The following is a 55,451-nucleotide window of genomic DNA, read 5'->3' on the forward strand; positions in this document are numbered from 1 at the left end:
GATGCCAACCGCAGTTTCAACCAGATGGTGGCCGACCTGAATCGCGTCGAAAGCGACCGGGCCGTCATCCTTGCAGGTATTTCCCATGACCTGCGCACGCCGCTGGCGCGGATGCAGCTGGAGGTCGAGATGGCGCAGCTGCCGGATGAGGCACGGCTGGGCATGCAGTCCGACCTGGCGCAGATGGATGCCATCATCGGCCAGTTCCTCGAATACGCGCGACCGAGTGAAAACATGCATGGGGCAAGCGTGGACCTGAGTGCACTGCTGACAGAGTGCGCACGCGAAGCCGGCAGGATGCAAGACGTCCACGTGCAAAGCCGGATTGCGCCGAACGTGAATGTCTTCGGACACGCCACCGACCTCAAGCGCATCGTCAGCAACCTGGTCGAGAACGCGCGCCGGTACGGAAAGACGCCAAATTCCAATACTGCGAACATCGAGATTTCCTGCAAGTCCGAGGGCAACCAGGCCGTGATCGAGATCTCGGACAACGGCCCCGGCGTTCCGGAAAAGGAGCTGGACCGCCTGTTACGTCCCTTTACCCGCCTTGATACTGCGCGCGGCCAGGCCAACGGCGCAGGCCTCGGGCTGGCCATTGTTGACCGCATCGTGAAGCGGCATCGCGGCTCGATCAAGCTGTCGAGCAGGAATGGCGGCGGCCTGCATGTGCGTGTCTCAATCCCCGTCACCGGGGCGTTGAGCTGACTCAACGTTTCTGTGCTTGCAACAGCGGGAGCACGTATTCGCGCAATGCCACTGCGTTATTGATCTGGTGCTCCTTGCTGCTGTAGAGGAAGGTCACGGTACCGGAATCCAGGTGCGAAAGCAGATCACGCAGGCCATCCGGATTTTCGTGCAGTTCGCTGTAATAGCGGTCCCGGAACTCCTCCCAGCGCTCTGGGTCATGTCCGTACCACTTCCGCAGGTCATTGGACGGCGATACGCTTTTTGCCCAGTACGCGATATCCAGCCGCTCCTTGGTCATGCCGCGCGGCCACAGCCGGTCCACAAGAATGCGCCTGCCGTCTTCCGGCGACGCCGGCTCGTACACCCACTTCAGCTTGATGCTGGCCGTCATCCCGCCCTTCCCCGTCATAGTGACTCAAAACCGTTTGTCCGTGGCAAGCGCAGTAGCACGTCGGTCAATGCTTGCGGCGGCGCCTTCACCCGGCGGGCAGCAAGGTCAAACCAGGCGCCCCGGGTGATGACTTCGGCGGCAAGCCTGCCGTCTGCCTTGCGAAAACGGTTGACCATAATGAATTTCGCGCCGTCCTCGCTGATGCCGCCGAGCTCCATCGTCACCGAAAAGTTTTCAAGGAAATGAAGTTCCTTGTGGTAGACAATCTGCTCGGAAAACACAATGGGTCCCATGCCAGCCGCCTTGAAGTCCGCAGGAGTAAAACCGTTGTCCTTCATGTAGAGAAATCGGGTCTGGGCCGCGTAGTCGAGGTAGCTGGTATTGCGCAGGTGCACGTTGGCGTCCAGGTCCGACCAGCTTACGGTATATTGGTATTGATACTCGATCTGTTCCATCTGATTGCACTCCTCTTCATCGCAGTGCAGCCAGTCTACTTCAGCCACCGCAATGGGGGGAGAGGACGCCGTGCCAACTACAGCAGGTAATCAGGCCAAGATGCAGCCGGTAGACACCGTCATCCTTGCCATGCCGGGCACGCTTCCAACGACCGTGGCCGGACCGATGGATGTCTTTACGCAAGCGGGCCAACTCTGGGAACGGCTGTGCGCCGCCAATCCCACACCTCGTTTCGGCGTTCGTATTGTCAGCGTGGATGGTGGTGATGTCACCTGCATGACCGGCATGAAGATCGTATCCCAGGGCGCGCTCGCCGACGTCGCCCATGCCGACCTGCTGATCGTAACCTCGGCCAATGTCGCCGAGCGGCTGACGTGGGCGAAAACAGTCGTACCCCATCTCGATCGCCTGCACCGTCAGGGCACCCGTATTGCGAGCATCTGTACGGGCGCGTTCGTGCTCGCGGAAGCAGGTCTGCTCAGCGGCCGTGTGGCGACGACCCACTGGGGCTTCGTCCCGATGTTCCGCGACCTGTATCCGGATGTCGACGTCCGGCCCGAGCGCATGCTGACGCAGGACGGCAGCATATTCTGCTCCGGGGGCATCAATGCCTATGCGGAGCTTTGCCTGTACCTGGTGGAGCACTGGTGCGGCTACAAGACGGCCGAACAACTGGCGCGTGCCCTGGTGCTGGATGGCTGGCGCGAGCAGCAGATGGATTATTCGCTGTTTGAATTCCAGAAGCGGCATGGCGACAACGCCATCCTGAAGGCGCAGAACCACATGGAATCGCATTTCCGCAAAACGCTGAATGTCACGGACCTTGCCGAAATCGCCGCAATGAGCGAACGCAACTTCAAGCGTCGCTTCAAGAAGGCAACCGGCGACACGCCGAACGAATACCTGCAGCGCCTGCGTGTCGAGCATGCGAAGCACCGGCTGGAGCATTCGGCGCTCAGCATCGAAGGCATTGCGGACGAGGTGGGTTATCGCGACGTCGCCTACTTCCGCCAGGTCTTCAAGCAACTGGCGGACATGACGCCGCAGGCGTACAGGACGAAGATGCGTATTGCCCCGCCCGCAGCCAACCAGACGGACAAGGCTGCCGCCTGAAGATTCAGGAAAGGTCCTGCACCAGGGATGCCAGGGTTTCCTCGCCCAGTTCCTCCAGGTGCGCAGGATAGTTCGGATGATCGCATCCGATCATCATCTGCGCGCCGCCCTTGAGCGCCACCTTCATCGGCTCCGTCAACTCGAAGCGCACGAAGTGTACGGCGGAGGTCTTTTCCTCGTTTTCCCGATCCAGGTCTTCGTCGGCAATCGCATAGATGCGCGGCTGCCCTTCGACCTGGATGAACAGGCGATCCTCGATGCCGATCAGCTTTGACAGCGCCGCCCTGCGTTCGGTCTCGTTCGCATATTCGATCAGCATCGTGGCCTTCAGGTTGCTTCCATCCGGGATCAAGGGATTGTAGGCATCGAGTTCGGCCTGTATTCCATCGTCTTCGAAGATCCGCTCGATGCGCAACATTTCCTGCACCTGGTAGCGAACCGTCTGTTCATTCTCGAAGAGCAGCGTTACATGGTTGCCGAGATGGACGCTGCGCAGCTTCTTGTGCTGGATGATGTCCGCGCGGAGTGCAGGACGTGTCTTGGCGTAGGCTTCGAGCGTCAGGAGATGATGGGGTTGGAGCACGGTAATCCTCGTCGTAGTGTTCGGAAAACTTCGCCTAGATTCCATAGGCCTTCCGCAGCAGCGCCAGCGGATGGGCCAGTTGTGCTTTCTTCAGTCCGACCTCTTCCATGCCCTGCTCGATGTGATGACCGGCGAGCTGGCAATCGGAGGAAATGTAGTCGGGTTCGTCGTTGGCCATGGCCTTGAACACCGGCTTGCCGATCTTCATCGCCGTGGCGTGGAATTCCTTCTTGACGCCGAAGGTGCCTGCATGTCCGGAGCAGCGTTCGACGACATTCAGTTTCGTGTCCGGTACAAGCTGCAATGCCTCGACCGTCTTCTTTCCCATGTTCTGCACGCGCAGGTGACAAGGCACGTGATACGACACCGTTCCCAGCGCCTGCTTGAAATCGCGCTTGAGCAAGCCATCACGATTGCGCTGCACGAAATACTCGAAGGGATCCCACATTGCGTCGCGCACTGTCTGCACATCCTGATCGCGGGGGAACATCAGCGGCAGCTCCTGCTTGTACATCAACGTGCAGGAAGGAATCGGGGTCAAGATGGCATAGCCCTCGCGCGCAAGCTTTGCGAGATGGGGAATGTTGATGTTCTTTTTCGCCTCGACACCGGCGAGGTCGCCCTGCTCCAGTTTCGGCATGCCGCAGCAAGCCTCTTTCTCAAGCAGGACATACGGAATTTCGTTGTGGTCGAGGATAGCCAGCAGATCGTGCCCGACGCCAGGTTCGTTGTAGTTGATGTAGCAGGTTGAATAGACGGCGACCTTTCCCGGTGTGAGGGTGCCGTTCTTTACGGCATACGGACGGGAGTCAGCTGCACCCGAACGGAATTTCCGGGTCGCGAAGTCCGGAAGCCAGGCCTTCCTGTCCACACCCATCACGTTTTCCAGCATGCCGCGGGCGGCGCGCGTCTTGTTCACAGCATTGACAGTCTGGGTAACGATCGGGATGCCGGCAAACGTCCCGAGTCCATCCGTGTTGGACAGGAACTTGTCGCGTAGGGCGACTTCGCCCTTGCGAAACTTGACCGCCTTCGCGCGCAGCATCAGGTGCGGAAAATCGAGGTTCCATGGATGCGGCGGCGTGTACGGACACTTGGTCATGTAGCACACATCGCACAGGTAACATTGGTCGACGACCTTGCCGTAATCCTTCTTGTCGACGCCGTCGACTTCCATCGTCGACGAGTTGTCGACGAGATCGAAAAGGGTCGGAAAGGAGCCGCATAAGGATACGCAGCGCCGGCATCCGTGGCAGATGTCGAACACCCGCTCCATTTCCTTGTGCAGGGACGCCTCGTCGTAGAAGTCGTCGCTTTTCCAGTCGAGCGGATGACGGGTCGGCGCTTCCAGGTTGCCTTCGCGGTTGGACATGGCGGTAAGCGCGCGCGACCTCCCGCCTCCCGATTGGAGGGAGGCTTCAGCCGGCAGCGCGCAATTCAGTCAACGAACGAATCGAGTGCTTTCTGGTAGCGGTTCGCGTGTGAGCGTTCCGCCTTGGCCAGCGTCTCGAACCAGTCCGCAATTTCGTCGAAGCCTTCGTCCCGCGCAGTCTTGGCCATGCCGGGATACATGTCGGTGTATTCGTGCGTTTCGCCCGCGATCGCCGCCTGCAGGTTCTGGCGCGAGCTGCCGATCGGCAGGCCAGTCGCCGGGTCGCCGACGGTTTCAAGGTATTCGAGGTGTCCGTGCGCGTGTCCCGTTTCCCCCTCCGCAGTGGAGCGGAACAAGGCGGCAATATCATTCTGGCCCTCCACGTCCGCCTTGTTGGCGAAATAGAGATAGCGGCGGTTTGCTTGCGATTCCCCTGCGAATGCAGCCTTCAGGTTGGCTTCAGTCTTTGAGCCCTTGAGGTTTGCCATGCGAGTCTCCTTCCTTGTTATACGTCGGTGGAAATACATGCGGCATGATGGCTGAGGGCGCGTGAAACGCCCCGCGAAACGGGTAGTGCACACTCATTGTCGGCGGCGCTTTGGCAAAGCTCAAATTGGCAATTTCAATTTGCCGTATTGGGAATATCAATCCAGTGCGGCGGAAGAACAGCTAATTCCTATCGAGAACAGCAGTCGGGGCAGCGGCCGACGCGATTTCCGTGCATGTCATACAATCCGGCGGGAGACAACGACAACCGACAAAAGGAAAACCCATGCTGAATTTCGACTTCTACAACCCCACCCAGATCCTGTTCGGCAAAGGCCGCATTGCCGACCTGTCCAAGGTCGTCCCGGCGGATGCCCGCGTGCTGGTGCTGTACGGCGGCGGCAGCATCAAGAGCAATGGCGTGTTTGACGAAGTGATGGCGGGCCTGGCCGGCCGTACGGTGTTCGAGTTTGCCGGCATCGAACCGAATCCCAGCTACGAGACCCTGATGCACGCCGTCGAACTGGTGCGCAAGGAGAAGCTCGACTTCCTGCTTGCCGTGGGCGGCGGCTCGGTCATCGACGGCACGAAGTTCGTCGCCGCCGCAGTGAACTTCGAAGGCGATCCATGGGCGATCCTGGAAAAGCGTGGACGCAATATCACCCAGGCGCTCCCCTTCGGCAGCATCCTCACCCTGCCTGCGACCGGATCCGAGATGAACGACGGCTCGGTTGTCACCCGCAAGTCGCTGCAGGCGAAGGTGGCGTTCTCCAACAAGCTGGTATTCCCGAAATTCTCCATCCTCGATCCCACCAAGACGTTCAGCCTGCCCGTCAAGCAAATCGGCAATGGCGTCGTCGATGCATACGCCCACGTGATGGAGCAGTACATGACCTATCCGGTCAACGCGCCGGTGCAGGACCGTTTTGCCGAAGGCCTGCTGCTGACCCTGATCGAGGAAGGCCCGAAGGCGCTGGCCAATCCGGAGGATTACGACACGCGTGCCAACATCATGTGGTGTGCCACCCTCGCGCTCAACGGCCTGATCGGCGCCGGCGTGCCGCAGGACTGGTCGACGCACATGGTCGGCCACGAACTCACCGCGCTATACGGACTGGACCATGCACAGACGCTGGCCATCGTTCTGCCGAGCATGCTGCGCGTGCGCAAGGAAGGCAAGCGCGCCAAGCTGCTGCAGTACGCGGAGCGCGTCTGGAACATTACCGAAGGCAGCGAGGACGCTCGCATCGAACAGGCGATCCAGCGCACGCAGGAGTTCTTCGAGAAGATGGGCGTGAAGACACGTCTGGGCGACTACAAACTGGGCACGCAGAATATCGATGCCATCCTGAAACACTTGGAAAGCCATCGCATGGTGACCCTGGGCGAACAGCGCGACGTCACCCTCGACGTGAGCAGGAAAGTGCTGGAGCTCAGCCTCTGACTTGACGCCTGAACTTCCCGCAAGGCGGGTAATCTACCCAAGCGACATGCCGGAAGGCAGAGCGCGTGAAATTAGCGGCATGGAAATGTTTCCATGCCGTTTTTCTTTCAGGAGGTTACATGCCCACATCCCCATCGACTGGAATACCCGACAAGCAGCCAGCCCACCTCAAGCCCGGCGACGACGCCGCGCCGGGAACACCCGGAACCGGTGAAGACCTGTGCGAGGACTGCGGCGGCACCGGCATCCGGAAAGACGGCAATGAGTGCCCGACCTGCGAAGGGACCGGCCGCGTGATACACGGCATCGGCGGAGGTTAGGATTCGGCGCGGCGATAGACGAGCGCTACGGCATCCGCGGCCATGCCTTCCTCGCGCCCGAGATAGCCGAGGCGTTCGTTGGTCTTGGCCTTGATGTTGACCTGCCCCGGGCCGATGTCGAGGTCGGCGGCGATATTGGCAATCATGCCGGCGATATGCGGCGCCATTTTTGGCGCCTGCGCAATGATGGTGGCGTCGATATTGCCGACAAGGTAGCCGGCTGCGGTGACGCGCTTCCCTGCCTCGCGCAACAGGACGCGGGAATCCGCCCCCTTGAACTGCGCATCCGTGTCCGGAAAATGGCGTCCGATGTCGCCCAGCCCGGCAGCACCCAAGATGGCATCGGTAATCGCATGCAGCAGCACATCGGCATCCGAGTGGCCGAGCAGGCCGGCGGAGTGCGGAATCGTGACGCCGCCGACGATGAGTGCCCGACCGGGAACCAGCGCGTGGCAGTCATATCCTTGGCCGATTCTGAACGGTGGGAGGCTCATGGTTTTCCTTTCAGGTGCATTTCAGCGAGTGCCACGTCGTGCGGCAAGGTGATCTTGAAGTTGCGCGGGCTGCCTTCGACCAGCTTCGGCTTCAGGCCCAGCGCTTCGATAGCCGAGGCTTCATCGGTGACCTCGCTGGCCTTTTCCAATGCGGAGCGCAGCAAGGCGTACCGGAACATCTGCGGCGTTTGCGCGGCCCAAAGGCGGTCGCGAGGCACGGTAGCTTCGGCGCGCCCTTCCGCGTCGCTGCGCTTGAGCGTATCCACGACAGGCAGCGCAAGCAGGCCACCCACCGGATCATCCGAGATAGCGGCGATCAGCTTCTCGATCAATTCCCCCGTAAGGCCCGGCCGCGCGGCATCGTGCACCAGTACCCAGTCTTCGTCGCCAGCCGTCCCGCGCATCGCCTGAAGTCCGTTCAGCACGGACTGGTGCCGGGTCGCGCCGCCTTTGTGGATGACAGTCACGCGATCGGCGAGATGCTTGGCACCGGCCAGCGCCTCGTCGATGTAGCCGTCCTCCTTGCTCACAACTACGTAGGTGTGGTCAATAGCAGCGCAGGAAGCAAAGGTATCGAGCACGTGCACCAGCATCAGTTTGCCGGCCAGCGGCATATATTGCTTGGGGCAGTCCGCGCCTATGCGCGCGCCGACGCCGGCGGCAGGGATCAGGGCAAAGTGGCGGGATGGAGTCATTCTGACAAGTTTGAGCCGCACGGCTGCAGGTGCATGCAAACGGGCCGCGACGGGGCTTGGTTTATAATCTCGCCATATTTTCTCATAGTGCAGTCCCCGACATGCAGCTTGCTGGGGCATTTCCCGCAACCTGACATTCCCTATGTCGTTTGATCTGAAAAAGTCCCTCCCCAAGGCAGGCAACCGCTTTGCCCTCCCCGCCGTGCATGGCTCCGCCGATGCCTTTGCCCTCGCGCAGGCCGGGCTCGAACTGAAGCAGCAGAAGCGCATGCTGGCCGTCGTCGTCGCCAATGCGACCGACGCGCAGCGCCTGCTGCAGGAAATCCCCTGGTTCAGCGGCAAGGACGAGCAGGGTCTGCGTTGCCACCTGCTACCCGATTGGGAAACCCTGCCCTACGACGCGTTCTCGCCGCACCAGGATCTGGTATCGGAACGCCTCGCCACCCTGCATGAAGTCAGCACCGGGCAATGCGACGTGCTGCTGGTGCCGGCGACAACCGCACTGCTGCGCATGGCGCCGCCCTCCTTCCTTGCGGCCTACACCTTCTTTTTCAAGCAGGGCGAAACGCTGGATGAAGCGCGGCTGAAATCACAGCTGACGCTGGCGGGCTACACGCATGTCGGACAAGTCATGTCGCCGGGCGAATATTCGGTGCGCGGCGGCCTGATCGACCTGTTCCCGATGGGCTCCGTCCTGCCCTACCGTATCGACCTGTTCGGCGACACGATCGAAACGATCCGCACCTTTGACGCCGATACGCAGCGCTCCCTGTATCCCGTGCGCGAAGTACGCCTGCTGCCGGGGCGCGAGTTCCCGATGGACGAAGCGGCACGTACCGCCTTCCGCGGCCGCTGGCGCGAGGAGTTCGAAGGCGATCCGTCGAAATCCGCGATCTACAAGGATATCGGCAACGGCATCGCTTCTGCCGGCATCGAGTACTACCTGCCGCTGTTTTTCGACGAGACGGCAACCCTGTTCCAGTATCTTCCCGAAGATACGAGCTTCGCCCTGGTCGGCGACATCGAAGCGGCGATCAAGCGCTTCTGGAGCGACACACAGTCCCGCTACAAATTCCTGAAGACGGATCGCGAACGTCCCCTGCTGCCGCCCGAGCGTCTTTTCCTCACCGACGAGGATTTCTTCACGCTCGCCAAACCGTTCGGCCGCTGGGTGATCCAGCAAGGTGACGTCGCTTCCGAAATCTCCGCGCCGATCCCGAATATCGCGGTCAACCGCCGCGTCGACGACCCGCTCGTCAACCTGCGCTCCTACCTGCTCCAGACTGGAAAGCGGGTGATGATCTGCGCAGAATCAAGCGGCCGCCGCGAAACGCTGCAGCAGTATTTCAATGAGTACGACCTGCCGCTCGCGCCTTGCGAGGGTTTTGCCGACTTTTCTGCCGCATCGGCAAAGGTGATGCTAGGCGTCGCACCGCTGCATGCGGGATTCGAGCTGTCGCCAGAACTTGGCGGCCTCGCCTTCATCACCGAGACGGAACTGTATGCAGGCACCGGCCGCCGTGCAGGCCGTCGCAAGCAGGAAGCGGTTACCCAGGTCGAGTACATGGTGCGCGACCTATCCGAATTGAAGATTGGCGATCCGGTCGTGCACGTCAACCACGGCATCGGCCGCTACATGGGCCTGCTCAGCATGGATCTCGGCGAGGGCGAGACGGAGTTCCTGCACCTCGAGTATGCGAAGGAGACGAAGCTTTACGTCCCGGTGTCGCAGCTCCACGTCATCTCGCGCTATTCTGGCGCGTCGCCCGAAGACGCACCGCTGCACACCCTCGGCTCCGGGCAGTGGGAAAAGGCCAAGAAAAAGGCCGCGCAGCAGATCCGCGACACGGCTGCCGAACTGCTCAACCTGTATGCGCGCCGCGCCGCACGCCAAGGCCACTCCTTCCAGTATTCCGCACGCGACTACGAGGCGTTTGCGGAGAGCTTCGGCTTCGAGGAAACGCCGGACCAGAGTGCAGCCATCAACTCTGTCATCAAGGACATGACGAGTGGCAAGCCGATGGATCGACTGATCTGCGGTGACGTGGGTTTCGGCAAGACCGAGGTGGCCTTGCGCGCCGCGTTCGTCGCCGTCATGGGCGGCAAGCAGGTGGCGATCCTCGCGCCGACCACGCTGCTGGCCGAACAGCATGCACAGACCTTCGCCGACCGGTTTGCCGACTGGCCGGTAAAGATTGCCGAACTGTCGCGATTCCGTACCGGCAAGGAAGTCACGCAAGCCGTCAAGGGAATGGCTGAAGGCACCGTCGACATCGTCATCGGCACGCACAAGCTCCTGTCGAATGACGTGAAATTCTCGCGCCTCGGACTGGTCATCATCGACGAGGAGCACCGCTTCGGTGTGCGTCAGAAGGAGGCGCTGAAGGCCCTGCGCGCGGAAGTCGACGTGCTGACGCTAACCGCGACGCCGATCCCGCGTACGCTGGGCATGGCCCTCGAAGGCCTGCGCGATTTCTCGGTCATCGCAACCGCGCCGCAGAAGCGCCTGGCGATCAAGACCTTCGTGCGCACGGAAGAAGCCTCCGTCATCCGCGAGGCCTGCCTGCGCGAACTCAAGCGCGGCGGCCAGGTGTACTTCCTGCACAACGAGGTGGAAACCATCCTCAACCGCAAGGCGATGCTGGAAGAATTGCTGCCCGAAGCGCGCATCGCCGTTGCCCACGGCCAGATGCACGAGCGCGACCTCGAAAAAGTCATGCGCGATTTCGTGTCGCAGCGCTTCAACATCCTGCTCTGCACGACCATCATCGAAACCGGTATCGACGTCCCGACCGCCAACACCATCATCATGCACCGCGCCGACAAGTTCGGCCTGGCACAGCTGCACCAGTTGCGCGGCCGCGTCGGGCGCTCGCATCACCAGGCCTACGCGTACCTGCTCGTGACCGATGTTCACGGACTGACCAAGCAGGCGCAGCGCCGCCTCGAAGCCATCCAGCAGATGGAAGAGCTGGGCAGCGGCTTCTACCTGGCGATGCACGACCTGGAGATCCGCGGCGCCGGCGAAGTCCTGGGCGAGAACCAGTCCGGCGAGATGCAGGAAATCGGGTTCCAGCTCTATTCCGACATGCTGAACGAAGCCGTACGTGCGCTGAAGAACGGCAAGGAGCCGGACCTCGCGGCCCCGCTGTCGACCACCACCGAAATCAACCTGCACGTCCCTGCCCTGCTTCCTCAGGATTACTGCGGCGACGTACACGAGCGCCTGTCACTGTACAAGCGTCTTGCGAACTGCGAATCACAGAGTACGATCGACGATCTGCAGGAAGAGCTTATCGACCGTTTCGGCAAGATGCCGGACCCCGCCCGCGCCTTGATCGAAACGCACCGCCTGAGAATCGCCGCCAAGCCGGTCGGGATTGTTAAAATCGATGCCCATGCGGAATCGGCGGTACTGCAGTTCCAGCCGAACCCGCCGATCGACGCCATGCGCATCATCGAACTGATCCAGAAGAACCGGCATATCAAGCTGCATGGGCAGGACAAGCTGCGCATCACGGCCAGCATGCCTGACCTCGGGGCGCGCGTGTCGCAAGTCAAGGCGACGATTCGCTCCCTCGTACCGTAATCCTTTTTCACATTCCTGCACGTAGCAGCACGACATGAACCTGATCCTGCAAGGCCTGACCACCGACCGCAACGCCATCGACCGTATCGCCGCCTTGGCGCACGCGGAACGCATTGTCCCCATTCACGCGAATGCCTTCCGTTGCGAAGGCGTGCAGCGATCCGACGAGATCAAGGCGCGCGTCGATGCCGAATGCCTCGCGGCTCAACTGGATTACACCTTCATTGACGGTACGCGCAAGCTGGCCGATTTCAAGCTCGTGGCGATGGACATGGACTCCACGCTGATCACGATCGAATGCATCGACGAGATCGCCGACATGCAGGGCCTGAAGCCGCAAGTGGCCGAAATCACGGAAGCCGCCATGCGCGGCGAGATCGAGTTCCGCGAGAGCCTGGCACGCCGCGTCGCCCTGCTGAAGGGCCTCGATGCGTCGGCGCTGCAGCGGGTGTACGACGAGCGCCTGAAGTTGTCCCTCGGCGCGGAAAAGATGCTGACTGCCATCCAGGCGGCCGGACTGAAGACCTTGCTGGTTTCCGGCGGCTTCACCTTCTTCACCGATCGCATGAAAGCGCGCCTCGGACTTGATTTCACGCATTCCAACGTACTGGAAATCGAAAACGGCAAGCTGACTGGTCGCGTGACCGGCGTGGTCGTGGATGCAGATGAAAAGAAGGCTACGGTGGAACGCGTCTGTGAAGAACTGGGCATTTCCACAAAGCAAGCAATCGTCATGGGGGACGGCGCCAACGATCTCAAGATGATGGGGATCTCCGGCCTGTCGGTCGCCTTCCGCGCCAAGCCAGTCGTCCGCGCCCAAGCCGATGTCGCACTGAATTTTGTTGGCCTCGACGGAGTCCTACCTCTGTTGTCGTAACCACAAGGAGGCGGAATGGCACAGGAACTTGTACTTGATCCCAGGCTGCAGTCCACAAAGAGCCTTGCCTGGTGGCTTTACATCGGGCACGGGCTCAGCTTCCTGTTTTCGCTGGGCGCGTTTTCCTTCATTCCGCTGATCATCAATTACATCAAGAAAGACGATGCCACGGGCACGTTCGTCTACAGCCACCACCGTTGGCAGATCCGCTCGTTCTGGTGGTACTTTTTCTGGATGGTCATTGGCGGCGTATTGTTCCTGACCGTGATCGGCATCCCGCTTGCGTGGCTGATCTGGCTGGGGGCGTGGGTGTGGAAGGCTTACCGCCTGCTCAAAGGCCTGCTGGACCTGAACGACAACAAGCCCATGCCGGTCTGATTCAGGCCTGGGACAACGCGCCCAGTGCCTTCTCAATATCTGCAATCAGGTCATCCGGATCTTCCAGGCCGATATTGAATCGGACCAGGTGCCCCTTGCCGGACCAGTTCTTGCGCATCCCCTGCACGTGGTAAGGCACGCACAAGCTGTGCGCCCCGCCCCAGCTGAACCCGATGCTGAACAGCTTGAGGCTGTCGACAAAGCGGTCCGTTTGCCCCTGACTGAACCTGTCGTCGAAAACCACCGAGAACAAGCCGCCCGCCCCCGTGAAGTCGCGCGTCCAGGTGGCGTGGCCGGGACAATCCTCGAAGGCGGGGTGCAGCACCCGCGCGATCTCCGGCCGCGTTTTCAGCCAGGATGCCACCTTGCGGGCGCTGGCGTCATGCGCGTCAAACCGCAGTTTCATCGTCGGCAGGCCGCGCAGCACGAGATAGGCATCGTCCATGCCGACACCAAAGCCGATCCGCATATGGGCCATGCCGAGCCGGTGGTTGAGCTCCTTGTCGCGCGTGATGACTGCGCCCATGAGCACGTCGGAGCCGCCGGAATGGTATTTGGTCAGCGCCTGCATCACAATGTCGACGCCATGTTCGAAACCGCGGAAAGCCAGGCCGGCGGCCCAGGTATTGTCCAGTGCGACGTGGATGTCCTGTCCTGATGCGCGACGCTCCCTGACCGCTTTGCAGATAGCGGGGATATCGGGCACCTCCATCGTGACGGAACCAGGCGCTTCCGTCCACACCAGGCGCGTGTTCGGCTGGATCAGTGCGGCAATACCCTCTCCGATCAGGGGATCGTAGAACCGCGTCGAGATGCCGTAATCCTCCGCCAGCCAGCGCCCCAGCTCGCGGTTCGGGTTATATGCATTATCGGGAATCAGCAGGTCGTCGCCAGCCTTGAGCAATCCGAAATTGACCATGGAGATCGCCGCCAGCCCGCTCGGTGCCAGCAGGCAATGCTCGCCGCCTTCGATGGCTGCCAGCCGCGCTTCCAGCGTGAAGCTGGTCGGCGTCCCGTGCAGCCCGTAGGTGTAGCTGTTCTTTTCGCGCCAGTCGCGCGAGCGCATGGCCTCGACGTTCTTGAACACCACGGTCGACGCGCGGTGCACCGGGACGGGAAACGCGCCGAAACCCTCGGGGGGCGTGTAGTCGAAATGGACGAGCGAGGTTTGAATCGATTTGCTGTCGGACACGCAGGCCTCCGCGCGATTATTGTTTGGACTGTTTGACGATCCTGACCTGGAACGGCTTGCTGACCTTGCCGTCCGCCGACTGCCATTCACCGCGGAGGACGTCGCCAGTCATTTTCCCTTCCCACTGGCCGGAGACATCAGTACCGTTCACCGACTCCTCGAGGAACAGATCCTCACCCTCGATTTCGCCAGCGAGCAGGACCTTTTGCGAACTGCCGAAAACGAAGTAATCGCCTTCGATGCCGTCCTCGAATTCTTCCTTGGTGCGAAGGTTCATCTGGATCTGTTCGCTACCCAAGGTACCACGCAAGGCCACCGGTTTCACGAACAGCATCTTGCCCGCCGTCTCGGCCGTATCCGCGGCCTGGACGCCTGCAACAAGCGACAAGGCGAGCATGGCTGCCGCGGAGAACCGCAGCATTACGCTTCCGCCCAGAGATCGTGCGCGTCGGCCGCAGTCACCTTCACGTCGACGAATTCGCCAACCTTCAGCTTGCGGTGCGGTTCGTACGGCGGCTTCACATACACGACGCCGTCGATTTCCGGCGCATCGGCCATCGAACGGCCAACGCCGCCGCTGGTGCTGACTTCGTCGAGCAGGACGCGAATGGTCTTGCCGACCTTGGTCTGCAGGCGCTTCTTCGAAATTTCTTCCTGCAGTTCCATCACGCGTGCGCGGCGTTCCTCGCGCAGCTCTTCCGGAACCGGATCCGCCAGGTCGTTGGCCGTCGCGCCTTCCACCGGGGAATAGGCGAAGCAACCGAGGCGATCGATCTCCGCTTCCTTCAGGAAGTCGAGCAGATACTGGAATTCGGCCTCCGTCTCACCGGGGAAACCGGAAATGAAGGACGATCGGATCGTGATGTCCGGGCAGAGCTTGCGCCAGGCCTGGATGCGCTCAATGTTCTTTTCGCCGCTCGCGGGACGCTTCATGCGCTTGAGGACGTCGGGGTGGGCGTGCTGCAGCGGCACGTCGAGATATGGCAGGATCTTGCCTTCCGCCATCAGGGGGATGACATCGTCGACATGCGGATACGGATAGACGTAATGCAGGCGTACCCACGCGCCATATTGCGCGGCCAGCTCGCCGAGCGCGGTGGACAGCTGGGTCATGTGCGTCTTGACCGGCTTGCCGTTCCAGAAGCCGGTGCGGAACTTGACGTCGACGCCGTAGGCGCTCGTGTCCTGGGAAATCACCAGCAGTTCCTTCACGCCAGCCTTGAACAGGTTTTCCGCTTCAAGCATGACGTCGGCGATCGGACGCGACACGAGATCGCCGCGCATCGACGGAATGATGCAGAAGCTGCAGCGATGGTTGCAGCCTTCGGAAATCTTCAGGTAGGCAAAATGCTTGGGCGTCAGTTTCACGCCCTGCGCCGGGACGAGGTCCATGAAGGGGTCGTGCGGCTTGGGCAGGTGCTTGTGGACGGCAGTCATGACTTCGCCGAGGGCGTGCGGCCCGGTCACTTCGAGGACTTTCGGGTGGATGCCCTGGATCAGGTCGTTGCCGGCGGCGTCTTTCTTGGCGCCGAGGCAGCCCGTGACGATGACCTTGCCGTTTTCCTTCAACGCCTCGCCGATCGCATCCAGCGATTCCTGCACCGCGGCGTCGATGAAGCCGCAGGTGTTGACGATGACGAGATCGGCGCCGTCATAGGACTTGGCGGTCTCGTAGCCTTCCGCGCGTAGCTGGGTGAGGATTTGTTCGGAGTCGACCAGGGCTTTGGGACAACCGAGCGAAACGAAGCCGACCTTGGGGTTTTGTGAGGCGTTGGACATAACAAAAAGAGGTACAAAAGCGTAATCCGCTATTGTACCTCTCATTGCCCTGCCTCCCGGCATGCCGGAAGCGGGATTGTCGTTATGGCACTTACTTCTTGTTCTTGTCGTTCTGGGTGAACGGGAAGGTGCCGAACATGTTCTTGGTCTGGCTCTGCATCTGCTCCTGCATCTGCATGAACAGGTTCTTGCTCTGCTCGATGTAATTGCTCATCATCCCCTGCATCATCGGGCCCTGCACGTTCATGAACTGGGTCCACATCTCCTGGCTGAACGGCTTGCCTTCGTAGAAGCCCTTGGAGCTTTCGGCGAGCTTGTTCTGGATGTCGATGAACGCCTGGATGTTCTTTTCCAGGTACGAGCCCATCATGCCCTGCATGGCATGGCCGTAGTAGCGGATGATCTGGGACAGCGCGCTGCTGGAGAACATCGGCGTGCCGTTCGCTTCTTCTTCCAGAATGATCTGCAGCAGGATGCTGCGGGTGAGGTCTTCTTCGGTCTTTGCGTCGACGACGGTGAACTCTTCGTTATCAAGGACCAGTTGCTTGACGTCCGACAACGTGATGTACGAACTCGTTTGCGTGTCGTAAAGGCGGCGGTTCGGATACTTCTTGATCAAGCGCTCTGAAATTTTTTTTGCACTATTCATCGATATTCCAGTTATTGCGTCGCAACGCATGGGTGCCGATTTGTAAAAAAGCGAACGTGCGTTCGCCGTCTCCTCCAATCATTATAGTGCGAGAAAACAAAGATTTACGCAACGTTTGAGAGGTTTTTTATAGGAGTTTTGCAATGCAAACGGGAAAACCGGGCTACGGCTTTCCCGTTTATTGCCAAAGTGACAGTTGGCTCCGCGACGCGCTATTCCGCCTTCACCTTTACGTAGCGTCCAGGCGCGGGTTCGATTTCCTTGTACTTGGTGCTACCGTACTTGCGCGGTGCCGCGATCTGCTTGCCGGCGTTTGCCTTGAGGAATTCGGCCCATTCGGGCCACCAGCTGCCCGGATTTTCCTGCGCGCCGGCCAGCCATTCATTCGCATCCCCGACTGCCTTGTCATTGGTCCAATAGCTGCGCTTCTTCTTTGCAGGCGGATTGATGACGCCTGCGATATGGCCGGAAGCGCCGAGAACGAAACGGTTCCGGTTGCGCTTCTTCGGATTGAGCAGGCTGGTAGATTCGTATGCCGCCTTCCACGGGACGATATGATCCTCCCGCGAACCGTAGATGAACACCGGCGCATCCACCTTGGCAAGGTCGATCTTTTCCCCGGCAACCTTGACCTTGCCCGGCGAGCGCAGATTGTTCTCGAGGTACATGTTGCGCAGGTAGTAGCAGAACATCGGCCCCGGCAGGTTCGTGCTGTCTGCGTTCCAGTACAGCAGGTCGAAGGGCGGCGGGTCCTCACCTTTCAGGTAGTTCGCTTTCACATAGTTCCAGACCAGGTCGTTCGGACGCAGGCTCGAGAATGCGGACGCGAAATCGCGACCGGGCATCAGGCCACCCTTGCCGATCGACTGCTCGCGCATCGCGACCTGGGCTTCGTCGATGAACACGTCGATCACGCCGGTATCGGAAAAATCCAGCAGCGTCGTGAGCAGGGTCAGGCTGGCGACCGGGTTCTCGCCGCGCCCGTACAGCAGGGAAAGTGCGGTCGAAATGATGGTACCGCCGACACAGAAGCCGAGCGCGTTGATCTGGTCTTCGCCAGAGATTTCCTGCACCACGTTGATCGCCTTGACCGCGCCATTCAGGATGTAGTCGTCCCAGCTCGCCTGGCCCAGCGACTCGTCCGGATTGCACCATGACACGAGGAACACGGTATGGCCCTGCTCGACCGCATAGCGTACGAGGGAGTTTTCCGGCTGCAGGTCGAGAATGTAGTACTTGTTGATGCAGGGCGGAACCAGCAGCAGCGGGCGCTGGTAGACCTTGGCGGTCAGCGGCTTGTACTGGATCAACTGGAACAGCTCGTTCTCGAACACGACCGCGCCTTCGGACGTTGCCACGTTCCGGCCGACTTCGAATGCCGATTCGTCGGTCTGCGAAATATGGCCCTTCTGCATGTCCTCCAGCATGTGCGTGATGCCTTTGGTCAGGCTCTCGCCCTTGGTGTCGATGATCTTCTGCAGTGCTTCCGGATTCGACACGAGGAAGTTTGCGGGCGACAGCGCGTCCACCATCTGCTGGACGGCAAAACGGATCTTCTGCTTGGCACGCGGTGTCGCCTCAACCGCATCGGCCATGGACATGAGGAATTTGGCGTTGAGCAGGTAGGCCGCCGCATTGAAGGCATGCAGGGGATTGGATTGCCATTCCGGCGCCGCGAATCGCTTGTCCGCGACCGCCGGCGTCTTCGATCCGAGCATCTCCTGCCAGAGGTTCGTCATCTGCTGCATGTAGTCGCCCTGGAGTTGAGCGACGACCGTGGGATCGATCGTGGCGCCAAATTCCTTCACCGTGTTGGTGATCGGCTTGGTGTCGATAGGCGGCTTTTTGATTAGCCATGACTGCCATGCGTTCGGATCGACGAACTGGTTCATCCATGCGGCACTGGCGCCGGTCTGAGGCGGGAACATATTCATGCTGGACTCTCTGTTTTCGCGTAAGGTTACGGGTTGGATCGGAAATCGAGATTTCTTATGTACATCGTCGCCATCGCCTGGATTTATGTTGTCCTCATGATGTCGATCACCGAAGACTCTGTTGTGGCCGGGGTCATGACCTTCCTGCTGTATGGCGTGTTGCCTCTGACAATCATTCTATACGTGATGGGCACACCCCAACGCAAAAGGAACCGGCAGCAGGCAGAAAAAGACCGGCGTGCGGAGGCGGCAAAGGAAGAGGCGGCTGCATCGGGAAACGACAGTGAGAAAAACTGATGGCGATGTTGACGCAAATCATCGCCGATTCGCGTCCGATGTCATTTGAGCCAAATCAATGAGGCCATACGGCCGGTTACCTTGTCCCTGCGGTAGGAGTAAAAACGCCTCTTCTCCGTGACGGTGCACATCCCCCCTCCCGACACCTGAGTGACCCCGGCGCGAACTAGCGTACGACGCGCCAGGGCATAGATATCGGCGAGATACTTGCCCGTGCTCCCCGCTATCGGCTCGAAGGCTGCCGCCATCGTTCCGTCCTTCGCAGTGAATGCGTCGAACACATCTTGCCCAACCTCGAAGGACTGCGGACCGATCGCCGGGCCGAGCCAGGCCAGGATGTCGGACGCCCTGGCATCGCGCATGGCCGAGACCGTGTTTTCCAGGACACCGCCGGCCAACCCGCGCCAACCGGCATGGGCCGCCCCTACCGCCCTGCCGCCGCGGTCGCAGAGCAGCACGGGCAGGCAATCCGCGGTCTGGATCGCGCAAACAATCCCGGGCACGGTAGAGATGCTCGCATCAGCATCTGGCGGCACGCCATTGACCGATGCGGCATCGACGACCTGGACACCATGCACCTGCGATAGCCAGGCCGGCTCTGATGGCAGGATCGTTTTCAGTAACTCCCGGTTACGGCGAACGTTCTCTGGATCATCCCCAACATGGACACCCAGGTTCAAGCCGCCGCCCCCCTCTCCATCGTCATAGGGGCTGTTGCTCCTGCCGCCGCGCCGCGTCGTCGAAAGGGCGCCAACGCTTCCCTGGAGACAAGCCCAATCGGGAACGATCAGTTCCACAGTACCTCCCTAGTCGAGGTTGACACCGCCGAATCCCGCGCGTTCGAGCAGGCCGGCAAAATCGGCCGGCAGATCGGCCATCCACTCAAGATCCTTCCCCGAGGCCGGATGCACCAGTCCGAGCCGGAACGCATGCAGGGCCTGGCGCGGGAAAACCGACGCGAGGTGCGGCTTGCCGTACAAGGGGTCGCCGACCAGGCCAAATCCGATTGACTGCATATGCACACGGATCTGGTGCGTGCGCCCTGTCTCCAGCCGGCACTTGATCAGGCTGACCGGGCGGCCGTCGAGGGAACCCGTTGCGAGCCGGTTGTAGTGGGTGACTGCCGGCTTGGCGCTTTCTTGATGCGACACGGCCATCTTGACGCGATCTCGCGGATGGCGACCGATTGCCGCCTCGATCCGCCCGCTTACCTGCGGCTGGCCCCATACGAGCGCAAGGTATTCGCGTTTGACTGTCCGCGCCTGCAACTGCCGGACAAGGTCGGTCTGCGCCTGCAGGGTCTTTGCCACCACCATCAACCCGCTGGTCTCCTTGTCCAGGCGGTGGACAATTCCCGCACGTGGCACGCTGGCCAGCGCCGGCGCATGGTGCAGCAAGCCGTTCAGCAGGGTGCCGGTCCAGTTGCCGGCAGCCGGATGCACGACCAGTCCCGCCGGCTTGTCGATGACGACAATGGCCTTGTCCTCGTGCACGATGGCCAGCGGCATCTCCTCGGGCTTGAACGCCTGCTCTTCAGGCGCCTCCTGGGGCTCGACGACAATCGTTTCGTCGCCCAGCATGGTCGTCTTGCCGCGCGCCGGCTGCCCGTCCACGGTGACATGGCCGGAATCGATCCATTGCTGCAGGCGGCTGCGGGAGAATTCCGGCAACAGCTGCGACAAAGCTTTATCAAGGCGGACGCCGCAGAATTCGGACGTGAGTTTCAGGGTGAGCGGAGACGAATCGGCTGCGGCGCCTTCGTATTCGTCGCCGTCGTCGATAACAGTTTCTGGCAGGGTGGAGGTCAAAATAGGCGTTTCGTGTGGTATCGCTGCAGCAATGCACCATCGGCTATAATCGTGGCCTTGTCCCGAAGTGCTCGCGCAAACGTCATGCAAAAAAGTTCGTTGAAGTTGGCTGCCATCGCCCTTGCTTTGTCCCTGTCCGGGTGTGGCCTGTTCCCCGAGAAGGTCGACGAAACCAAGGATTGGTCAGCGTCGAAATTATACTCGGAGGCACGCGATGAAATGGCGGCCGGCGGATACGAAAAGGCAATCCAGTACTTCGAAAAGCTGGAATCCCGCTATCCGTTCGGCACCTATGCGCAGCAGGCGCAGATGGAAATTGCCTACGCACACTACCGCCAGGGCGACGCCCCGCAGGCGCTGGCCGCGGTGGAACGCTTCATCAAGCTGCACCCGAACCACCAGCACGTGGACTATATGTACTACCTGCGCGGCCTGATCAACTTCAACGACAAGATCAGCTTCCTGGATTTCCTGTCCAAGCAGGACCCGGCAGAACGCGACCCGAAAGCGGCACGCGATGCATTTGACTCGTTCAAGCAGCTGGCGGAGCGTTTCCCGGACAGCGTTTACACCAAGGATGCGATCGAGCGCATGAAGTACCTGGTGAACGCCCTCGCCCAATACGAGGTGCACGTTGCCAACTACTACTACCGCCGGGGCGCCTACGTCGCCGCCGCCAATCGTGCACAGCAGGCCGTGGCCGAGTATCGCGACGCGCCCGCCATCGAAGAGGCGCTGTACGTGATGGTGAAGTCGTATGACGCCATGGGCATGCCCGACTTGCGTAATGACGCCGAACGCGTCCTGAAGGCCACCTTCCCGAACAGCGTCTATTTCCGGGGCGGCCCGCAAGCCAGCACGCCTTGGTGGAAAGTCTGGTAAGAATCCAGAAGAAGCCTCCGGAACACGGAGGCTTTTTACTTTTCAGGCTTCCAGCTTGCGGCGGAAAACCCATTGGCTTTCCGTCGAGGCCCGCTCATCATAGGCATAGCCTTCGGTATCGAATTCTTTCAACTTCTCGACCTGCGTAATTCCCTTTGCCGCGGCAAAACGCGCCATCATTCCCCGGGCGCGCTTCGCGTGGAATGAGATGATCTTGTACTTTCCGCCTTTCCAGTCTTCGAACACCGGTGTAATCACGGCGGCGTCCAGCAACGTCGGCTTCACTACCTTGAAATATTCCTCCGATGCGAGGTTGACCAGGACCTTGCGCTTGTGGGAAGCCAGCGCCTCGTTCAATGTCTCGGTTACCCGTCCGCCCCAGAACGCGTACAAATCCTTGCCACGCGCGTTGGCGAACCTGGTCCCCATCTCCAGACGGTAGGGCTGCATCAGGTCGAGCGGGCGAAGGACGCCGTACAAACCCGACAGGATGCGGACGTGCGACTGCGTGTAGGCAAGCTGCTTTGCCGTAAGCGAGGATGCATTGAACCCCTCGTACACGTCGCCGTTGAAAGCCAGGATTGCTTGCCTCGCATTCTTCTTCGTGAACTTCATTGACCACTCGGCAAAGCGCGTCACGTTCAACACAGCCAGCGCATTCGAAATCCCCATCAGGTTCGACAGGTCGGCCGGCGACAACCGCTTCAGGCCGCTGACCAGTTCAGCCGAGTCCTCGATAAAATCCGGCAGGGTGTGCTCGTCGGTCGTCAAAGGTGTGTCATAGTCGAGCGTTTTCGCGGGCGAAAGAACAATCAGCATGTCAGGAACAATCCGGCAGAAAGAAAATTTGCGGCAATGATACCGAAACGCATCGTCATCGACACGAACGTGTGCCTCGACCTGTTCGTCTTTCGCGATCCTCGCTGGGCAGCGCTGCTTGCCGCACTGAAGGACGGCAGTGTCAAAGCCGTCACCCGTCACGACTGCCGCACGGAATGGATGATCGTGCTCGGTTACAGCCACCTTCCCCTTGATGACGAGTCGCGGCCGCGTGCGCAAGCGGAATTCGACGAATTGATCGAGTATCTGCCACCTGAAAGCCTGGCGCCGCGCGACGACATTCCCCTGCCGCTGTGCAAGGATCCCGACGACCAGAAATTCCTCGAACTCTCCCGCGACGCCGGCGCGGTAATCCTCATCACGAAAGACAAGGCCTTGCTGAAACTGGCCCGGAGAACTGCCCGCGCCGGGCTGTTCTCCATCATTCCGCCGGACAAATGGCCGCCCGGTTCGGGTCTTGTATAAAATGACTTTTTTGCCCCGATTTCATTGCGCATGAACACGCCTATGTCCCCTGCCCTTTCCGCCGGCGCGCAACTCGCCGCACTCCCTTCCCGACTGCCCGCCGTCGGCACCACGATTTTCACGGTCATGTCGGCACTGGCTGCCGAAAAAGGAGCAGTCAACCTCGGACAGGGCTTTCCGGACTTCGATTGCGATCCGCTGCTGGTGGACGCCGTGACGCAGGCGATGAAGGACGGATTCAACCAGTATCCGCCGATGACGGGCGTCCCGGCCCTGCGCGAAGCGATTGCTGCCAAGATTGCGGCGATCTACGGTCATTCCTACAACCCGAATACGGAAATCACGGTCACGGCCGGCGCGACGCAGGCGATCCTGACGTCCATCCTCTGCTGCGTCCATCCGGGGGATGAGGTTATCGTGATTGAGCCGGTCTACGACAGCTATGTCCCGTCGATCGAGCTTGCCGGCGGCAAGCCGGTATTCGTACAGATGAAAGTCGGCCCGCAAGGCTATTCGGTGCCATGGCAGGAAGTCGCGGCGGCGGTCACGCCGAAGACCCGGCTCATCATGATCAATTCGCCTCACAACCCGACCGGCTCGGTCCTCAGGGAAGCGGATATCCGCGCCCTCGAGGACATCGTCCGCGGCACGAACATCCTTATCATCTCCGATGAAGTCTACGAGCACATGGTGTATGACGGCGCACGTCACGAATCCGTGTGCCGCTATCCGGAACTGGCTGCACGCTCCTTCGTCATATCGAGCTTTGGGAAGACTTACCACGTCACTGGCTGGAAGATCGGCTATGTCGCCGCGCCCGCGCCGCTGACGGCTGAGTTCCGCAAGGTCCACCAGTTCAACGTCTTCACCGTGAACACCCCGGTCCAGCACGGCATTGCCCGCTACATGGCGAATCCGGCGCCCTACCTCGAGCTGCCTGCTTTCTACCAGCACAAGCGTGACCTGTTCCGCGAAGGCTTGGCCTCCACGAAGTTCAAGCTGCTGCCCTCTGACGGCACCTATTTCCAGTGCGTCGACTACTCGGCAATCTCATCCCTGCCCGAGGCAGATTTCGCGAAATGGCTGACCACAGAGATGGGCGTCGCAGCCATTCCCGTTTCCGCCTTCTACAACCAGCCAAAGGAGTCCGGCATCGTCCGCTTCTGCTTTGCCAAGAAGGACGAGACGCTACGGACAGCACTTGAAAGACTTGCAACACTCTGAAGCTTTTTTTGTCCTGAATTCAAGGTTTCAACCGGAGCAGCCGATATCCATTAATAAGCGGGTGAGCGTGAACGCCCGATAACACAAAAACAACAATTCAAGCAACGTCCATCAGCGCAGGCCTTGAGAGGAGAGGGGCAGCATGGTCGATCAGCGACGCCTGAGCATCGCAGACATTGTCATTGGCGAGCCCTTGGCATGGGATGTGTACGGTGCAGGGAATAAACTGCTGCTGCGCCGCGGACAGGTGGTCGCCACGACGCGCCAGGCCGAAGACCTCGTTGAGCGAGGCCTTTTCATTGACGCCGGCCAGGCCGACCGCGCAGTCCAAGCCAAACGGGAAGCGCAGCAGGCTGCCACGCGCGAAATCCCCTCCGCCCTTCGCTTCATCAATCTCGCCAACAAGCGGCTTGAACGCCTGCTCTACAACCTCGGAAACGAACCCGACGCGGAAGCCAAGATCCTGGAAGTCGTGAAGGCACTTGAGTACGCGGCCAAGATCAATGCCGATGTCGTCATCGCCACCATTTTCCTGAACCAGGCTGCGGGGAAATACGCAGTCAGGCATTGCATCGATTCCGCGCTCGTGGCATCCCTGATCGCACGGGCGATGAAAAAGAGTCCCGAGGAAACGCAAGTCATCATGGCGGCAGCACTCACGATGAATGTCGCCATGCTGCGCCAGCAGGATGTACTGCTGACCAAACAGGATCCGCTGTCCGAACGGGAAACTGAAATGATCCGCTCGCATCCGGCGCAGGGCGTGGAGCTGCTGAAGCAGGTCGGGGTCGCCAATCCGGAGTGGCTCTCCTACATCCTCCTGCATCACGAAAATGAAGACGGTTCCGGCTACCCGCTCGGGAAGGAAGTGAAGGATATTTCGCAGAATGCGCGCATCCTCGCGTATGCCGACCGTTACAGTGCTTCCGTATCAATCCGCAAGTACCGGAAGTCGCTGCTCCCGAGCGCCGCCTTGCGCGATGTCCTGATCACCGGAGGCAAGCCGGCCGATCCCCTGCTCGCTGCCTATTTCATCAAGGAGCTCGGACCGACACCTCCGGGGTCCTATGTGCGATTACAAAATGGTGAAATCGGTGTCGTAACACGGCGTGGCATGGCTGCCGGGACACCGGTCGTGCATGCTTTCATCGGGCCGCGCGGCGCACCGCTATCATTCCCCATCCAACGCGACACAAGCAAGGAGCTGTATGCCGTCAGGGAAACCCTCGCGGGCGACCAGGCCATGCTTCCATTCAGCATGCAGCAGCTCTGGGGTGAAGAAGCGGCGCTCTGAACCTTACTTCATCCGCTTCATCATCAATTCCTGGTTCGCCTTGCGGTCGGCATTGACGCGCTGGACCGTCGCGCGCTCGCCCAGCATCTTCGTGTACTCACGCACCGGCAGGTCGGCGAGGACATCTTCCACAAAAATGGCTTTGGACGTCATGCTGACGAGGGGCAGGTGGACCAGCGCCGCGCAATCGGCCATCGTGAATTCGGCGCCGGCGACGTACGGAGAAAACTTTGCCAGCTTCGCAAACGCCTTCGCATTGCGCGTCAGGAGCTTCTGCGTGCGCGTCTTGATTTCGTCGGACACCTTCCCGCCGAAGAACGCTTCCGCGTACAGTTCACGCGCGACCAGTTCCAGGTGAAGCTCCATGAAGGTGATCAGTTCGCGTACCTTGGCCGCCGCAAACGGATCGCGGGGCAGCAAGGGCTTTTCAGGATAGGCGGATTCGAGGTAATCCATGATGACCTGCGACTCGCAGAGGATGCCCTGTTCGGTCTGGATGAACGGCACCTTGCCGAGCGGCGAACGTGCCAGCAATTCGGGCGAGCGGTCCGTCCAGACGAGTTCTTCTTCAAACGCGACGCCCTTTTCCATCAAGGCCAGCTTGACCTTGTTGTAGTAGTTGCTTCCGGCAAATCCGCAAAGCTTGAGCATGCTGTCTCCTGTCATTTTGTGGTTATGGTGGCGCAAGCTTACCGCAGGAAGCCGAATGACGCAGAGAGCGAATTGCGCGATACCCAACCGCTACCACGCATTTCGGCAATAATAGGGGTTGATTCCATTTACATCACCAGACCATGTCCGCCGAACTCCAAGCGTCACGCCAGGACGCCACGCTGATCCTGACCATGTCCAATCCCGGCGCAAGGAATGCGCTCCACCCAGACATGTATGCAGCCGCAATCGAAACACTCTCGACGGCGGAACGCGACGAGTCAATCCGCGCCGTCATCCTTACCGGCGCCGACCAGGTGTTCTGCTCGGGCGGCAACCTGAACCGCCTGTTGGAAAACCGCAGCAAGCCGCCCGCCGTGCAGGCCGAATCGATCGACAACCTCCATGGCTGGATCGAAGCTATTCGCGACTGCCCGAAACCGGTCATTGCCGCAGTCGAGGACACGGCAGCGGGAGCCGGCTTCTCCCTCGCATTGGCGTGCGACCTGATTGTCGCCGGTGCCTCGGCAAAGTTTGTCATGTCCTACGTCAAGGTCGGCCTCACGCCCGATGGCGGCGCCTCCTGGTTCATCACGCGCGCCCTTCCCCGTCAGCTCGCCGCGGAGGTTCTTCTGGAAGGCAAGCCGGTGCTCGCACCGCGCCTGCACGAACTCGGCATAGTCAACCGCGTCGTCGCCGACGGTACGGCACTCGACAATGCGCTTGCCTGGGCGGATGACCTTGCCGCCCTTTCGCCGAACGCAATGGAGCGCATCAAGTCTCTGACGAATGAGGCGCTAGTGAATCCGCTCGGTCAGCATTTCGAATCGGAAAAGCGGCACTTCGTTGAAAGCCTCCACCACCGCGACGCCCTCGAAGGCATCTCGGCATTCCTTGAAAAAAGAAAACCGCAATACAAATGACAGAACACAAGAGACGGCGCGTCTACCTGATGCGCCATGGCAGCGTCACCTATTTCGACGACCAGGGAAAGCCCTTCCTTCCCGAACAAGTCCCGCTGAACGAACTGGGTCGCTCGCAGGCGACTGCGGCCGGCAAGGTCTTCGCGCAGGCCGGCCTGACATTCGACCGCGTCATCGTTTCGGGCTTGCCTCGCACTGTGGAAACGGCGACGCGCGTGCTCGCGGAAACCGGCCAGCAGATTGAACTCGAACGCTGGAAAGACCTGGAAGAACTGCGCGGCGGCAAGCTGTCGGCAATTCCCGACGAGAGCCTGAAGGAAGCCTTTGTCGGCGCCTTCGACGGACTCGTTCCGGAAGAGCGCCAGTTCCTCGGCGGTGAATCCATCGGCCAGTTGATGGACCGCGTCCATCCTTGCATTGACCGCTTGCGCGGGGACAAATCCTGGGACACGGTGCTGCTCGTCCTGCACGGCGGCGTCAACCGCGCCATCCTCTCCTATGCGCTGACCAACCAGCGACTTTTCCTCGGCAATCTCGCGCAGACGGCTGGGTGCATCAACGCCATCGATGTCGGCGAAGCGCATGCGGACTGGGTGGTCCGGATCGTCAACTATTCGCCGATTTCGGAGCTTCAGGGCGAAACACGGCACACCACGATGGAAGTACTGCTGGACCAGTACAAGAAGTCGCGCGGACTGTAATCAGAACCGGATCGCATAAAACCCCTGGAATCGCACGACCGTACGTTTTTCTGTTGTAGAATGTGACGACAACGATTTCGCCGCTTTCTCAAAGGAGACAAGATGTTCGAGGAATTCATGGGCACGCGTCCGGTATCGGATCGCCAGAAATTTGATATCGGCGCGATGCAGGACTACATGCGCCAGCACGTCGAGGGCTTCAGCGGCGAACTGGCCGTCGAACAGTTCAACGGCGGCCAGTCCAACCCCACCTTCAAGCTGACCGCCGACGGCAAGAGCTACGTGCTGCGCACCAAGCCCGGCCCGGCGGCCAAGCTGCTTGCCTCCGCCCATGCCATCGACCGCGAATTCCGCGTCATGGATGCGCTGAACAAGGCAGGCTTCCCGGCGGCGAAACAGTATTCCCTCTGCCTCGATGAATCCATCATCGGCCGTGCCTTCTACATCATGGAGTTCGTGCAAGGCCGCGTCCTGTGGGACCAATCGATGCCAGGCATGACGCCCGCCGAACGTGCGGCGCACTATGACGAGATGAACCGCGTCATCTCCCAACTGCACACCATCGACTACAACGCCATCGGCCTCTCCGACTACGGCAAGCCGGGCATCTACTTCGTGCGCCAGATCGATCGCTGGACGAAACAGTACAAAGCTTCCGAGACCGAAAAGATCGAAGCCATGGACAACCTGATGGAATGGCTGCCGAACAACATTCCTCCTGGCGATGACACAAGTATCGTCCATGGCGACTACCGCCTCGACAATATGATCTTCCACCCCACCGAACCGCGCGTACTTGCTGTACTCGACTGGGAACTGTCGACGCTGGGCCATCCGCTTGCGGACTTCTCCTACCATTGCATGAGCTGGCATATCGCTCCCGGACAATTCCGCGGCATTGGCGGCCTGGACTGGAAATCGCTTGGCATCCCGACGGAAGACGAGTACATCGCAAAATACTGCGAGCGCACAGGCAAGACGATCCGCAAGGAAGACTTCAACTTCTATCTCGCCTACAACATGTTCCGCATGGCGGGCATCCTGCAGGGGATCATGAAGCGTTACGTCGACGGCACCGCTTCGAGCGAACAGGCACTGAAGGCCGGCAAGGCCGCGCGTCCGATGGCCGAAATGGGATGGAAATACGCATCCGGCGGATAGAACCGGAGTCAGGTCAATAGCCCCCACCAGGAGACATTATGGAATTCGAATACTCAGACCGCTGCAAACAACTCCAGGAAAAGCTGCTCAGGTTCATGGATGAGCACGTCTATCCGAACGAAAAGGCATTCGAGGAAGAAGTCGACCGCAACGGCCGGGAGAAAGGCAATCGCTGGATCCCGACGCAGATCGTCGAAAGCCTCAAGCCCAAGGCGCGCGCCGAAGGCTTGTGGAACCTGTTCCTTCCCAAGTCCGCGCGTGCGCCTGAAGGCCTGTCCAACCTGGACTATGCGCCGCTGTGCGAGATCATGGGACGCGTGCCCTGGGCGCCGGAGGTGTTCAACTGCTCGGCACCGGACACCGGCAACATGGAGACGATCGAACGATACGGAACGGAAGAACACAAGCGCCAGTGGCTGGAACCGCTGCTGCGCGGCGAAATCCGCTCGGCCTTTGCGATGACCGAACCGGCAGTCGCCTCTTCCGACGCCACCAACATCGAAACCCGCATCCAGCGTGACGGTGACGAGTATGTCATCAACGGCCGCAAGTGGTGGATCTCCGGTGCCGGCGACCCGCGCTGCAAGGTCTTCATCCTGATGGGCAAGACCGATCCGGATGCGCCTCGACATTCCCAGCAATCGATGATCCTCGTTCCCACCGACACCAAGGGTGTGACGATCAAGCGGCCGCTTCCGGTGTTCGGCTACGACGATGCCCCGCACGGCCATTGCGAGATCCTGTACGAGGACGTGCGCGTGCCGGCATCGAACATTCTCCTCGGCGAAGGACGCGGCTTCGAAATCGCGCAGGGCCGCCTCGGTCCCGGCCGCATTCACCATTGCATGCGAGCCATTGGCGTGGCCGAACGCGCACTTGAGCTGATGTGCAAGCGTTTGAACAGCCGCGTCGCCTTTGGCAAGCGCGTTTCCGAACAAAGCGTCTGGCACGAGCGCATTGCCGAATCGCGCATCATGATCGACACCGCGCGCCTCCTGACGCTGAAGGCGGCGTACATGATGGACACGGTCGGCAACAAGCACGCGAAGGCCGAGATCGCCATGATTAAAGTGCTGGCGCCCAACGTGACACAGAAGGTGCTTGACTGGGCGATCCAGGCCTATGGCGCCGGCGGCGTCTGCGACGACTTCCCGCTTGCAGGCCAGTGGGCTGGCAATCGCACGCTGCGCCTGGCCGACGGCCCGGACGAAGTGCACCGCAACGCCATCGCCAAGCTCGAGCTGGCCAAGCACATCGCTATTCCGAAGAAAGACCTGGAACTGCCGATCACCCGCTCCTGAGCATCCAAAGCAAAACCGCTGCATAATCGTGCAGCGGTTTTGCACACAGTCCAGGAGAAGAAGAATGATCGACGTTTACTCGGCCGCCACGCCCAACGGCCACAAGGTTCACATCATGCTGGAGGAATGCGGTATTCCCTATCGCGTCCACTACGTCAACATTCGCGAAGGCGACCAGTTCAAACCGGACTTCCTCGCGATCTCGCCGAACAACAAGATTCCCGCCATCGTCGATGCGGACGGCCCCGACGGCAAGCCGATCTCGCTGTTCGAATCGGGCGCCATCCTCATCTATCTGGCGAGCAAAGCTGGCAAGTTCCTCGGCAGGACCGACCGCGAGAAGTTCAACACGCTGCAATGGGTGATGTTCCAGATGGGCGGTGTCGGCCCGATGCTCGGCCAGGCCCACCATTTCCGCATCTACGCCCCCGAGAAGATCGACTATGCAGTCAATCGCTACACGAACGAGGCGAAGCGCCTGTACGGCGTGATCGACAAGCAGCTCTCGCACAGCGCCTACCTCGCCGGCGACGAATACACGATCGCGGATATCGCAACCTTTCCCTGGCTGCGCTCATGGAAGAACCAAGGCATCGACTGGAACGACTATCCGCACGCGAAACGCTGGTTCGATGAAATCGCTGCCCGCCCTGCTGTCGAGCGCGGCGTGGCCGTGCTGGCATCGGACAGCAAACCGATCACGGATGACAAGGCCCGTGAAATGCTCTTCGGCGCCACCCAATACAAACGTCACTGACGAAAAAAAGCCTCCGCCACCGGTAAGGTGGGGAGGCCCGTTTCTTTCCAGGCAGGCCGTTTATTCGTAACGCCTTGCAATCGACTCCGCTACGCACACAGGCTTGTCGCCACCTTCACGCTCAAGTGTCACCAACCAGGTGACCTGCACACCGCCTTCGATATCCTCGACGTCCTTCAGCGCCAAGCGGCCGCGCACCTTGCTGCCCACAGGTACCGGCGCCGGGAAACGCACCTTGTTGAGCCCGTAGTTCACGCTCAGCTTCGCCTCCGGCATCGACACGGCGCTTTGCATGATCATGGGCAGGAGGGACAAGGTCAGGAACCCGTGCGCGATGGTCGTCCCGTACGGCGATTCCTTCTTGCTGCGCTCGACGTCGAGATGAATCCACTGATGGTCCCCGGTCGCGTCGGCGAACTGGTTGACGCGCTCCTGGTTGACGGTGAACCACTCGGTCACGGCAATTTCCTGACCGACCAGCTCCCTGAGTTCTGCTACCGATGCGATATGTCGCATGCTGTCTCCGTAATTGTTATGTGCGGCTTATTTCGGGCGGCGACCAAACATGCCCATGCCCTTGATCGTCGCCACGAGTTCGCCGTGCTGGTTCTTCGCCTGCCACTGCGTCACGACGACACCGCGGTCCGGCTTGCTGCCGGAAGGCTTGACCTCCAGCGCCGTCGTCGTCACATGCAGCGTGTCGCCGCCGCGCACCGGCTTGATCCAGCGGATCTCGTCGACGCCCGGCGACCCAAGGCTGGCCGCCTCCTTGAGAAAACCATCGACCATCAACCGCATGATCATCCCGCAGGTATGCCAGCCGCTGGCGATGATGCCGCCATACATCGACTTTTCCGCTGCTGCCTTGTCGACGTGGAACGGCTGGGGGTCATACTTCGTTGCGAACTCGATGATCTCTTCTTCAGATACCGTTCGCGAGCCCACTTCGATGGTCCTGCCAACTTCGAAATCTTCAAAGTACCACTTCAGTTGCGACATGGTTGCCCCCTATTCAGTCAAGCCGCCTTGCGGAAGTCCGGCAACGAAGCAAAACGCGCCAGGTGATAGTCGGTATCGCCCAGGGTCAGCTCGATCATCGTCAGGCGCTTGAAATGATGCGCCGCCGGCAGTTCGTTCGTCACGCCCATGCCGCCGTGCAGCTGAACCGCCTGCTGGCCGACATATTTCAATGCCTGCCCGACGCGTGCCTTTGCGGCGGACACATTGCGGCGGCGTTCGTTCGCATCCGATGAGGAAACCTTGACCGCAGCCAGCGTTGCCATCGAACGCGCCTGCTCAGCCTGCATGAACATTTCCGCCATGCGATGCTGCAGCGCCTGGAATTTCCCGATCGGCACACCGAATTGCTGGCGGGTTTTCAGGTACTCGAGCGTCGCGGCATTCAATGCATCCATCGCGCCGACGGCTTCTGCGCACAAGAGTGTGGCGCCATAGTCGGTCGCCGCGTCGAGAACTTCCCAGCCGGCGCCGGCCTTGCCCAGCAACGCCGAGGCAGGGACGCGCACATTGGCGAACGTAATGTCAGCGGCATGCTGGCAATCGATGGTGCGGTAGTCCTTGCGTGTCACGCCGGCAGCATTGCCGTCGACCAGGAAGAGCGAAATGCCGTCGGTGTCACGCTGGTTCCCACCGGTACGTGCCGAAACCACGATCTTGTCCGCCTGCGCGCCATGGATCACTACCGTCTTCGTGCCGTTCAGGACGTAGCCGTCGCCGTCCGCCTTGGCGCTCGTGGCGATGTCGAACAGTTCGTGACGGGATTGCTTTTCGCCCAGTGCTGCGGCCAGCTTCAATGCGCCGCCGGCGACCTGCTCCAGCAGTTCCCCATTGCCACCTGCAAGCTTCACGAATTGCGCGCCAAGCACCGTAGCGAAATACGGCTCGATCACGATGCCGCGTCCCAGCTCCTGCATCACCACCATCATATCCACGGCCGAGCCGTTGAAACCGCCCTGATCTTCCGGAATCGGCAGCGCCGTCATGCCCAGCTCGGTCAGCGTTGCCCATGCCTCGTCGGACACGCCCTGCTCGGAACGGACGATCTTGTTGCGATGCTCGAAGGTGTAATCCTTGTCGATGAAGCGGCGCAGCGCATCGCGGAATTGTTGCTGCTCGGGTGTGTAGTTGAAGTCCATTGTCGTCTCCGCCTCACAGTCCCAGGATCATCTGGGAAATGATGTTTTTCTGAATTTCGTTGGAACCGCCGTAGATCGAGGTCTTGCGGAAGTTGAAGTAGTACGGCGCGAGCGGTGCGGCATCGTCATCCTGCGTGATGCTGTGCTCGTGTTCGCCTTCCAGATACGCCGGGTCGAACGGCATGGCGTACGGGCCGACTGCTTCCACCATCAGTTCGGTCAGCGTCTGCTGCACCTCGGTGCCTTTCACCTTCAGCATGGACGCTTCGGGGCCCGGTCCGCGCTTGGAGCTTTCCTGGGACAGGACGCGCAGGACGGTCATTTCGAGCGCCATGATTTCGATCTCGAGGCTTGCCACCTTGGCGGCATACACCGGATCTTCCAGCAGGGACTTGCCGCCCTTCATCTGCTTGTTGGCGAGACGCTTGAGGAACACCAGCTCGCGCTTGGCGCGGCCGACAGCAGCGATGTTCGTGCGCTCATGACCGAGGAGGTATTTCGCGTAGGTCCAGCCCTTGTTTTCTTCGCCGATCAGGTTCTGCACCGGCACCTTCACGTTGTCGAAGAAGACTTCGTTCACCTCATGCTCTTCATCGAGCATGATGATCGGACGCACGGTGATGCCCGGCGTATGCATATCGATCAGGAGGAAGGAAATGCCTTCCTGCTTGCGTGCGTTGGGGTCCGTGCGCACGAGGCAGAAAATCATGTCGGCATGCTGCGCCAGCGTGGTCCAGGTCTTTTGACCGTTGACGATGTAATGATCGCCCTGGCGTTCAGCGCGGGTCTTGAGCGAGGCAAGGTCGGAACCGGAACCCGGCTCCGAGTAGCCCTGGCACCACCAGTCGTCGCAGTTCAGGATGCGCGGCAGGTAATGGCGCTTTTGCGCTTCATTTCCGAAGGCCATGATGACCGGCGCAACCATGTTGACGCCGAAAGGCAGGATTGCCGGCGTACCGGCGTGCGCGCACTCCTCTTCCCAAATGTGGCGCTGTACCGGCGTCCATCCCGTGCCGCCGTACTCGACCGGCCAACCGGTTCCGACCCATCCCTGCTTGGCAACGATCTTGTGCCAGCGGACGAAATCTTCTTTCGACAAACGCTTGTGGTTGAGGACCTTCTGCTGCAGGTCTTTCGGAAGGTTCGCCTCCAGGAAGGCGCGAACCGTGTCGCGGAAAGCCAAATCTTCCGCCGTGTAGTTCAAATCCATGCTGTCTCCTTGTTGTCCCGGCTAATAGCACGACCGTTCGAAAAAGATTATACAGCGGATTTTTGCAATATGTGGTGAATAAAACCAGTATGGGGAAATGCATTGACGCGTTGTCAATGCATGCGCACGTGCGGCCTACTGAAGCGGACTCTTCAGTGCGTCCGAAACAGGGAACGGAAGGACATCGATTCCCTCGTCGGAGAGCGCTTCGAATTCCTTCACCGATGCAACGCCGCGAATCGCGCGTTCGGGCGCTTCGTTGTAATGGATGCGGCGCGCTTCCTCGGCAAACCGCTCGCCGACATCTTCCGTGTTGGCGACGATTTTGCGGACGATGTCCAGCAGCTGCTTCTGGGCCTGCTCGACGTCGGATTTGCTTGCCTGCGCACCGGAGAGATTGAGACGCGGCGCCGACGGCAGCTTTCGCACGGAATGGTTTTCGCACACAGGGCACGCGATCAACATTGCGTCGCTCTGGGCCTTGAAGTCGTCTTCCGAGGAAAACCAGCCTTCAAAGCGGTGATCGTGTTCGCAGATGAGGTTGTAGACTTTCATGCCGTGCAGCGAATGAATGGAATGCGGTGCCATCCGCAACGACTTGTCCGTTGACACCTGATGCAATCATTCTACTGCCTTCCACCTCTATCCGCTCGGCATGCCTTTTGAGGGCACGGCGGATCGAATGGAGAATCGCCGCTGCATTTGTTTTGCAGCGGCGACCTTGATTACTGCTTGAATTCGAACTGCTGCTGTCCGTGGTCGAGCAGCCCAGGAAGCCGCTGCGCCAGTAATACTGCCTTGGCCCGCCTGCGCGCGGAATGCGCTTCCAGCGCGCCTGTCAGGCGCCGCACGTTTGTCTTGATTTCAACAACCTGCTCCGCCTTTGCCAGCCGGACGAGGCTTCGCAGGCTTTCGCGAAAGAGATGCCGGTGCCGCGCCGTTGCATCTTCGCTCAGAGTGGCAGTGATCAAGTTCTCAATGACGTCGTCGGTATCAAGCTTCTTTTTCATGGCCTGGGGCTTACTCGTGGTGGAGGGAGGTAGGAATTTTCTGAGTTGCAAGTATGCTGAATTTGCGACGGGGAATGATTGAGAAATCTCAACGCACCTGTAAGAAGGTGTAACGAAGAAAGGTTCTTGTCAGGAATGGCAAAAAAAAATGCCCGCACGCGGCGGGCAAATACTTCCTGGGAGGCTTAAGGGACCGGTTTCATCATAGATACGCCGGAGCACGGCGTATTTGCGTTTCCGCAATGATCTTTGCGGGAAAAATCTTGATGAAAAATAAGATTTGGAGTTATCCACGGCAACTGTGAAGAACTTTGTTGATAACCCTGTTGATAGTCCCGCATCCTCCTGATTTCAAACAAAAAAATGCAAAGGCGATTCCAATAAGCAAGTTCGCGAAAAATTAGACTGCTATTCGCCGACGGTGGGCGAGAACTCGCCCTTCGCCTGCAGATCGGCATGATACGAGGATCGCACCATGGGTCCCGAGGCCACATGGGAAAAGCCCATCTTCTCCCCTGTCACACGCAGCTGCTCGAACTCCTCCGGGGTGACATAACGGGCAACCGGCAAGTGATGCGCGCTCGGCTGCAGGTATTGGCCGAGCGTCAGCATGTTGATGCCATGCGCACGCATGTCGCGCATGACCGCTTCCACTTCTTCCAGTGTTTCGCCCAAACCCAGCATCAGGCCCGATTTAGTGGGCACTGACGGGTGCCGATTCTTGAATTGCTCCAGCAGATCAAGCGACGTATCGTAATCCGCCCCCGGTCGGGCCTGCTTGTAAAGCCGCGGCACTGTTTCGAGATTGTGATTAAAGACATCCGGCGGCACCTCGTTCAGGATGGCAAGCGCCGCATCAACCCGCCCCCGGAAATCCGGCGTGAGGATCTCGATCACGATCCCCGGGTTCAAACGTCGCGTCTCCGTGATGCAGGCAGCAAAATGCGCAGCGCCGCCGTCGCGCAGGTCGTCTCGATCGACAGAGGTGATCACCACGTACTTGAGGCCCATGGCCTTGATCGTCTCGGCCATGTTCTTCGGCTCGTCGGGATCGAGCGGGTTCGGGCGACCGTGTCCCACGTCGCAAAAGGGGCAGCGCCGCGTGCAGATATCGCCCATGATCATGAACGTTGCCGTCCCGCTCTTGAAACATTCGCCGAGGTTCGGGCAGTTCGCTTCTTCGCAGACCGTATGCAGCTTGTTCTCGCGCAGCACTGCCTTCAGGCGTTGTACTTCGCGCGATCCGGTGAACTCAGCGCGAATCCACTTCGGCTTGCGCAGGTATTGCGACGGCTCCGTGGGAACGATCTTGATCGGAATGCGCGCCATCTTGTCGGCGCCACGCAATTTTTCGCCTGTCTTTACGCTGCGTTGCTGCGCGGGTTGGATTACGTCCGCTGTCGTTTTCGAATCGCTCATCGCGCGCTCTCAACCACGGTAGTAGCGTTGCGGCGTGAACGGCGTCTTCGCCACTTCCACCGGAACCGGTTTGCCGCGCACGATTGCCTGGAGCGCAGTGCCGATCTTCGCGTGCGCGGTTTCAACATATCCCATGGCGATGGGTCCGCCGACGGTCGGGCCAAAGCCGCCGCTGGTGACCTTGCCGATCGTGCGCCCTTCGCTATCGACCAGGTCGGCCCCTTCGCGCACCGGCATCCTGTCCTTGACGAGCAGGCCGACGCGCTTGCGCGCGACACCGTCCGCCAACTGGCGCATCACGATATCGGCGCCAGGATACCCGCCCGGACGGGTGCCGTCCGCGCGGCGCGCCTTCGACAAGGCCCAGCCGAGGCTTGCCTCGACAGGCGTCGTGGCGGTGTCCATATCATGCCCATACAGGCACAAGCCGGCTTCAAGCCGCAGCGAGTCGCGCGCCCCCAACCCGATCGGCGCCACTTCCGGCTGTGCCAGCAGCAGACGCGCCAGCTCCTCCGCTTTGTCGTTCGGCACCGAAATTTCGAAGCCGTCCTCGCCTGTGTAGCCCGAACGGCTGATGAAACATTCCACGCCGACCAGCGTTACCTTGCCCGTGTTCATGAAGACCATCTTCGCCGTCTCGGGGGCCAGTCGTGCCATCACCGTACCGGCAGCCGGTCCCTGCAACGCCAGCAATGCACGGTCGGACAGTTCCTCGACCTTGCAACGGCTACCGATGTGTTTCTTGAGGTGCTCCACATCCTGCTGCTTGCACGCCGCATTGACAACAACGAACAGATGGTCGCCGCCATTGGACACCATCAGGTCATCGAGGACGCCGCCCTGTTCATTGGTAAACAACGCGTAGCGCTGCATGCCGACCGGCAGGTCAACGATATCGACCGGCATCAGCGATTCCAGAGCCGCTGCCGCCTCCGGACCGGACAATCGGACCTGTCCCATGTGCGACACGTCAAACAAGCCCGCCTGCGTGCGTGTATGCGCATGCTCCTTCAGCACGCCGGTCGGGTACTGCACCGGCATCTCGTATCCAGCAAACGGAACCATGCGCGCGCCGAGTTCGACATGCAGGTTGTACAACGGCGTACGTGCAAGAGCTTGCGTGGTTTCCATCATTCCATTCCTTTTTTATTGAACCGCAAAAGATCGAATCAGCACTCGATCACATTGACCGCGAGCCCACCGCGCGCAGTCTCCTTGTATTTGATCTTCATGTCGGCGCCGGTCTCGCGCATGGTCTTGATGACCTTGTCCAGCGAGACAAAATGGTGTCCGTTGCCGCGCAATGCCATGCGCGCCGCATTGATCGCCTTGATCGAGCCCATTGCGTTGCGCTCGATGCACGGTACCTGCACCAGGCCGCCGATAGGATCGCAGGTGAGGCCAAGATTGTGCTCCATGCCGATTTCTGCAGCGTTCTCGACCTGCTCCGGCGTGCCGCCCATGACTTCCGCCAGTGCACCCGCGGCCATTGAACATGCCACCCCGACTTCTCCCTGGCAACCGACTTCGGCACCTGAAATCGATGCGTTTTCCTTGTACAGGATGCCGATCGCGGCAGCGGTCAGCAGGAAGCGCATCACCCCTTCATCGCTCGCGCCCGGAACGAAACGATGGTAGTAGTGCAGCACCGCGGGAACAATGCCTGCGGCGCCATTCGTGGGCGCGGTGACGACGCGTCCGCCCGCCGCGTTCTCTTCGTTGACGGCCAGCGCGTAGAGGTTGACCCAGTCCATGGTCGTCAGCGGATCGCGCAAATTGGCTTCCGGCTGGCTGGAGAGCTTGCGGAACAGCTCTGCGGCACGGCGGCTGACCTTCAGCCCACCCGGCAGCGTGCCTTCCTTCTCGCATCCGCGTTTGACGCATTCCTGCATGACCTGCCAGATGCGCAGCAAGCCGCGCCGTGTTTCTTCCTCGGGGCGCCAGGCTTTTTCATTCTCCAGCATGAGCTGACTGATCGACATGCTCTTGTCGCGGCAAGTGGCGAGCAACTGCTCCGCACTCTTGAATGGATACGCAACAGGCGTCGTATCAGGCACGATGCGATCCGCGCCGACGGCATCCTCGTTGACGACGAAACCGCCGCCAACCGAGTAGTACACCTTGCTCTCGATCTCGTCGCCACTAGCGCGGTAGGCGGAAAACCGCATACCGTTCGGATGATGCGGCAGCGATTGTCGCTTGTAGAGCAGCAGATGATCACTTTCGACGAAGGGAATGGTAACTTCGCCCAGCAGAGAAATCTGCTTGGAGCTCCTGACCTGCGTTAGCCGGGCGTCGATCGTGTCCGTATCGACCAGGTCGGGCGTCTCGCCAAGCAAGCCGAGAATGACAGCCTTATCGCTGCCGTGTCCTTTTCCGGTCGCTCCGAGGGAGCCGTACAGCTCCGCCTTGACCTGCGCAACCTGCTCCAGCCGGCCCGACTCCTTCAGTCCCGTGATGAACTGCAATGCAGCGCGCATCGGGCCCACGGTATGCGAACTCGACGGACCGATGCCAATCTTGAACAACTCGAAAACACTGATGGCCATTTCAACCGCCTTGCCGGCCCGTGGGCACGGCAGTAAATACCGTTCAAACCCGGGCTGCCGCACCTGCGCAGCAGCCCGTCCCCGGACTTACTCGTAATCCGCCATTGGCGGGCAGGAGCAGACGAGGTTGCGGTCGCCGTAGACGTTGTCGACGCGTCCGACCGGCGGCCAGTACTTGTTGTCGCGCAGCGAAGCAACCGGGAATGCCGCCTTTTCGCGCGAATACTTGCGATTCCATTCGCCGGAGATGATGTCGGAGGCAGTGTGCGGCGCGTAGCGCAGGACACTCTCTTCCGCCGTCACCTTCCCGCTTTCGACTTCACGGATTTCCTCGCGGATGGCAATCATGGCGTCGCAGAAGCGATCCAGCTCATCCTTGGCCTCGCTTTCGGTCGGCTCGATCATGAGCGTGCCCGGAACCGGGAACGACATGGTCGGCGCATGGAAACCGAAGTCCATCAGGCGCTTGGCCACGTCATCCACGGTGACGCCGGTCGCATCCTTCAGCGGGCGCAGGTCGACGATGCATTCGTGGGCAACGATGCCATTCTCGCCCGCGTACAGGATCGGGTAATGCGGCGCAAGGCGCTTGGCAATGTAGTTGGCGTTGAGGATCGCCACCTGGCTTGCTTCCTTCAACCCCTGACGGCCCATCAGCTTGATGTAGGTCCAGCTGATCGGCAGGATGCTGGCGCTGCCGCACGGGGCCGCGGCAACTGGAGCGACGTGGTTTTCCATTGCGCGATGGCCGGGCAGGAAAGGCGCGAGGTGCGACTTCACCGCCACCGGGCCGACGCCTGGGCCGCCGCCGCCGTGCGGAATGCAGAAGGTCTTGTGCAGGTTCAGGTGCGACACGTCGCCGCCAAACTTGCCGGGTGCGCACAGGCCCACCATCGCGTTCATGTTTGCGCCGTCGATGTAGACCTGGCCGCCGTGCGTGTGCACGATTTCGCAGATTTCGCGTACTGCTGCCTCGAACACGCCGTGCGTCGAAGGATAGGTAATCATGATGGCTGCGAGGTCAGCAGCATGCTTTTCGGCTTTGGCCTTCAGGTCTGTAACATCGACATTGCCGCGATCGTCGCAGGCGACGACCACTACCTGCATGCCGACCATCTGCGCCGTCGCCGGGTTCGTGCCGTGCGCGGAGCTCGGAATCAGGCAGACGTTGCGGTGCCCTTCTCCACGGCTCTTGTGATAGGCGCGGATCGCGAGCAGGCCGGCATATTCGCCCTGCGAACCGGCATTCGGCTGCAGCGAGACGGCGTCGTAGCCGGTACAAGCCACGAGCATCTGCTCCAGTTCGGTAATCAGTTGCTGATAGCCCTGCGCCTGCTCGCGCGGTGCGAACGGATGGAGATTGCCGAATTCCTTCCAGGTCACGGGGATCATCTCGGTCGTCGCATTCAGCTTCATCGTGCACGAACCGAGCGGGATCATCGTGCGGTCAAGTGCAAGATCCTTGTCAGACAGCGCGCGCAGATAGCGCAGCATCTGGGTTTCGGAATGATGGCTGTTGAAGACCGGGTGTGCGAGGAATTCGCTGGTGCGGCCGAGGGATGCGGGGATGCGTTCCGCCGCGTCCGCTTCGCAAGTGGCGAAGGAAGGTGCGGACTTGGCGCCGGCGAAAATTGTCCAGAGCGTTTCGACGTCTTCGCGCGTGGTCGTCTCGTCAACGGAAACGCCTACGGTAGACGCATCGACTTCGCGCAGGTTGATCGAATGGCTGCGCGCAGCGGCATGGATTTCCTGTGTGCGAGCGCCCGTACGCACCGTGATCGTGTCGAAGAACGACGCGGTCGGCACTTCGAGGTCCAGCTTTCGCAGGCCTTCGACGAGGGTTGCGGCGACACGGTGCACGCGTTGCGCAATCGTCTTCAGGCCTTGCGGCCCATGGTAGACGGCATACATGCTTGCGATATTGGCGAGCAGGACCTGGGCAGTGCAGATGTTGCTGGTCGCCTTCTCACGACGGATATGCTGTTCGCGTGTCTGCATCGCAAGGCGGTATGCCTTGTCGCCATGGCTGTCGACGGAAACGCCGACCACGCGGCCCGGCATTACGCGCTTATTCTCATCCTTGGTTGCAAAGTAAGCTGCATGTGGGCCGCCATAACCGAGCGGCACGCCGAAACGCTGTGCCGAACCGATGGCGACGTCCGCACCGAATTCACCTGGCGGTTTCAACACGGTAAGTGCCAGCAGATCGGCCGCGACGACGACGAGCGCGTTCTTCGCATGCGCCTTCGCCACCATCTCGGCGTAATCATTGATCTCACCATTCAATGCCGGATACTGCAGCAGGACGCCGAAGCACTCGACCTGGTCCAGGTCCTTGCGGTGGTCGCCGACGACAACCTCGACGCCGATCGGCTCTGCGCGGGTACGCACGACATCGATCGTCTGCGGGAAGCAGTCTTGCGACACAAAGAAGACCTTGCTCTTGCTCTTGGACAGACGCTGGCAGAAGGTCATGGCTTCCGCCGCTGCGGTTGCCTCATCCAGCAGCGATGCGTTCGCAATCTCCAGGCCGGTCAGGTCCGAAATCATCGTCTGGAAATTCAGCAGTGCTTCAAGGCGTCCCTGGGAAATCTCGGGCTGGTAAGGCGTGTATGCGGTGTACCAGGCGGGGTTTTCAAGCAGGTTGCGCAGAATGACGGTCGGGGTGTAGGTGTTGTAGTACCCCATGCCGATATACGACTTGAAGACCTTGTTCCTGGAAGCGATCTTCTGCAGCTCATCCAGCACTTCCGCTTCGCTGCGTGCGCCATCCAGGTTCAGCGGAGCTTCGGAGTGAATCGCGTCGGGAATTACCTTCTTGATGAAGGCGTCCATCGACTCGAAGCCCAACGTTGCCAGCATGGCTTTCCTGTCGGCCTCGCCGGGTCCGATGTGCCTGTCGATGAAATCCGTGTGCTGCTGCAAATCCTCGAAAGCAGCCCGTTTCTGAACCATGGTTACCTCTCAATACGAAAAAATATGGTGTGCCGCGTCTGCACGCGGCGCAGTCGCGAGCAGCGCTTAGCCCTGCGACTCGACGTAAGACTTGTAGCCGGCTTCGTCCATCAAACCATCCAGGTCGCTTGCCTGGCCGACCTTGAACTTGAAGAACCAGCCCGCGCCCATGGGGTCTTCGTTGACCTTGCCCGGCTCATCGGCCAGAGCGCCGTTCACCTCGGTAACGACGCCGGCGACCGGCATGTTGATTTCGCCCGCAGCCTTGACGGATTCAATGACCGCAGCCTCTTCGCCCTTGGCGAGTTCCTTGCCGGTTTCCGGCAGCTGAACGAACACCAGGTCGCCGAGATGATCCTGAGCGTAGTCGGTGATCCCGACGGTAACCAGACCATCCTCCTCAAGGCGCAGCCATTCGTGTTCCTGCGTGTACATGGTCTTGCTCATCTTCTTATCTCCAAAAAATTGATTGATCAAAATGCCGGGGGCAATAGGGAAAACTGGTCTTCTCAAGCGATAGTACGCTGCTTTCCAGGACTGCATCCGGGCTATTACGGAGCGTCGCAGCCGTTATCGGAGCAGCTTGTTCTTGCGGCAAAATTTTAGAGGGTTCGCTGTTTTTATTGTATTCAATCGACCCTGCCTAACATTTAACTTTTAAATTTTCCTTTGAATTTTTGATCATTTATGAAAATCACAGCATAAGAATTTTTATTCTTAAAAGCGAATCCCATCCGCGGATTTCAGATCCGAAAATCGGGAAAAATGCGGGGAGCGTGTCGAATAGACGAAGCGGATACACCTGCGTGAGACACACAGGCAAGGCGGGGTGTTCCTGAAGGAAGCAAAGATGGATCGTGACTTGGTGCCCGAGACCGGGGTCGAACCGGTACGCCCCCTCTCGGGTAAGCGGCGGATTTTAAGTCCGCTGTGTCTACCAATTTCACCACTCGGGCCTGTGCGGTATCGATAGACCGGTCGCACAAGTAAAAAAAGCGCACGCGGCGCTTTTTTTGAAAAACTGGAGGCGGGGGTCGGAATTGAACCGGCGTAGACGGCTTTGCAGGCCGCCCTCCCCTCTTATAAATCAACGACTTACAAGAATACCTCTCGAACTACCACACTACGGCAGTTTAAAAGCTCATCGAAGTTGCAAAGATGAATAGATTTTATCCATTTCTGGGCCGCGATTTAAGGCAAAAATTTTATCACATATCAGGCAGTGCTTCCCTCAAATTCAGTTTGGGAACGCCTGTCATTCTTGGGTTCCAACGATTCTAGTTTTGTCGATACTACCACCTGTACTTCCAAGTAATTCTTGCGTTGATTTAAGAAACCTGCCAAAGCACTTTCTTTCTGTCATGTTACTAGAAGTGCATATCGACGCCACAGATTAAATTAAAAACAAGATTTTAGATCTCCATACTGGCAAGATCAAGAACTGGATGGATGGCAAGGGCTGATGGCGCCACAACGTGGTCGTCGAACGGCTGTAGAAATCGATCAAGTACGAGGAGGTGTACCTGCACGCCTACGAAACGGTGAGCGCGGCACGTAGTGGCATCGGGCGCTATTTGGCGTTCTACAACAGCCGGCGGCCGCACAGCGCGCTTGACGGAAATACGCCGGATGCGTTCTACTTCGCCAATCTGCCCGCGCTGGAACAAGTGGCGTAGATGGCAGGCCGGGTTACCCACCGCGCCGCACGCTCTCGCCCTGTGCAGGGGGCAGCCAGCGGCGCCGTGGATAACCCTGCATCCGCAAAGCCCCACTTAACGAAGTCAAATTCGTGTCCAACCAAACGGGGCCATACATGGACGCCCCCAGCTTGCAACGAATTTCTCTTACGCTGACGCCCCAGAATAGATTGCAGCCATACATCCGGCCTGTTTGCGCAGAATAGTCTGCTGGCCCTGATGGAATATGCTGGTTGATTCCTGATCACCTCTACGGACTGTGATGTCCCGTGGCCCCGCAAGGATTGATCAACCTCGGTCTTACCTGTTGCGCCATCATTCAAGAAATGCCTGTGCAATCGATGGAAATTTTCTTGTCCTGTGTTGCCCTTCTATCGGCCGACCTGATTACGCGGCGACGTTGTGTGTCGCCGCGTAATCAGGTCGGAACATTCGATCATGTACCAGAAGCGCCCAAACAATACGCGCATTTTTGTTGGCCAATGCCACCGCCGCGATATTCTTATTTCGTCGTTGCACCAATTGTCCCAGCCACACATTTTTCACCGTACTGGCATTGTCAGCGAAGCGAAGGACGGCGCGCGCACCGTGAATCAAGAGCGTGCGCAGATAACAGTCGCCGCGCTTGCTAATGCCAAGCAAAGTCGATTTTCCTCCGCTGGAGTGCTGTTTCGGCACGAGCCCCAACCATGCCGCCAATTGCCGGCCGCTCTTGAAACATTTAGCATCGCCAATCGATGCCACCAAGGCCGTAGCGGTGATGGGGCCAATGCCTGGAATTGCCGCGAGCTTGCGGCTTGCCTCATTACCCCGATGCCAGAGCTGAATTTCCCGCTCCAATTCCCCAACCTGCTTGTCCAGCTCTTTCAGATGTTCGCCGAGTCGCGTCAATAGCTGGCGAAAGCTTCCAGGTAATGGTAGCTCCGTATGTTCCCCGATATTGGCCAATTGCTTGCTGACCTGACAGATGCCTTTCGACATAACGATGCCAAATTCACTCAGTAATCCACGAATTTGGTTAGCCTGGGCAGTGCGTGCCTTGACGAAACCCTGGCGAGCCCGGTGCAAGGCGATCAGTGCCTGTTGTTCCAGATTCTTAATCGGCACAAAACGCATGTTTGGTCGGCTTACCGCCTCACAAATGGCTTCCGCATCGGCTACATCGTTCTTGTTGGTCTTGACATACGGCTTCACAAACTGTGGCGCGATCAGCCGGACGGTATGCCCCATCTCACTCAGCTTTCGTGCCCAATAATGCGCGCTGCCGCAAGCTTCCATACCGATCAGACAAGGCTCTAGCCGGACAAAGAAAGTAAGCATCGCCGCCCGCTTGATCTGCTTGCGCAAACAAACCTTGCCGTGTTGATCCACACCGTGAATCTGGAAAACAGCCTTTGCTAAGTCAATTCCACATGTACTAACCTTCATTTCGGACGCTCCTTTCTTCCCTTAGTGGACTTGCCAATTTCCACTATGGCACTTCGATGCCGCTTCAGGAAGGGGCGTCCATTCCATTACCTCTGAGATCACGAAGCGAAGTGCGCATACGGATGACTTTCCATCCCTGCCCCCGCAGTCATGCATTCTTCATTCACTACTTAACGTCAATTCTCGCTACGTGTCGCTACACCCTGAGGACTGGCGCACTGCATTGACTGAAAGGCCGCATCGTCGTCCTTGAGCTGCCGCTCCGGATGCAATGGCCATAAATTTGATGGCCGCTCCCCCAGCGCAAGCGCGATCGCGCAGCGGTTGACGCGCGTACCATTGCCCGACATTGCAGCCGACAGCATGCCGGGCGCGTCGCTGCCAGTGAGGCCCACGCGCGCGGCCAGTTCACGGTTGGACAGCATGCCAAATTTCTCGATCAAACGTGCCTTCACCGCCCCCACCTGCCGCCGATTTAATGGCTTGCGCTTGCGCGGTGACGGAATCGCGTGCACCGCCTGCGTGGTTTTCGCCTGCAGCACACGAGGCGAGTTCTTCGATGAGCGCGGCGTCACCAGCAGCCCCGCTGCCCACATTGCTTGTTCCGCAGCCCGTAGCGCAGCAGCGTAGCTGTTTCCTCGACCCACGCACGCAGGCAAGTCCAGCACATCGGCGACGTATGATTGACCGTCGTGGTACAGCAGGATTTGAAACCGCATAACGTCGCGTGGCGCGTCCACTAGTGCAGACTGACGAAGCGGTGGTGCTTCATCATGCACGGCAGGGATACTCCGTACATTGTCGTCAGGCGTAGGCATGCTCAAGGCTAATGGCTTCTGGTGGGAAAGTTACGGTGAATGTGCTGCCATTGCCTGGAATGGAATCGATGGTCAGCATTGCACGGTGACGCACGAGCACATGACGCACGATCGCAAGCCCAAGTCCGGTGCCCCGAGTGGCACGCGAACGGCCGGCGTCGACACGGTAAAACCGCTCAGTCAAGCGCGGGATGTGTTCAGCGTCAATGCCAATGCCAGAATCGCGCACTACGAACCGCGGGCCATAACGGTCGTCCTGCCAACAAAGCTGAATGTTTCCATTCCCCGGCGTATATCGCACCGCGTTCGATACCAGATTGATGAATGCGCTATGCAACTCTTCCTCGCATCCGTCAATATCCGGTCCGCTTGCGGCCAGCAAAATCGTATGACGACCACCAGACAGCGCCTGGGCTTCCTGCACCAACCGTGCCAGCATTGCTTGCATGTCCACGTGCTGACGGCGCAGAGGGGTATCGACGGATTCAAGACGGGTGAGCATCAGCATGTCTTCGATCAAACCATGCATGCGCTTCCCTTGTTCCGCCATCAGATTCAGGTGGGCCTGCCGCGTTGCGCAATCCATCTCAGGCTGGTGACAAGCGATTTCGAGAAATCCATTGATGACGGTAATTGGCGTGCGCAATTCGTGCGATGCGTTGGCGACAAAATCGCGGCGCATCCTGTCGAGCCTGTCGGCTTCGGTCGCATCGTGGCTAACCAGGATTTGCCGCCGATTTTCGAACGGAATGACTTGCAACACCAGTCGGCGGTCCTTCAGCGCCAGCAGCAGCGGCTTGTCGTAGCGACCTAGGATAATGTAGTCGACGAACGCCGGGTTGCGCAGCAGATTGGTGACGCGCCGGCCATTATCCCGCGCGCAGTCAAGCCCAAAGTGGCGTTCGGCGGATGGATTGCACCATTCGAGACACAGCACATCGTCCATGATCACCACGCCGTCCGGCAGCAAGGTCATCGCCTGCCTGAAGCGTGCGAGCCATTCCTCCAGCTCGGCGCGATGCTTCTCGTCCGAGCGGCGCAACCGGTACAGGCCGGAAAAGACATCGCGCCATGTACCCCAGCCACTGGGTAACCGGCCTGCGCCCGGGTTCTCCAACCACAGACCGAGCCGGTACAGGAAATGCATTTGCACGAGCAATATGGTGCCCAGCCCCAACAAGGCGCCAATAAAACCGATGACCGGGTTAAAGGCGTATGACAGGATGGCCATGGCTGCGGCAGCCAGCGCCAGGCGCAAAACGGCGGGTAGCCAGAACAAGACATGCGGATTCATACACTCGACGTTTCCTCGGACAGCTTGTAGCCGACGCTGCGTACAGTCTTGATCAGGTACCCGGCGTTGCCGAGCACCTTGCGCAGGCGGAGGATATGGACGTCGACCGTACGCTCCTCGATCAGCACCTGGTCGCCCCAGACCTTGTCGATCAACTGCCCGCGTGAATACACGCGTTCCGGATGCGACATCAGAAACTTGAGCAGCTTGAACTCGGAGTGGCCGATTTCAAGCTTCTCTTCGTTCAGCCGTACCGCCACGCTCAGCGGGTCAAGCGTCACCGGACCGACCCTGATCACCCCGGCCGCCTTTTCCGGCGCATTACGACGCAGCATCGCATTGACGCGCGCCGCCAGCTCGCGCGGTGAAAACGGTTTAGTGATGTAATCGTCGGCGCCACTGTCCAAGCCGGCGATCTTGTCCTCCTCCATGCTCTTGGCGGTCAGCATAATGACCGGCAAGTCACGGTACTCCCGCTCCGCCCTCAGACGCGACAGCAGGCGCAAGCCGGATTGATCCGGCAACATCCAGTCCAGCAGCACCAGGTTCGGGCGACTATGTCGGATGGAATCCCATGCGCTCTGCACGGTGTCGACCGCCGTCACCCTGCAGCCTGCATCTTTCAGTGTGAAGGTCACCAGCTCGACGATCGGGATTTCATCCTCGACAAGCAAGACGGTTGCGTGGTCGGCAGCCATGTTCAGCGCCCTCGACTTAATTGCCGCTATCCGCGCTGGCAGCGGGATAGTCGGTATGACGGATATCCTTGCCGTCGACGACATAGACCACGTACTCGGCGATGTTCTTCGCGTGGTCACCGATGCGCTCGATCGCCTTAGCCACCCACAATGTATCGAGCGCGGCGGAAATGGTACGCGGATCCTCCATCATGTAGGTGATCAGCGTGCGCATGATGGACCGGAATTCGTGATCGACCACCCTGTCCTGCGATATCAGTTTTGTAGCCTGTGTAGCATCCATCCGCGCAAACGCGTCGAGCGCATCATGCAGCATGTCGGAGGCGCGCTCGGCAATCACGCGCACCATCTCGTAATGTTGGATGGTCGATACATTGCGCTCAGCAATGGTCGTTGCCGATCGAGCAATCTTGGTCGCCTCGTCGCCGATCCGCTCTAGGTCGGTGATCAGCTTGAGTGTCGCCATCACGTTGCGCAGGTCATTGGCGGCAGGCTGTCGGCGGACGATCAGATGGCTACAACTATCATCGAGGGACACTTCCAACCGATTGACTTCCTCGTCCGTCTTGATAACCTGCAGCGCGCGCGCGGCGTCACCGGATCGAAAGCATTGCATTGCGTCCAGAAACTGGCTTTCGACCATGCCGCCCATCAATAACACTTTGGAACGAATTTGTTCCAGATCCAGATCGTATTGCTTTGAAGAGTGGTCTATGGGCATTCGTGTTGTCCTCAATCGTCAAGAGTTGTAAGCAGCAGCATCGCGCCGGGGCGTCAACCGAAACGCCCCGTGATGTAATTCTGCGTCGCTTCCTGCACCGGATTCATGAATACCTGGTCAGTGATCCCATACTCGATGATCTCCCCAAGGTACATGTACGCGGTATAGTCGGAAATACGCGCCGCCTGCTGCATGTTGTGCGTAACAATCAGGATCGTCACTTTTTCCTTCAGCTCACCGATTAGTTCTTCGATTCCTGCGGTCGCAATGGGGTCCAGTGCCGAAGTTGGCTCGTCGAACAGGATAATTTCCGGATCCGTTGCGAGTGCACGCGCGATGCACAGACGCTGTTGCTGGCCTCCGGAGAGATTGCTGGCTAGCGAATCGAGACGGTCCTTGACCTCGTTCCAGATGGCTGCGTCCCGCAATGCCTGCTCCACCTTCTCCTGGAGAACATGACGGTTGTTCTCGCCGCGAATACGCAGTCCATAGGCGACGTTCTCGAAAATCGATTTCGGGAATGGATTGGACTTCTGGAACACCATTCCGATACGCATGCGCACTTCGATCGGATCCACGCCTGAGGCCAACAGGTTCGTGTTGTCCGGATGCAGGACGATCTCACCGTCGTAGCGGTTGCCCGGATAGAGGTCATGCATACGGTTGAAGCAGCGCAGGAACGTCGACTTGCCGCAGCCGGAAGGGCCGATCAAGGACGTCACCTTGTGCTGCAGGACATCCATGTTCAGGTTTTTCAGCGCATGAAAGCCGGTGTTGTAATAGAAGTTCAGGTGACTGACCGAAGCCTTCACCGGATGGGCGGCGACGGTGTCATTCATTGCAGCGTCCGCAACAATGCTTTGCATACGGGTTCCTTTTACCATTTGATATTCTTGCGCCAGCGATAGCGCATCCAGATTGCGACGGCATTCATTGCCAGCGTCATCAGCACGAGCACGAAGCCCGCCGCCGCCGCGTTGAGCTGAAAGGCCTCTTCCGGACGTGACGTCCAGTTGAACATCTGGATCGGCATCACTGTAAACGGCGATGCCAGCCAATCGAACAGGCCAGCCGACGGATCGCCGCTGAACGGCGCCGGCGGCAGGAAGGCGATAAAGGTGAGCGCGCCGATGGTGATGATGGGCGCGGTTTCTCCGATCGCGCGCGCCATACCGATGATGACGCCGGTCAGGATGCCCGACATCGAATAAGGCACGATGTGGTGCACGACGGTCTGCCATTTGGTCGCTCCGAGCGCATACGCGCCCTCCCGGATCATGCCAGGGATTGCGCGGATCGCCTCGCGGGTGGCGACGATCACGATCGGCAGGATCAGCAAGGCCAGTGTCAGGCCGGCCGACAGGATGCTTTGCCCGAAACCGAGCTGATGCACGAACAGCCCCAGTGCGAGCAAACCGTAGACGATCGATGGCACGCCTGCCAGGTTGGTGATGTTGATCTCGATGATGTCGGTGAGCCAGTTCTTCCTGGAATACTCCTCCAGATAGACCCCGGCCGCGACACCCAGCGGTACCGCCGCCAGCGCGGTCACCAGCATCACCAGCGACGATCCGACCCAGGCCGACAGGATGCCTGCCTGCCCCGCTCGGCGCGACGGGAAATTCAGGAAAAAATCGGTCGACAGGCGCGGCATGCCCTTGACCGCCATGTCGAGAAACAGCGCCGCCAGCGCCAACAGGCACACCAGCAAGCTGATCATCCCGAGTGCCGTGAACCAGAGATCCCAGCGCTTGTGGGTGCGAACCAGCTTGCGGATACGGGCCGCTTCGGTCGGAACGGTCATCGTCATCTGTGTCTCCGGTCAATAAGTTTCGCGATAGCGCCGGCGCAGCACGTACCCGATGATGTTGAACAACAGCGTGATCAGCATCAGCGTCAGTCCGGCCGCGAAGATGGTCTGGTAGCCGACCGATCCATGCGGAAGATCTCCGAGCGCCACTTGCACGATATAGGTGGTGATGGTGGCGGCCGGCTCCAGCGGATTCATGGTCAGGTTTGGCTGCATGCCAGCGGCAATGGCAACGATCATCGTCTCGCCGACGGCGCGCGAGCTGCCGAGAATGTAGGCCGAAGCGATGCCGGAGGTGGCGGCCGGCATTACCACGCGCAATGCCGTCTGCAGACGCGTCGCCCCCATCGCATACGATCCTTCGCGCAGGATCATCGGTACCGCACGCATCGCGTCTTCCGATAGAGAGCTGACATACGGCACAATCATGATGCCCATGACCAGGCCCGCCGACAGGATCGAAAAGCCGGGAAGACTCGGGATCAGTTTCTGCAACAGCGGCGTCACGAACAGCAGCGCAAAGTAACCGAACACGATGGTCGGCACGCCGGACAACAGCTCGAGGATCGGCTTGACCAGTTCGCGCGTGCGGTGACCGGCAAATTCGGAAAGATAGATCGCGATCACCGTGCCGAGCGGGATGGCGACGGCAAGCGCAACCAAGGTACTGCTGAGTGTGCCCGCCAGCAGCACGAGAATGCCGAAATGCGCATCGTCGAACAGCGGCGTCCACTGCGTATCGGTGACGAATTTTGCGATCGGCACATGCTGAAAAAAGTCCAGGGTTTCGCTGAGCAGGATGTAGATGATGGCGATGGTCGTGAACACCGCCACCGATGCAGCCGCAAGCAGGAACGCTTCGATCACGCGCTCTTTGATATTGCGAAACGCGTTCTTGCTGAGCCTGGACGACACCGGCCTTATTTCCATGGCTACTGGCTGCCTGTGGGTGAGCTGGGCACTCATGGTATGGGTCTTTTCAGGAAATGCGTGCGGCGAACGCCGCACGCGTGAAAGGCGGATGCCTTACTCTTTCGGATTACGGGCCAACAACTCCGACACCTTGACGCCGACTTCCGCTTCGCCGCCGAAGGCGGTACCCGTCTTCTTCTTCGTGAAGTTGTCGAGCGCATGCTTGTAGTCCGCATCGCTGAGCGGCACATACTTGACCTCGGCGACCAGCTTCTTGCCGTTCTTCAGGTAGTACTCGACAAAGTCCTTGACTTCCGGCTTCTCAATCGACTTCGCGTTCACGTAGATGAAGATGGGGCGCGCCAGCGGCTGGTAGGAGCCATCCAGCACCGTGTTCAGCGACGGCTGCACGGCCGGCTTGCCAGCCTTTTCGATGATCCCCACGGACTTCAGTTTCTTCTCGTTTTCAACGTAATACGCATAGCCGAAGTATCCGATCGCATTGACGTCACGCGACACACCCTGCACCAGCACGTTGTCGTCTTCGGATGCTGTATAGTCGCCGCGGCTGGACTTGGCCTTGCCGACGATCGCCTCGGTAAAGTAGTCAAACGTGCCGGAATCGGAACCGGCGCCGAACAGCTTGATCGGCGCATCCGGCCACGCCGGGTTTACCTGGTTCCATTTGGTGATCTTGCCCTGTGCCGCCGGCTCCCAGATTTTCTTCAGTTCCTCGACCGACACCTGGTTCAGGAACTTGTTTTGCGGGTTGACCACGACGGTCAGAGCATCGAAGCCGATTGGCAGCTCGATGTATTTGATGCCGGCCTTCGCGCACTCTTCCATTTCCTTTTTCAAGATCGGACGGGAGGCATTCGAAACATCGGTCTCGCCACGGCAAAACTTCTTGAAGCCGCCGCCGGTGCCAGAGATGCCGACCGTGACTTTGACGGCCCCCTTCTTCGATTTCTGGAAATCTTCGGCAACCGCTTCCGTCGGCGGGAAGACGGTGCTGGAGCCGTCAATCTTCACGACCGCATCGGCATGGGCGTTGGAAAGAGCGCCGGCGAATGCGGCGACGACAAAGACGGATGATGCGACCTTCAGCTGCACTGCGTTCATTTCTAACTCCTTCAGGTTGGACAACTGTGCGCATCATGACCAGCGATTGTTACATCGTCATGACCGCAGGCGCGCTTGTCATAAATTTTTCTGCCTGCCACTCGTGAGACTTGACGCATGAAGTGCCCCCTCCTGAACCACCGTCATCGTGTCGTCATCCGTCTGTCACGGTGGCGTCATGCGATGTATCTAGACTCCATGTCGCTTAATCAACTTCAATAGAGGAAATACATGAACAAGCCCAAGGATCTACCGATCCAGAAAATTGACGCCGACGACATCGGTTACAACGATTCCCCGAGTGAACACTTCAACACGCTGCTGGCGACCCGCATGAGCCGTCGCCAAATCATGCGCGGCGGGGTCGCGTCGGCCGCTGGCGCGCTGTTGAGTTCGGTAGGCTTGTCTGCTTGCGGCGGCGGCAGCGACGCTGTCGCGGTGACCGCGCCTTCGACCTCCACTCCCACCGAGAAACTGCTCGGATTTACCGCCGTCGCGAAAAGCCTGGCGGACAGCGTCAGCGTACCCGCGGGCTATACCGCGACAGTGCTGTATGCGCTAGGCGACCCCTTGAATGGATCGGCGCCGGCATACAAGAATGACGGCACAGATACCGACTTCGAAAACCGCGCCGGCGATCATCATGACGGCATGGAATTCTTTGGCTTGTCGAGCACCGGTACGCCGTCGACCTCGACGAACGACCGCGGCCTGCTCGCTGTCAACCACGAAGCAACGACGGACGAGAAGTTGGCGTCTTTCTTCCTGTATGCTAACGGCGGCACTACGACGCTGCCCCGCCCTGCCGCGGAAGTTGACAAGGAATTCGCAATCCATGGCGTATCGATCGTCGAAGTGCGCAAGAACGGCAGCGCCTGGGAATACGTGAAGGCCTCTTCCTTCAACCGCCGCCTCACCACACTGACCGACATGGAGATCAGCGGCCCGGCGCGCGGCAGCAGCCTGCTGGTGACCAAGTATTCGCCAGACGGCACCCGCACCCGTGGCACGCTGAACAACTGCGGCACCGGCAAGTCTCCGTGGGGCACATTCGTGACCGGCGAGGAAAACTGGTCCGGCTACTTTGCCCGCGGAGCGGCCGATGATGCGGCCCGCGGCAATGACAAGAGCGTCACTTCATTGCGCCGCTACGGCCGCAACCAAGGTGCCACGACGCGTCATGGCTGGGAAACCGGTGGTTCGGACGACAAGTATGCCCGCTGGATCATCAGCAAGATCGGCAGCTCCCTCGACGGCAGCGACGATTACCGCAACGAGATGAACGGCATGGGCTACATGGTGGAACTCGATCCGTACGACAAGACCAAGGTCGCCAAAAAGCGTTCCGGTCTCGGTCGCTTCGCCAAGGAAAGCGCCGGCTTCAGCCGTGCGATTGCGGGCCAGCCGATCGCCGTCTACATGGGCGATGATGCGCGCAACGAATACATCTACAAGTGGGTATCGACCGCCAACTGGGATCCGGCAGACGCGAACGCCGCCAACCGCATGGCCATCGGCGACAAGTATCTGGACAATGGCAAGCTGTATGTCGCGAAGTTCAACGCCGACGGCACCGGTCAATGGATCGAACTGTCCATCACGAACCCGACGATCGCCGCGTACACCACTTATTCGTTTGCGAACCAAGCGGACGTGTCGTTGAACTCGCGCCTGGCGGGTGATGCAGTCGGAGCGACGAAGATGGATCGTCCCGAATGGGCATCCGTGAATCCGGCGAATGGCGAGGTCTATTTTGCGCTGACCAACAATAGCAACCGCCGTGCGGAACCGTCCGGTTCGACGCAACTGGTGCCGGACAGTGCCAACCCGCGCGCGTACACGGACATGAAAGGCAGTACCGCACAGCAGGGCAATCCGAACGGCCACATTCTGCGCATGAAGGAAGCCAGCACCGGCGCAGCGGCAACGACTTTCACCTGGGACGTCTACCTGTTCGGTGCCGAAGCGGGTGCGAACCAGAGCACGGTCAATCTGTCGAAGCTGACCAATGATCAGGATTTCTCCAGCCCCGACGGCCTGGTGTTCAGCCCGTCCACCGGCATCTGCTGGTTCCAGACCGACGACGGTGCGTACACCGATGTCACCAACTGCATGATGCTGGCGGCAATCCCGGGCCAGGTCGGCGACGGCGGTAAGGTTACGCTCAGCTATCCACGCGCGTCGGGTACGGCGCTGGCGGTGGATACCTACGTTGGCAAGGCTCCGACGGCCGACACGCTCAAGCGCTTCCTCGTCGGTCCGGTCGGGTGCGAAATCACCGGCCTGTGCGAAACGCCGGATGGCAAGGCGATGTTCATCAACATCCAGCACCCCGGCGAGACCACGGCGCATGACAACGTTGGCGACCCGTCTAAGTACACGAGCCAGTGGCCGAGCAATGCCGGCTACGGCGCTGGCAAGCGCCCGCGCTCGGCGACAATCGTGATAACTAAGAACGACGGCGGCCGTATCGGCAGCTAATCACGCGTTCGTCACAAACGGGGCGAGGTGCATTCAGCACCTCGCCCTTTTTTTTATGGCCGGATTGATGCTGCAGTAGCGGCCACTGGACCGCATGCCTCTATGCCCCGGACGCGGCACCTTCGGCAAAATCGCCCAGCCCGCGCACACTCGACTGGAGCGAACGTCGCTCCAGCTTGTCAAAGGGCAGACTCAGGAAGATACGGATGCGATTGGCAATCTCGATATGGGTTTGCATGAACGCCCGACGTCGCGCCTCCTCGTCGACCACGTGCGTCGGGTCGGCAAAGCCCCAGTGCGCGGTAATCGGCTGGCCTGGCCACGCCGGGCAGAATTCTCCCGCTGCCTGGTCGCATACCGTGAAAATGAAATCCATCCTCGGCGCATTCGGCTGCGCGAACTCGTGCCAGCTCTTGCTGCGCACG

Annotated in this window: 55 protein-coding genes, 1 tRNA gene and 1 pseudogene (2 of these 57 running past the window's edge); 19 read left to right on the forward strand and 38 right to left on the reverse strand. The window is 59.8% G+C overall.

Annotated features, from left to right (window positions below; all coding sequences use genetic code 11):
- On the forward strand, positions 1-708 hold the 3' portion of the coding sequence (locus ACNOHI_RS12995) for an ATP-binding protein (RefSeq protein ID WP_420475363.1). The gene continues 645 nt to the left of window position 1, outside the view; 708 of the gene's 1,353 nt are visible here — the last part of the coding sequence; the start codon falls outside the window, past its left edge; it ends in the stop codon at positions 706-708.
- Between the two features lies 1 nt (position 709).
- Here the strand turns inward: ACNOHI_RS12995 and ACNOHI_RS13000 are convergent, their stop codons facing one another.
- Together ACNOHI_RS13000 and ACNOHI_RS13005 are read right to left on the reverse strand one after the other, a co-directional pair.
- A complete protein-coding gene (locus ACNOHI_RS13000) occupies positions 710-1,081 on the reverse strand; it encodes a DUF488 domain-containing protein (protein WP_420475093.1) in 372 nt (123 codons plus the stop codon).
- 14 nt (positions 1,082-1,095) lie between these two features.
- Entirely contained in the window at positions 1,096-1,536 is a 441-nt protein-coding gene (locus tag ACNOHI_RS13005; RefSeq protein WP_420475094.1) for an acyl-CoA thioesterase, read from the reverse strand.
- A 70-nt stretch (positions 1,537-1,606) separates the two neighbouring features.
- Between ACNOHI_RS13005 and ACNOHI_RS13010 the strand changes: the two genes are divergently transcribed.
- Positions 1,607-2,650 carry a GlxA family transcriptional regulator gene (locus tag ACNOHI_RS13010; RefSeq protein ID WP_420475095.1) on the forward strand — a complete coding sequence of 348 codons (1,044 nt, stop codon included), beginning with the start codon at positions 1,607-1,609 and terminating at the stop codon, positions 2,648-2,650.
- Between the two features lie 4 nt (positions 2,651-2,654).
- Here the strand turns inward: ACNOHI_RS13010 and ACNOHI_RS13015 are convergent, their stop codons facing one another.
- From ACNOHI_RS13015 to ACNOHI_RS13025, 3 genes are all read right to left on the reverse strand, one after another.
- Positions 2,655-3,233 (reverse strand): DUF3501 family protein, encoded by a 579-nt coding sequence (locus ACNOHI_RS13015; RefSeq protein ID WP_420475096.1) that lies wholly within the window; start codon positions 3,231-3,233, stop codon positions 2,655-2,657.
- 34 nt (positions 3,234-3,267) lie between these two features.
- Complete coding sequence (locus tag ACNOHI_RS13020) at positions 3,268-4,605, reverse strand: heterodisulfide reductase-related iron-sulfur binding cluster (RefSeq protein ID WP_420475097.1); 1,338 nt, start codon at positions 4,603-4,605, stop codon at positions 3,268-3,270.
- Positions 4,606-4,670: 65 nt separating this feature from the next.
- Entirely contained in the window at positions 4,671-5,093 is a 423-nt protein-coding gene (locus tag ACNOHI_RS13025; protein WP_420475098.1) for a rubrerythrin family protein, read from the reverse strand.
- A gap of 284 nt (positions 5,094-5,377) precedes the next feature.
- Between ACNOHI_RS13025 and ACNOHI_RS13030 the strand changes: the two genes are divergently transcribed.
- Entirely contained in the window at positions 5,378-6,535 is a 1,158-nt protein-coding gene (locus tag ACNOHI_RS13030) for an iron-containing alcohol dehydrogenase (protein WP_420475099.1), read from the forward strand.
- A gap of 119 nt (positions 6,536-6,654) precedes the next feature.
- Positions 6,655-6,855, forward strand: coding sequence for a hypothetical protein (locus ACNOHI_RS13035; protein ID WP_420475100.1), 201 nt, complete (start codon positions 6,655-6,657; stop codon positions 6,853-6,855).
- On the opposite strand, the gene ispF is transcribed toward ACNOHI_RS13035, so the two are convergent.
- Positions 6,852-7,349, reverse strand: coding sequence for a 2-C-methyl-D-erythritol 2,4-cyclodiphosphate synthase (ispF, locus tag ACNOHI_RS13040; RefSeq protein WP_420475101.1), 498 nt, complete (start codon positions 7,347-7,349; stop codon positions 6,852-6,854). The two genes, ACNOHI_RS13035 and ispF, sit on opposite strands and share 4 nt — an antisense overlap.
- The gene (gene ispD, locus ACNOHI_RS13045; protein WP_420475102.1) at positions 7,346-8,044 is read right to left on the reverse strand and encodes a 2-C-methyl-D-erythritol 4-phosphate cytidylyltransferase; all 699 of its coding nucleotides are present in this window, start codon (positions 8,042-8,044) and stop codon (positions 7,346-7,348) included. Before ispD ends, ispF begins: the two co-directional genes overlap by 4 nt.
- 142 nt (positions 8,045-8,186) lie before the next feature.
- Between ispD and mfd the strand changes: the two genes are divergently transcribed.
- Genes mfd through ACNOHI_RS13060 form a run of 3 tightly spaced genes read left to right on the forward strand, consistent with a single transcriptional unit; the run spans position 8,187 to position 12,888 of the window.
- Entirely contained in the window at positions 8,187-11,633 is a 3,447-nt protein-coding gene (gene mfd, locus ACNOHI_RS13050; RefSeq protein WP_420475103.1) for a transcription-repair coupling factor, read from the forward strand.
- Between the two features lie 34 nt (positions 11,634-11,667).
- Positions 11,668-12,510: a phosphoserine phosphatase SerB gene (gene serB / locus ACNOHI_RS13055; RefSeq protein WP_420475104.1), complete on the forward strand. Its 843-nt coding sequence runs from the start codon at positions 11,668-11,670 to the stop codon at positions 12,508-12,510.
- A 15-nt stretch (positions 12,511-12,525) separates the two neighbouring features.
- On the forward strand, positions 12,526-12,888 hold the full coding sequence (locus ACNOHI_RS13060) for a DUF4870 family protein (protein ID WP_420475105.1): 363 nt from the start codon (positions 12,526-12,528) through the stop codon (positions 12,886-12,888).
- 1 nt (position 12,889) lies between these two features.
- On the opposite strand, the gene ACNOHI_RS13065 is transcribed toward ACNOHI_RS13060, so the two are convergent.
- The 5 genes from ACNOHI_RS13065 to phaC form a co-directional block, all read right to left on the reverse strand.
- On the reverse strand, positions 12,890-14,080 hold the full coding sequence (locus ACNOHI_RS13065; RefSeq protein WP_420475106.1) for a cystathionine beta-lyase: 1,191 nt from the start codon (positions 14,078-14,080) through the stop codon (positions 12,890-12,892).
- A gap of 16 nt (positions 14,081-14,096) precedes the next feature.
- Positions 14,097-14,501, reverse strand: a complete 405-nt coding sequence (locus ACNOHI_RS13070; protein WP_420475107.1) for a hypothetical protein — start codon at positions 14,499-14,501, stop codon at positions 14,097-14,099.
- Entirely contained in the window at positions 14,501-15,859 is a 1,359-nt protein-coding gene (gene rimO, locus ACNOHI_RS13075; protein ID WP_420475108.1) for a 30S ribosomal protein S12 methylthiotransferase RimO, read from the reverse strand. The genes ACNOHI_RS13070 and rimO overlap by 1 nt, the downstream gene beginning before the upstream one ends.
- Before the next feature lie 91 nt (positions 15,860-15,950).
- Positions 15,951-16,508, reverse strand: a complete 558-nt coding sequence (gene phaR / locus ACNOHI_RS13080) for a polyhydroxyalkanoate synthesis repressor PhaR (RefSeq protein ID WP_420475109.1) — start codon at positions 16,506-16,508, stop codon at positions 15,951-15,953.
- Between the two features lie 212 nt (positions 16,509-16,720).
- On the reverse strand, positions 16,721-18,442 hold the full coding sequence (gene phaC / locus ACNOHI_RS13085; RefSeq protein WP_420475110.1) for a class I poly(R)-hydroxyalkanoic acid synthase: 1,722 nt from the start codon (positions 18,440-18,442) through the stop codon (positions 16,721-16,723).
- Between the two features lie 57 nt (positions 18,443-18,499).
- Here phaC and ACNOHI_RS13090 point away from each other — a divergent pair, with 57 nt between their 5' ends.
- Complete coding sequence (locus tag ACNOHI_RS13090) at positions 18,500-18,739, forward strand: hypothetical protein (protein ID WP_420475111.1); 240 nt, start codon at positions 18,500-18,502, stop codon at positions 18,737-18,739.
- Positions 18,740-18,780: 41 nt separating this feature from the next.
- Here ACNOHI_RS13090 and pgeF read toward each other — a convergent pair whose 3' ends face one another.
- Together pgeF and ACNOHI_RS13100 are read right to left on the reverse strand one after the other, a co-directional pair.
- Complete coding sequence (gene pgeF / locus ACNOHI_RS13095; protein ID WP_420475112.1) at positions 18,781-19,536, reverse strand: peptidoglycan editing factor PgeF; 756 nt, start codon at positions 19,534-19,536, stop codon at positions 18,781-18,783.
- Positions 19,537-19,545: 9 nt separating this feature from the next.
- A complete protein-coding gene (locus tag ACNOHI_RS13100; RefSeq protein WP_420475113.1) occupies positions 19,546-20,547 on the reverse strand; it encodes an RluA family pseudouridine synthase in 1,002 nt (333 codons plus the stop codon).
- Between the two features lie 84 nt (positions 20,548-20,631).
- Between ACNOHI_RS13100 and ACNOHI_RS13105 the strand changes: the two genes are divergently transcribed.
- Positions 20,632-21,429, forward strand: a complete 798-nt coding sequence (locus tag ACNOHI_RS13105) for an outer membrane protein assembly factor BamD (RefSeq protein WP_420475114.1) — start codon at positions 20,632-20,634, stop codon at positions 21,427-21,429.
- 42 nt (positions 21,430-21,471) lie between these two features.
- Here the strand turns inward: ACNOHI_RS13105 and yaaA are convergent, their stop codons facing one another.
- Positions 21,472-22,248, reverse strand: coding sequence for a peroxide stress protein YaaA (yaaA, locus tag ACNOHI_RS13110; protein WP_420475115.1), 777 nt, complete (start codon positions 22,246-22,248; stop codon positions 21,472-21,474).
- Between the two features lie 36 nt (positions 22,249-22,284).
- Between yaaA and ACNOHI_RS13115 the strand changes: the two genes are divergently transcribed.
- From ACNOHI_RS13115 to ACNOHI_RS13125, 3 genes are all read left to right on the forward strand, one after another.
- A complete protein-coding gene (locus tag ACNOHI_RS13115; RefSeq protein WP_420475116.1) occupies positions 22,285-22,734 on the forward strand; it encodes a PIN domain-containing protein in 450 nt (149 codons plus the stop codon).
- 42 nt (positions 22,735-22,776) lie between these two features.
- Positions 22,777-23,958, forward strand: a complete 1,182-nt coding sequence (locus tag ACNOHI_RS13120; protein ID WP_420475117.1) for a pyridoxal phosphate-dependent aminotransferase — start codon at positions 22,777-22,779, stop codon at positions 23,956-23,958.
- Between the two features lie 142 nt (positions 23,959-24,100).
- On the forward strand, positions 24,101-25,252 hold the full coding sequence (locus tag ACNOHI_RS13125) for an HD-GYP domain-containing protein (RefSeq protein WP_420475118.1): 1,152 nt from the start codon (positions 24,101-24,103) through the stop codon (positions 25,250-25,252).
- Between the two features lie 3 nt (positions 25,253-25,255).
- Here the strand turns inward: ACNOHI_RS13125 and ACNOHI_RS13130 are convergent, their stop codons facing one another.
- Positions 25,256-25,903, reverse strand: a complete 648-nt coding sequence (locus ACNOHI_RS13130) for a glutathione S-transferase family protein (RefSeq protein WP_420475119.1) — start codon at positions 25,901-25,903, stop codon at positions 25,256-25,258.
- Between the two features lie 143 nt (positions 25,904-26,046).
- On the opposite strand from ACNOHI_RS13130, the gene ACNOHI_RS13135 reads away from it, so the two are divergent.
- From ACNOHI_RS13135 to ACNOHI_RS13155, 5 genes are all read left to right on the forward strand, one after another.
- Positions 26,047-26,826, forward strand: a complete 780-nt coding sequence (locus tag ACNOHI_RS13135; protein WP_420475120.1) for an oxepin-CoA hydrolase, alternative type — start codon at positions 26,047-26,049, stop codon at positions 26,824-26,826.
- On the forward strand, positions 26,823-27,527 hold the full coding sequence (locus ACNOHI_RS13140) for a histidine phosphatase family protein (RefSeq protein WP_420475121.1): 705 nt from the start codon (positions 26,823-26,825) through the stop codon (positions 27,525-27,527). Before ACNOHI_RS13135 ends, ACNOHI_RS13140 begins: the two co-directional genes overlap by 4 nt.
- A 102-nt stretch (positions 27,528-27,629) precedes the next feature.
- Positions 27,630-28,688, forward strand: coding sequence for a phosphotransferase (locus tag ACNOHI_RS13145; RefSeq protein WP_420475122.1), 1,059 nt, complete (start codon positions 27,630-27,632; stop codon positions 28,686-28,688).
- A 38-nt stretch (positions 28,689-28,726) separates the two neighbouring features.
- On the forward strand, positions 28,727-29,989 hold the full coding sequence (locus tag ACNOHI_RS13150) for an acyl-CoA dehydrogenase family protein (protein WP_420475123.1): 1,263 nt from the start codon (positions 28,727-28,729) through the stop codon (positions 29,987-29,989).
- A 64-nt stretch (positions 29,990-30,053) separates the two neighbouring features.
- Positions 30,054-30,746 (forward strand): glutathione binding-like protein, encoded by a 693-nt coding sequence (locus ACNOHI_RS13155; RefSeq protein WP_420475124.1) that lies wholly within the window; start codon positions 30,054-30,056, stop codon positions 30,744-30,746.
- A gap of 60 nt (positions 30,747-30,806) precedes the next feature.
- On the opposite strand, the gene ACNOHI_RS13160 is transcribed toward ACNOHI_RS13155, so the two are convergent.
- The 12 genes from ACNOHI_RS13160 to ACNOHI_RS13215 all read right to left on the reverse strand — a co-directional run bounded on the left by ACNOHI_RS13160 (position 30,807) and on the right by ACNOHI_RS13215 (position 43,001).
- Entirely contained in the window at positions 30,807-31,262 is a 456-nt protein-coding gene (locus ACNOHI_RS13160; protein ID WP_420475125.1) for a MaoC family dehydratase, read from the reverse strand.
- 27 nt (positions 31,263-31,289) lie between these two features.
- Positions 31,290-31,745 (reverse strand): MaoC family dehydratase, encoded by a 456-nt coding sequence (locus ACNOHI_RS13165; RefSeq protein ID WP_420475126.1) that lies wholly within the window; start codon positions 31,743-31,745, stop codon positions 31,290-31,292.
- 17 nt (positions 31,746-31,762) lie between these two features.
- Complete coding sequence (locus tag ACNOHI_RS13170; RefSeq protein WP_420475127.1) at positions 31,763-32,902, reverse strand: acyl-CoA dehydrogenase family protein; 1,140 nt, start codon at positions 32,900-32,902, stop codon at positions 31,763-31,765.
- A 13-nt stretch (positions 32,903-32,915) separates the two neighbouring features.
- Complete coding sequence (locus ACNOHI_RS13175) at positions 32,916-34,112, reverse strand: acyl-CoA dehydrogenase family protein (protein ID WP_420475128.1); 1,197 nt, start codon at positions 34,110-34,112, stop codon at positions 32,916-32,918.
- A 135-nt stretch (positions 34,113-34,247) separates the two neighbouring features.
- A complete protein-coding gene (locus ACNOHI_RS13180; protein ID WP_420475364.1) occupies positions 34,248-34,667 on the reverse strand; it encodes a DUF1178 family protein in 420 nt (139 codons plus the stop codon).
- A 170-nt stretch (positions 34,668-34,837) separates the two neighbouring features.
- Positions 34,838-35,122, reverse strand: a complete 285-nt coding sequence (locus ACNOHI_RS13185) for a hypothetical protein (protein WP_420475129.1) — start codon at positions 35,120-35,122, stop codon at positions 34,838-34,840.
- Positions 35,123-35,530: 408 nt separating this feature from the next.
- Positions 35,531-36,541: a lipoyl synthase gene (lipA, locus tag ACNOHI_RS13190; protein ID WP_420475130.1), complete on the reverse strand. Its 1,011-nt coding sequence runs from the start codon at positions 36,539-36,541 to the stop codon at positions 35,531-35,533.
- A 9-nt stretch (positions 36,542-36,550) separates the two neighbouring features.
- Positions 36,551-37,675: a glycine cleavage system aminomethyltransferase GcvT gene (gene gcvT, locus ACNOHI_RS13195; protein WP_420475131.1), complete on the reverse strand. Its 1,125-nt coding sequence runs from the start codon at positions 37,673-37,675 to the stop codon at positions 36,551-36,553.
- A 35-nt stretch (positions 37,676-37,710) separates the two neighbouring features.
- Positions 37,711-39,090, reverse strand: a complete 1,380-nt coding sequence (locus ACNOHI_RS13200) for an L-serine ammonia-lyase (RefSeq protein WP_420475132.1) — start codon at positions 39,088-39,090, stop codon at positions 37,711-37,713.
- An 87-nt stretch (positions 39,091-39,177) separates the two neighbouring features.
- On the reverse strand, positions 39,178-42,045 hold the full coding sequence (gene gcvP, locus ACNOHI_RS13205) for an aminomethyl-transferring glycine dehydrogenase (RefSeq protein ID WP_420475133.1): 2,868 nt from the start codon (positions 42,043-42,045) through the stop codon (positions 39,178-39,180).
- Between the two features lie 66 nt (positions 42,046-42,111).
- Positions 42,112-42,492, reverse strand: coding sequence for a glycine cleavage system protein GcvH (gcvH, locus tag ACNOHI_RS13210; RefSeq protein WP_420475134.1), 381 nt, complete (start codon positions 42,490-42,492; stop codon positions 42,112-42,114).
- Between the two features lie 416 nt (positions 42,493-42,908).
- A tRNA-Leu gene (locus ACNOHI_RS13215) sits at positions 42,909-43,001 on the reverse strand.
- A gap of 489 nt (positions 43,002-43,490) precedes the next feature.
- On the opposite strand from ACNOHI_RS13215, the pseudogene ACNOHI_RS13220 reads away from it, so the two are divergent.
- Positions 43,491-43,721 (forward strand): annotated as a pseudogene (locus ACNOHI_RS13220) (integrase core domain-containing protein); the annotation flags it as partial.
- Between the two features lie 408 nt (positions 43,722-44,129).
- On the opposite strand, the gene ACNOHI_RS13225 reads toward ACNOHI_RS13220, so the two are convergent.
- The 9 genes from ACNOHI_RS13225 to ACNOHI_RS13265 form a co-directional block, all read right to left on the reverse strand.
- On the reverse strand, positions 44,130-45,170 hold the full coding sequence (locus tag ACNOHI_RS13225) for an IS110 family transposase (protein ID WP_420475135.1): 1,041 nt from the start codon (positions 45,168-45,170) through the stop codon (positions 44,130-44,132).
- 176 nt (positions 45,171-45,346) lie between these two features.
- Complete coding sequence (locus tag ACNOHI_RS13230) at positions 45,347-45,889, reverse strand: hypothetical protein (protein WP_420475136.1); 543 nt, start codon at positions 45,887-45,889, stop codon at positions 45,347-45,349.
- A gap of 85 nt (positions 45,890-45,974) precedes the next feature.
- Positions 45,975-47,282, reverse strand: a complete 1,308-nt coding sequence (phoR, locus tag ACNOHI_RS13235) for a phosphate regulon sensor histidine kinase PhoR (protein ID WP_420475137.1) — start codon at positions 47,280-47,282, stop codon at positions 45,975-45,977.
- Positions 47,279-47,980, reverse strand: coding sequence for a response regulator (locus tag ACNOHI_RS13240; RefSeq protein ID WP_420475138.1), 702 nt, complete (start codon positions 47,978-47,980; stop codon positions 47,279-47,281). The genes phoR and ACNOHI_RS13240 overlap by 4 nt, the downstream gene beginning before the upstream one ends.
- 16 nt (positions 47,981-47,996) lie before the next feature.
- The gene (gene phoU, locus ACNOHI_RS13245) at positions 47,997-48,701 is read right to left on the reverse strand and encodes a phosphate signaling complex protein PhoU (protein ID WP_420475139.1); all 705 of its coding nucleotides are present in this window, start codon (positions 48,699-48,701) and stop codon (positions 47,997-47,999) included.
- Positions 48,702-48,754: 53 nt separating this feature from the next.
- Positions 48,755-49,540 (reverse strand): phosphate ABC transporter ATP-binding protein PstB, encoded by a 786-nt coding sequence (gene pstB / locus ACNOHI_RS13250; protein ID WP_420475365.1) that lies wholly within the window; start codon positions 49,538-49,540, stop codon positions 48,755-48,757.
- A 38-nt stretch (positions 49,541-49,578) separates the two neighbouring features.
- Positions 49,579-50,511, reverse strand: a complete 933-nt coding sequence (gene pstA, locus ACNOHI_RS13255; protein WP_420475140.1) for a phosphate ABC transporter permease PstA — start codon at positions 50,509-50,511, stop codon at positions 49,579-49,581.
- A 12-nt stretch (positions 50,512-50,523) separates the two neighbouring features.
- Positions 50,524-51,477: a phosphate ABC transporter permease subunit PstC gene (pstC, locus tag ACNOHI_RS13260; RefSeq protein WP_420475141.1), complete on the reverse strand. Its 954-nt coding sequence runs from the start codon at positions 51,475-51,477 to the stop codon at positions 50,524-50,526.
- 60 nt (positions 51,478-51,537) lie between these two features.
- Positions 51,538-52,545, reverse strand: coding sequence for a PstS family phosphate ABC transporter substrate-binding protein (locus ACNOHI_RS13265; protein WP_420475142.1), 1,008 nt, complete (start codon positions 52,543-52,545; stop codon positions 51,538-51,540).
- Between the two features lie 231 nt (positions 52,546-52,776).
- Here ACNOHI_RS13265 and ACNOHI_RS13270 point away from each other — a divergent pair, with 231 nt between their 5' ends.
- Entirely contained in the window at positions 52,777-55,026 is a 2,250-nt protein-coding gene (locus ACNOHI_RS13270; protein WP_420475143.1) for a PhoX family protein, read from the forward strand.
- A 100-nt stretch (positions 55,027-55,126) separates the two neighbouring features.
- Here the strand turns inward: ACNOHI_RS13270 and ACNOHI_RS13275 are convergent, their stop codons facing one another.
- On the reverse strand, positions 55,127-55,451 hold the 3' portion of the coding sequence (locus ACNOHI_RS13275; RefSeq protein ID WP_420475144.1) for an arsenate reductase ArsC. The gene runs 191 nt beyond the window's last position; only the last 325 of its 516 coding nucleotides appear in the window; its start codon lies beyond the right edge, outside the window; it ends in the stop codon at positions 55,127-55,129.

It is taken from the genome of Noviherbaspirillum sp. ST9 (assembly GCF_048799745.1).
Classification (GTDB): domain Bacteria; phylum Pseudomonadota; class Gammaproteobacteria; order Burkholderiales; family Burkholderiaceae_D; genus Noviherbaspirillum.

What these genes read in the sequence shown, in the direction of transcription:
- ACNOHI_RS13175 (WP_420475128.1), bottom strand. Translation starts at nt 34,112, where the DNA reads ATGGATTTGAACTACACGGCGGAAGATTTGGCTTTCCGCGACACGGTT.
- ACNOHI_RS13115 (WP_420475116.1), top strand. Translation starts at nt 22,285, where the DNA reads ATGATACCGAAACGCATCGTCATCGACACGAACGTGTGCCTCGACCTG.
- gcvP (WP_420475133.1), bottom strand. Translation starts at nt 42,045, where the DNA reads ATGGTTCAGAAACGGGCTGCTTTCGAGGATTTGCAGCAGCACACGGAT.
- ACNOHI_RS13060 (WP_420475105.1), top strand. Translation starts at nt 12,526, where the DNA reads ATGGCACAGGAACTTGTACTTGATCCCAGGCTGCAGTCCACAAAGAGC.
- ACNOHI_RS13145 (WP_420475122.1), top strand. Translation starts at nt 27,630, where the DNA reads ATGTTCGAGGAATTCATGGGCACGCGTCCGGTATCGGATCGCCAGAAA.
- phoU (WP_420475139.1), bottom strand. Translation starts at nt 48,701, where the DNA reads ATGCCCATAGACCACTCTTCAAAGCAATACGATCTGGATCTGGAACAA.
- ACNOHI_RS13140 (WP_420475121.1), top strand. Translation starts at nt 26,823, where the DNA reads ATGACAGAACACAAGAGACGGCGCGTCTACCTGATGCGCCATGGCAGC.
- lipA (WP_420475130.1), bottom strand. Translation starts at nt 36,541, where the DNA reads ATGAGCGATTCGAAAACGACAGCGGACGTAATCCAACCCGCGCAGCAA.
- mfd (WP_420475103.1), top strand. Translation starts at nt 8,187, where the DNA reads ATGTCGTTTGATCTGAAAAAGTCCCTCCCCAAGGCAGGCAACCGCTTT.
- ACNOHI_RS13265 (WP_420475142.1), bottom strand. Translation starts at nt 52,545, where the DNA reads ATGAACGCAGTGCAGCTGAAGGTCGCATCATCCGTCTTTGTCGTCGCC.
- gcvT (WP_420475131.1), bottom strand. Translation starts at nt 37,675, where the DNA reads ATGATGGAAACCACGCAAGCTCTTGCACGTACGCCGTTGTACAACCTG.
- pstA (WP_420475140.1), bottom strand. Translation starts at nt 50,511, where the DNA reads ATGACGATGACCGTTCCGACCGAAGCGGCCCGTATCCGCAAGCTGGTT.
- phoR (WP_420475137.1), bottom strand. Translation starts at nt 47,282, where the DNA reads ATGAATCCGCATGTCTTGTTCTGGCTACCCGCCGTTTTGCGCCTGGCG.
- ACNOHI_RS13185 (WP_420475129.1), bottom strand. Translation starts at nt 35,122, where the DNA reads ATGAAAAAGAAGCTTGATACCGACGACGTCATTGAGAACTTGATCACT.
- ACNOHI_RS13035 (WP_420475100.1), top strand. Translation starts at nt 6,655, where the DNA reads ATGCCCACATCCCCATCGACTGGAATACCCGACAAGCAGCCAGCCCAC.
- ACNOHI_RS13120 (WP_420475117.1), top strand. Translation starts at nt 22,777, where the DNA reads ATGTCCCCTGCCCTTTCCGCCGGCGCGCAACTCGCCGCACTCCCTTCC.
- ACNOHI_RS13105 (WP_420475114.1), top strand. Translation starts at nt 20,632, where the DNA reads ATGCAAAAAAGTTCGTTGAAGTTGGCTGCCATCGCCCTTGCTTTGTCC.
- phaC (WP_420475110.1), bottom strand. Translation starts at nt 18,442, where the DNA reads ATGAATATGTTCCCGCCTCAGACCGGCGCCAGTGCCGCATGGATGAAC.
- ACNOHI_RS13000 (WP_420475093.1), bottom strand. Translation starts at nt 1,081, where the DNA reads ATGACGGCCAGCATCAAGCTGAAGTGGGTGTACGAGCCGGCGTCGCCG.
- ACNOHI_RS13020 (WP_420475097.1), bottom strand. Translation starts at nt 4,605, where the DNA reads ATGTCCAACCGCGAAGGCAACCTGGAAGCGCCGACCCGTCATCCGCTC.
- ACNOHI_RS13270 (WP_420475143.1), top strand. Translation starts at nt 52,777, where the DNA reads ATGAACAAGCCCAAGGATCTACCGATCCAGAAAATTGACGCCGACGAC.
- ACNOHI_RS13155 (WP_420475124.1), top strand. Translation starts at nt 30,054, where the DNA reads ATGATCGACGTTTACTCGGCCGCCACGCCCAACGGCCACAAGGTTCAC.
- pstC (WP_420475141.1), bottom strand. Translation starts at nt 51,477, where the DNA reads ATGAGTGCCCAGCTCACCCACAGGCAGCCAGTAGCCATGGAAATAAGG.
- ACNOHI_RS13170 (WP_420475127.1), bottom strand. Translation starts at nt 32,902, where the DNA reads ATGGACTTCAACTACACACCCGAGCAGCAACAATTCCGCGATGCGCTG.
- rimO (WP_420475108.1), bottom strand. Translation starts at nt 15,859, where the DNA reads ATGTCCAACGCCTCACAAAACCCCAAGGTCGGCTTCGTTTCGCTCGGT.
- yaaA (WP_420475115.1), bottom strand. Translation starts at nt 22,248, where the DNA reads ATGCTGATTGTTCTTTCGCCCGCGAAAACGCTCGACTATGACACACCT.
- ispD (WP_420475102.1), bottom strand. Translation starts at nt 8,044, where the DNA reads ATGACTCCATCCCGCCACTTTGCCCTGATCCCTGCCGCCGGCGTCGGC.
- ACNOHI_RS13160 (WP_420475125.1), bottom strand. Translation starts at nt 31,262, where the DNA reads ATGCGACATATCGCATCGGTAGCAGAACTCAGGGAGCTGGTCGGTCAG.
- ACNOHI_RS13025 (WP_420475098.1), bottom strand. Translation starts at nt 5,093, where the DNA reads ATGGCAAACCTCAAGGGCTCAAAGACTGAAGCCAACCTGAAGGCTGCA.
- ACNOHI_RS13005 (WP_420475094.1), bottom strand. Translation starts at nt 1,536, where the DNA reads ATGGAACAGATCGAGTATCAATACCAATATACCGTAAGCTGGTCGGAC.
- ACNOHI_RS13225 (WP_420475135.1), bottom strand. Translation starts at nt 45,170, where the DNA reads ATGAAGGTTAGTACATGTGGAATTGACTTAGCAAAGGCTGTTTTCCAG.
- ACNOHI_RS13125 (WP_420475118.1), top strand. Translation starts at nt 24,101, where the DNA reads ATGGTCGATCAGCGACGCCTGAGCATCGCAGACATTGTCATTGGCGAG.
- phaR (WP_420475109.1), bottom strand. Translation starts at nt 16,508, where the DNA reads ATGAATAGTGCAAAAAAAATTTCAGAGCGCTTGATCAAGAAGTATCCG.
- ACNOHI_RS13070 (WP_420475107.1), bottom strand. Translation starts at nt 14,501, where the DNA reads ATGCTGCGGTTCTCCGCGGCAGCCATGCTCGCCTTGTCGCTTGTTGCA.
- gcvH (WP_420475134.1), bottom strand. Translation starts at nt 42,492, where the DNA reads ATGAGCAAGACCATGTACACGCAGGAACACGAATGGCTGCGCCTTGAG.
- ACNOHI_RS13180 (WP_420475364.1), bottom strand. Translation starts at nt 34,667, where the DNA reads ATGAAAGTCTACAACCTCATCTGCGAACACGATCACCGCTTTGAAGGC.
- ACNOHI_RS13230 (WP_420475136.1), bottom strand. Translation starts at nt 45,889, where the DNA reads ATGCGGTTTCAAATCCTGCTGTACCACGACGGTCAATCATACGTCGCC.
- ACNOHI_RS13150 (WP_420475123.1), top strand. Translation starts at nt 28,727, where the DNA reads ATGGAATTCGAATACTCAGACCGCTGCAAACAACTCCAGGAAAAGCTG.
- ACNOHI_RS13135 (WP_420475120.1), top strand. Translation starts at nt 26,047, where the DNA reads ATGTCCGCCGAACTCCAAGCGTCACGCCAGGACGCCACGCTGATCCTG.
- serB (WP_420475104.1), top strand. Translation starts at nt 11,668, where the DNA reads ATGAACCTGATCCTGCAAGGCCTGACCACCGACCGCAACGCCATCGAC.
- ACNOHI_RS13030 (WP_420475099.1), top strand. Translation starts at nt 5,378, where the DNA reads ATGCTGAATTTCGACTTCTACAACCCCACCCAGATCCTGTTCGGCAAA.
- ACNOHI_RS13090 (WP_420475111.1), top strand. Translation starts at nt 18,500, where the DNA reads ATGTACATCGTCGCCATCGCCTGGATTTATGTTGTCCTCATGATGTCG.
- ACNOHI_RS13165 (WP_420475126.1), bottom strand. Translation starts at nt 31,745, where the DNA reads ATGTCGCAACTGAAGTGGTACTTTGAAGATTTCGAAGTTGGCAGGACC.
- ispF (WP_420475101.1), bottom strand. Translation starts at nt 7,349, where the DNA reads ATGAGCCTCCCACCGTTCAGAATCGGCCAAGGATATGACTGCCACGCG.
- ACNOHI_RS13130 (WP_420475119.1), bottom strand. Translation starts at nt 25,903, where the DNA reads ATGCTCAAGCTTTGCGGATTTGCCGGAAGCAACTACTACAACAAGGTC.
- ACNOHI_RS13200 (WP_420475132.1), bottom strand. Translation starts at nt 39,090, where the DNA reads ATGGCCATCAGTGTTTTCGAGTTGTTCAAGATTGGCATCGGTCCGTCG.
- ACNOHI_RS13240 (WP_420475138.1), bottom strand. Translation starts at nt 47,980, where the DNA reads ATGGCTGCCGACCACGCAACCGTCTTGCTTGTCGAGGATGAAATCCCG.
- pstB (WP_420475365.1), bottom strand. Translation starts at nt 49,540, where the DNA reads ATGAATGACACCGTCGCCGCCCATCCGGTGAAGGCTTCGGTCAGTCAC.